46 protein-coding genes (1 of these 46 running past the window's edge) are annotated in these 57,671 nt (G+C 64.3%); 21 read left to right on the plus strand and 25 right to left on the minus strand.

Features of this window, described 5'->3' with window-relative positions; all coding sequences use genetic code 11:
- Positions 1-192: 192 nt before the first annotated feature.
- The 6 genes from CFR76_RS07875 to CFR76_RS07905 form a co-directional block, all read right to left on the minus strand.
- Positions 193-1,167, minus strand: a complete 975-nt coding sequence (locus tag CFR76_RS07875) for a Tim44 domain-containing protein (RefSeq protein WP_110556639.1) — start codon at positions 1,165-1,167, stop codon at positions 193-195.
- Positions 1,168-1,556: 389 nt separating this feature from the next.
- Positions 1,557-2,897 carry a TldD/PmbA family protein gene (locus CFR76_RS07885; RefSeq protein ID WP_110556641.1) on the minus strand — a complete coding sequence of 447 codons (1,341 nt, stop codon included), beginning with the start codon at positions 2,895-2,897 and terminating at the stop codon, positions 1,557-1,559.
- Positions 2,894-4,159, minus strand: a complete 1,266-nt coding sequence (locus tag CFR76_RS07890; RefSeq protein WP_110556735.1) for a M16 family metallopeptidase — start codon at positions 4,157-4,159, stop codon at positions 2,894-2,896. The genes CFR76_RS07885 and CFR76_RS07890 overlap by 4 nt, the downstream gene beginning before the upstream one ends.
- 82 nt (positions 4,160-4,241) lie before the next feature.
- Complete coding sequence (gene thrC / locus CFR76_RS07895; RefSeq protein ID WP_110556642.1) at positions 4,242-5,648, minus strand: threonine synthase; 1,407 nt, start codon at positions 5,646-5,648, stop codon at positions 4,242-4,244.
- A 77-nt stretch (positions 5,649-5,725) separates the two neighbouring features.
- Entirely contained in the window at positions 5,726-6,877 is a 1,152-nt protein-coding gene (locus CFR76_RS07900) for an L-dopachrome tautomerase-related protein (protein ID WP_110556643.1), read from the minus strand.
- A gap of 139 nt (positions 6,878-7,016) precedes the next feature.
- Positions 7,017-8,537: a carboxypeptidase M32 gene (locus tag CFR76_RS07905; RefSeq protein ID WP_110556644.1), complete on the minus strand. Its 1,521-nt coding sequence runs from the start codon at positions 8,535-8,537 to the stop codon at positions 7,017-7,019.
- Between the two features lie 100 nt (positions 8,538-8,637).
- Between CFR76_RS07905 and CFR76_RS07910 the strand changes: the two genes are divergently transcribed.
- The gene (locus CFR76_RS07910; RefSeq protein WP_110556645.1) at positions 8,638-10,626 is read left to right on the plus strand and encodes a tetratricopeptide repeat protein; all 1,989 of its coding nucleotides are present in this window, start codon (positions 8,638-8,640) and stop codon (positions 10,624-10,626) included.
- A gap of 303 nt (positions 10,627-10,929) precedes the next feature.
- Here CFR76_RS07910 and CFR76_RS07920 read toward each other — a convergent pair whose 3' ends face one another.
- The 6 genes from CFR76_RS07920 to tsaD all read right to left on the minus strand — a co-directional run bounded on the left by CFR76_RS07920 (position 10,930) and on the right by tsaD (position 21,053).
- Complete coding sequence (locus tag CFR76_RS07920) at positions 10,930-13,839, minus strand: [protein-PII] uridylyltransferase (RefSeq protein ID WP_110556647.1); 2,910 nt, start codon at positions 13,837-13,839, stop codon at positions 10,930-10,932.
- Positions 13,840-13,923: 84 nt separating this feature from the next.
- Positions 13,924-16,533: a DNA mismatch repair protein MutS gene (mutS, locus tag CFR76_RS07925; RefSeq protein WP_110556648.1), complete on the minus strand. Its 2,610-nt coding sequence runs from the start codon at positions 16,531-16,533 to the stop codon at positions 13,924-13,926.
- 59 nt (positions 16,534-16,592) lie between these two features.
- Positions 16,593-18,155: a murein biosynthesis integral membrane protein MurJ gene (gene murJ / locus CFR76_RS07930; RefSeq protein WP_110556649.1), complete on the minus strand. Its 1,563-nt coding sequence runs from the start codon at positions 18,153-18,155 to the stop codon at positions 16,593-16,595.
- A gap of 36 nt (positions 18,156-18,191) precedes the next feature.
- Complete coding sequence (locus CFR76_RS07935) at positions 18,192-18,677, minus strand: glutathione peroxidase (RefSeq protein ID WP_110556650.1); 486 nt, start codon at positions 18,675-18,677, stop codon at positions 18,192-18,194.
- Between the two features lie 105 nt (positions 18,678-18,782).
- Positions 18,783-19,754: an NAD(P)H-dependent glycerol-3-phosphate dehydrogenase gene (locus CFR76_RS07940; RefSeq protein WP_110556651.1), complete on the minus strand. Its 972-nt coding sequence runs from the start codon at positions 19,752-19,754 to the stop codon at positions 18,783-18,785.
- 195 nt (positions 19,755-19,949) lie between these two features.
- Positions 19,950-21,053, minus strand: coding sequence for a tRNA (adenosine(37)-N6)-threonylcarbamoyltransferase complex transferase subunit TsaD (gene tsaD / locus CFR76_RS07945; protein ID WP_110556652.1), 1,104 nt, complete (start codon positions 21,051-21,053; stop codon positions 19,950-19,952).
- A 71-nt stretch (positions 21,054-21,124) separates the two neighbouring features.
- Here tsaD and hemC point away from each other — a divergent pair, with 71 nt between their 5' ends.
- Entirely contained in the window at positions 21,125-22,207 is a 1,083-nt protein-coding gene (gene hemC, locus CFR76_RS07950) for a hydroxymethylbilane synthase (protein ID WP_110556653.1), read from the plus strand.
- The gene (locus CFR76_RS07955) at positions 22,194-22,937 is read left to right on the plus strand and encodes a uroporphyrinogen-III synthase (protein WP_244191833.1); all 744 of its coding nucleotides are present in this window, start codon (positions 22,194-22,196) and stop codon (positions 22,935-22,937) included. Before hemC ends, CFR76_RS07955 begins: the two co-directional genes overlap by 14 nt.
- A gap of 86 nt (positions 22,938-23,023) precedes the next feature.
- Here the strand turns inward: CFR76_RS07955 and secB are convergent, their stop codons facing one another.
- Positions 23,024-23,545, minus strand: coding sequence for a protein-export chaperone SecB (gene secB, locus CFR76_RS07960; RefSeq protein ID WP_025437627.1), 522 nt, complete (start codon positions 23,543-23,545; stop codon positions 23,024-23,026).
- 201 nt (positions 23,546-23,746) lie between these two features.
- Between secB and CFR76_RS07965 the strand changes: the two genes are divergently transcribed.
- The 5 genes from CFR76_RS07965 (at position 23,747) to CFR76_RS07985 (ending at position 28,899) form a co-directional block, all read left to right on the plus strand.
- A complete protein-coding gene (locus CFR76_RS07965) occupies positions 23,747-24,433 on the plus strand; it encodes a Tim44/TimA family putative adaptor protein (protein WP_110556655.1) in 687 nt (228 codons plus the stop codon).
- Positions 24,434-24,489: 56 nt separating this feature from the next.
- Positions 24,490-25,695 carry a murein transglycosylase A gene (gene mltA / locus CFR76_RS07970; RefSeq protein WP_110556656.1) on the plus strand — a complete coding sequence of 402 codons (1,206 nt, stop codon included), beginning with the start codon at positions 24,490-24,492 and terminating at the stop codon, positions 25,693-25,695.
- A 57-nt stretch (positions 25,696-25,752) separates the two neighbouring features.
- The gene (locus CFR76_RS07975) at positions 25,753-26,643 is read left to right on the plus strand and encodes a DNA-methyltransferase (protein ID WP_110556657.1); all 891 of its coding nucleotides are present in this window, start codon (positions 25,753-25,755) and stop codon (positions 26,641-26,643) included.
- 83 nt (positions 26,644-26,726) lie between these two features.
- The gene (locus CFR76_RS07980; RefSeq protein ID WP_208623953.1) at positions 26,727-28,139 is read left to right on the plus strand and encodes a cytochrome-c peroxidase; all 1,413 of its coding nucleotides are present in this window, start codon (positions 26,727-26,729) and stop codon (positions 28,137-28,139) included.
- Between the two features lie 148 nt (positions 28,140-28,287).
- Positions 28,288-28,899, plus strand: coding sequence for a Smr/MutS family protein (locus CFR76_RS07985; protein WP_110556658.1), 612 nt, complete (start codon positions 28,288-28,290; stop codon positions 28,897-28,899).
- A 19-nt stretch (positions 28,900-28,918) separates the two neighbouring features.
- Here CFR76_RS07985 and CFR76_RS07990 read toward each other — a convergent pair whose 3' ends face one another.
- Together CFR76_RS07990 and hemF are read right to left on the minus strand one after the other, a co-directional pair.
- A complete protein-coding gene (locus CFR76_RS07990) occupies positions 28,919-30,010 on the minus strand; it encodes a hypothetical protein (protein ID WP_110556737.1) in 1,092 nt (363 codons plus the stop codon).
- 99 nt (positions 30,011-30,109) lie between these two features.
- On the minus strand, positions 30,110-31,018 hold the full coding sequence (gene hemF, locus CFR76_RS07995) for an oxygen-dependent coproporphyrinogen oxidase (protein WP_110556659.1): 909 nt from the start codon (positions 31,016-31,018) through the stop codon (positions 30,110-30,112).
- Positions 31,019-31,193: 175 nt separating this feature from the next.
- Between hemF and CFR76_RS08000 the strand changes: the two genes are divergently transcribed.
- Entirely contained in the window at positions 31,194-32,009 is an 816-nt protein-coding gene (locus CFR76_RS08000; RefSeq protein ID WP_110556660.1) for a cytochrome c1, read from the plus strand.
- The gene (locus CFR76_RS08005; protein WP_110556661.1) at positions 31,999-32,904 is read left to right on the plus strand and encodes an S-methyl-5'-thioadenosine phosphorylase; all 906 of its coding nucleotides are present in this window, start codon (positions 31,999-32,001) and stop codon (positions 32,902-32,904) included. The genes CFR76_RS08000 and CFR76_RS08005 overlap by 11 nt, the downstream gene beginning before the upstream one ends.
- A 145-nt stretch (positions 32,905-33,049) precedes the next feature.
- On the opposite strand, the gene CFR76_RS08010 is transcribed toward CFR76_RS08005, so the two are convergent.
- Entirely contained in the window at positions 33,050-33,712 is a 663-nt protein-coding gene (locus CFR76_RS08010; protein WP_110556738.1) for a dienelactone hydrolase family protein, read from the minus strand.
- Between the two features lie 491 nt (positions 33,713-34,203).
- On the opposite strand from CFR76_RS08010, the gene groES reads away from it, so the two are divergent.
- The 3 genes from groES (at position 34,204) to CFR76_RS08025 (ending at position 36,703) form a co-directional block, all read left to right on the plus strand.
- Positions 34,204-34,494, plus strand: a complete 291-nt coding sequence (gene groES, locus CFR76_RS08015; RefSeq protein WP_025437639.1) for a co-chaperone GroES — start codon at positions 34,204-34,206, stop codon at positions 34,492-34,494.
- A 63-nt stretch (positions 34,495-34,557) separates the two neighbouring features.
- The gene (gene groL, locus CFR76_RS08020) at positions 34,558-36,207 is read left to right on the plus strand and encodes a chaperonin GroEL (RefSeq protein ID WP_110556662.1); all 1,650 of its coding nucleotides are present in this window, start codon (positions 34,558-34,560) and stop codon (positions 36,205-36,207) included.
- 292 nt (positions 36,208-36,499) lie between these two features.
- Positions 36,500-36,703: a cold-shock protein gene (locus CFR76_RS08025; RefSeq protein WP_010507660.1), complete on the plus strand. Its 204-nt coding sequence runs from the start codon at positions 36,500-36,502 to the stop codon at positions 36,701-36,703.
- 42 nt (positions 36,704-36,745) lie between these two features.
- On the opposite strand, the gene CFR76_RS08030 is transcribed toward CFR76_RS08025, so the two are convergent.
- Complete coding sequence (locus tag CFR76_RS08030; protein ID WP_110556663.1) at positions 36,746-39,685, minus strand: ATP-dependent DNA helicase; 2,940 nt, start codon at positions 39,683-39,685, stop codon at positions 36,746-36,748.
- 132 nt (positions 39,686-39,817) lie between these two features.
- Between CFR76_RS08030 and CFR76_RS08035 the strand changes: the two genes are divergently transcribed.
- From CFR76_RS08035 to CFR76_RS08045, 3 genes are read left to right on the plus strand one after another with little or no spacing between them, the layout of a single operon-like run.
- Positions 39,818-41,425 (plus strand): lysine--tRNA ligase, encoded by a 1,608-nt coding sequence (locus CFR76_RS08035; RefSeq protein WP_110556664.1) that lies wholly within the window; start codon positions 39,818-39,820, stop codon positions 41,423-41,425.
- Between the two features lie 10 nt (positions 41,426-41,435).
- Positions 41,436-43,535 carry a lysylphosphatidylglycerol synthase domain-containing protein gene (locus CFR76_RS08040; RefSeq protein ID WP_110556665.1) on the plus strand — a complete coding sequence of 700 codons (2,100 nt, stop codon included), beginning with the start codon at positions 41,436-41,438 and terminating at the stop codon, positions 43,533-43,535.
- 36 nt (positions 43,536-43,571) lie between these two features.
- Entirely contained in the window at positions 43,572-44,309 is a 738-nt protein-coding gene (locus CFR76_RS08045) for a MarC family protein (protein WP_110556666.1), read from the plus strand.
- On the opposite strand, the gene CFR76_RS08050 is transcribed toward CFR76_RS08045, so the two are convergent.
- From CFR76_RS08050 to thpR, 5 genes are all read right to left on the minus strand, one after another.
- Positions 44,296-44,925, minus strand: a complete 630-nt coding sequence (locus tag CFR76_RS08050; RefSeq protein WP_110556667.1) for a uracil-DNA glycosylase family protein — start codon at positions 44,923-44,925, stop codon at positions 44,296-44,298. The genes CFR76_RS08045 and CFR76_RS08050 overlap by 14 nt on opposite strands.
- Before the next feature lie 9 nt (positions 44,926-44,934).
- On the minus strand, positions 44,935-45,639 hold the full coding sequence (locus tag CFR76_RS08055; protein WP_110556668.1) for an NAD-dependent deacylase: 705 nt from the start codon (positions 45,637-45,639) through the stop codon (positions 44,935-44,937).
- A 139-nt stretch (positions 45,640-45,778) separates the two neighbouring features.
- Positions 45,779-47,185: a c-type cytochrome gene (locus CFR76_RS08060; protein WP_244191834.1), complete on the minus strand. Its 1,407-nt coding sequence runs from the start codon at positions 47,183-47,185 to the stop codon at positions 45,779-45,781.
- Positions 47,186-47,238: 53 nt separating this feature from the next.
- The gene (locus CFR76_RS08065) at positions 47,239-49,458 is read right to left on the minus strand and encodes a PQQ-dependent dehydrogenase, methanol/ethanol family (protein ID WP_110556670.1); all 2,220 of its coding nucleotides are present in this window, start codon (positions 49,456-49,458) and stop codon (positions 47,239-47,241) included.
- Positions 49,459-49,920: 462 nt separating this feature from the next.
- Complete coding sequence (gene thpR, locus CFR76_RS08070) at positions 49,921-50,472, minus strand: RNA 2',3'-cyclic phosphodiesterase (RefSeq protein WP_110556671.1); 552 nt, start codon at positions 50,470-50,472, stop codon at positions 49,921-49,923.
- A 196-nt stretch (positions 50,473-50,668) separates the two neighbouring features.
- Here thpR and CFR76_RS08075 point away from each other — a divergent pair, with 196 nt between their 5' ends.
- From CFR76_RS08075 to cyoD, 5 genes are all read left to right on the plus strand, one after another.
- A complete protein-coding gene (locus CFR76_RS08075) occupies positions 50,669-51,445 on the plus strand; it encodes a Bax inhibitor-1/YccA family protein (RefSeq protein WP_025437650.1) in 777 nt (258 codons plus the stop codon).
- A 652-nt stretch (positions 51,446-52,097) separates the two neighbouring features.
- On the plus strand, positions 52,098-53,024 hold the full coding sequence (gene cyoA, locus CFR76_RS08080) for a ubiquinol oxidase subunit II (protein ID WP_167402082.1): 927 nt from the start codon (positions 52,098-52,100) through the stop codon (positions 53,022-53,024).
- Positions 53,025-53,029: 5 nt separating this feature from the next.
- A complete protein-coding gene (gene cyoB, locus CFR76_RS08085) occupies positions 53,030-55,024 on the plus strand; it encodes a cytochrome o ubiquinol oxidase subunit I (RefSeq protein ID WP_110556673.1) in 1,995 nt (664 codons plus the stop codon).
- A complete protein-coding gene (gene cyoC / locus CFR76_RS08090; RefSeq protein ID WP_010507645.1) occupies positions 55,024-55,629 on the plus strand; it encodes a cytochrome o ubiquinol oxidase subunit III in 606 nt (201 codons plus the stop codon). Before cyoB ends, cyoC begins: the two co-directional genes overlap by 1 nt.
- Positions 55,629-55,958 (plus strand): cytochrome o ubiquinol oxidase subunit IV, encoded by a 330-nt coding sequence (gene cyoD, locus CFR76_RS08095; protein ID WP_026018424.1) that lies wholly within the window; start codon positions 55,629-55,631, stop codon positions 55,956-55,958. The genes cyoC and cyoD overlap by 1 nt, the downstream gene beginning before the upstream one ends.
- 122 nt (positions 55,959-56,080) lie before the next feature.
- On the opposite strand, the gene fdxA is transcribed toward cyoD, so the two are convergent.
- From fdxA to CFR76_RS08110, 3 genes are all read right to left on the minus strand, one after another.
- Positions 56,081-56,413, minus strand: a complete 333-nt coding sequence (gene fdxA / locus CFR76_RS08100; RefSeq protein WP_010507641.1) for a ferredoxin FdxA — start codon at positions 56,411-56,413, stop codon at positions 56,081-56,083.
- 189 nt (positions 56,414-56,602) lie between these two features.
- The gene (locus tag CFR76_RS08105; RefSeq protein ID WP_110556674.1) at positions 56,603-56,896 is read right to left on the minus strand and encodes an RNA-binding S4 domain-containing protein; all 294 of its coding nucleotides are present in this window, start codon (positions 56,894-56,896) and stop codon (positions 56,603-56,605) included.
- 5 nt (positions 56,897-56,901) lie between these two features.
- On the minus strand, positions 56,902-57,671 hold the final stretch of the coding sequence (locus tag CFR76_RS08110) for a helicase-related protein (protein WP_110556675.1). The gene runs 1,843 nt beyond the window's last position; only the last 770 of its 2,613 coding nucleotides appear in the window; its start codon lies beyond the right edge, outside the window; its stop codon occupies positions 56,902-56,904.

Below are 57,671 nucleotides of genomic sequence, written 5' to 3' on the forward strand. Positions count from 1 at the left end.
AACGCATCGGCTCACTCATCAAAGGCTTCTCACCACAGGAATGTGCCAACTACCTCAAAAACTCAGGATATGCATCAACCTAATCACAGAATGCTCTAAGCCTGCCAGTCCTGCCCGTGATCGGGTAACAGTCATGAAAAAGGCCCGCATCGGGTGATGCGGGCCTTTTCCTGTCCGGATATGCACCGGGGGTCAGCGGCGCGGGGTCTGCTGGATGGCGGACAGCAGCCATGTGCCCGTCCCGGCCGAGCGGACGAATGTCCACAGTTCGGTCACGGTGGTGCGGTTGGTGGGATCGCCTTCAATCACGCGGCCCGTCATGTCGGTTGTGATGTCGATCATGGAATACTGCATGGCGACGGTGGCGTAATCGAAACCGTTTTCGCGCCAGCTTTCCACCAGGTCGCCGCGTTCAAACCGGATATCCGACACGACGTTGCGTGCGCCACGGCTGGCCAGATCGTTCAGCTGGCTGCTGAAATAGGACACCATTTCCGGCGTGGCCATGTGCTGCATGGCCCCGACATTCTGCTGGCTCCATGCCGTCTGGATATTGATCAGCGCCTGCTGGAAGGCCTGGTAATCCGCTGCCGTAATGGCGACGCCCACCGGCTGCTGGCCGCCTTGTGGCACAGGTCCCGCCCCCGGGCGCTGCATGCCAAACGGCACGGTGCTGCCGCCACTGCTGGCGCGGCCCGCGGCAAAACGGCGGATGGCCCAGCGGACGATGAAGAAGACCAGCGCCAACTGGATCAGCAGGCCAAGGAAGCCGCTGCCCCCCATGCCGGAACCGAACATGCCATGCCCGAACACCATGCCAAACAGGCCCGCGCCGATCAGGCCGCCCATAAAGCCACTCATGAACGGATGGCGGGGCCGCGCCATGGCCATGGCGCCTGCGCCAAACGGTGCCTGCGCACCATAGCCGGGCGTGGGCTGCGGGCGGGGCGTCATGGTGCGCTGGAATGGGGTCGCGCCAAACGGGGCGGTCTGTGATGGCGCGGGCGCGCTGTAGGTACGGGACCCGCGGCTGCCCATGGAGAAGCCACTACCCGCACGGGCGTCAGCCACATCGGGATGGGCCAGCAGCGGCAGCATGGCCAGCGCCGCGCTGGCAGCAAGGACGATGCTTTTACGCGGCATCTGGCGCGAGGAATTCTGTTTCATCTGGGTCAGGGTATCTGCAATCCTGTGTCGGAACCATCATTATCCTGTGACCGCGTTATTTCGGGCCACTTGTTACAGATATAGGTAAGCCCGCGCGTCCATAACAGGGGCAACGGGCTTACAGACACATGAAATCACGGAAAGGGTAAGAGACTGCTGGAAAAGTCGGTCCCGCAAGGCATCCCGTAACCATAAGAAAGTTTTTGGTGAAGCTTTTTCCCAAAAAACTCAGAGGCTATTTGAAAACAAATCATTGATAAAAAACAATAAAAGTTTTTGGGTGCCGCCTTTTTCTCAAAAAGGCGGCGTTCTTTCGAAGCTTTTGCAAAAAGCTTCACCAAAAACTTTTACTATTTTGTCAACGATCTGTTTTTCAAGCAGTCTTTGGCTTACGCACCCGCAATGACCATATCGTCGATACGGATGGTTGGCGCATTGGTGGACTGGCGGAAGGTCAGGTCACTGGCGGGCACCAGGCGGGCGAACATCTCATTCAGGTTGCCCGCGACCGTCAGTTCGGCCACCGGCTCGGCCAGCACGCCATCACGGATCATGAAGCCCGCCGCCCCCCGGCTGTAATCGCCGGTAATGCCGTTGATGGCCGATCCCATCATCTCGGTTATGTAGATCCCTTCCCTTATGTCCGCCATCAGGGCCGCGGGCGCAAGGCTGCCGGGCTGCATGAACATGTTGCCAAGCGACGGCGCGGGCGGCCCCGACGTACCCCGGCTGGCGCAGCCATTGGGCTTCAGCCCCAACTGCCGGGCGGAGCGGGAGTCGAGCGCCCATGTCTTTAGCACGCCATCTTCCACCAGCGTGCGGGTGGCGGTCAGCATGCCCTCGCCATCGAACGGGCGCGCGCCGGGGCCACGCACGCGGCGCGGGTCGTCAATGATGGTGATGCCGGCAGGCATGATGCGGCTGCCCATCTTTTCCTTGAGGAAGGAGGTGCCACGCGCGATGGCAATGCCGTTGATCGCGCCCGACAGGTGCCCCAGCAGGCTGGTGGACACGCGCGGGTCCAGCACGATGGCCATGCGTCCCGTGCGCGGGCGCACCGGGTTCAGGCGGGCGACGGTGCGTTCGCCCGCGCGGCGGCCGATCAGGCCGGCATCCTCAAGATCGGACAGGTGGACGGCGGAATGGTAGTCGTAATCGCGCTCCATCTTCGTGCCGCTGCCCGCAACAGCGCTGGCGGAGACGGAATGGCTGGTCCGTGCATACCGCCCCGAAAACCCGGCCGAGGTCATGAGGATGATGTCCGACAGCCCGAAGCTTGCGGACGCGCCATTGCTGTTGGTAATGCCCGTGACCGCCAGCGCCGCTTCCTCCGCCACGCGCGCGCGCGCGACCAGGTCGGCGGTGGGGATTTCGGTCGGGTCGAACAGGTCCAGCCCGGTGGCGTCGGTAAAGGTGGTGGCGGCCTCGGCGCATAGTCCGGCAAAGCGGTCCTCGGGCACCACGCGGGCCATGGCGACGGCGCGTTCGGCCAGCGTATCAAAGCGGGCAGGGTCCAGCGCCGTGGCCGAGACGATGGCCGAACGCTGCCCCACGAATACCCGCAGGCCAAGGTCGCAGGTTTCGGAGCGTTCAAGGTCCTCGGTCTGCCCGTTGCGCACCTGCGCGCCGTGGGCCACGCGGGTGACATAGATGGCATCCGCCGCATCGGCCCCGGCCGCGCGGGCGCGGGTGATGAGGGTGGCGATCAGGTCGAGTGGGTCGGTACTCATGCTGCCAGCGCCCCGGTAATGCTGTCGAGGGAGGGAATATGGCTGACCGGCCCGAGGGAGGCGAGGGTCGGCCTGCCGCTGAAGATGCGCGTTGCGACGCGCTGCACGTCGGTGATCGTGACGGCGTCGATCCGGCGCACGGTTTCCGCCGTCGGGATCAGGCGGCCGAAGACCTGTAGCTGCCGGGCAAGCTGTTCACACCGGCTGCCGGTGCTTTCCAGCGACATGAGCAGCGAGGATTTGAGCTGTGCGCGCGCGCGCGCCAGTTCGGCGTCCGTCACCGTATGGCGGACCTTGCGCAGTTCCTCCAGCGTTACGGGGACAAGGTCGGCCACCTGTGCCTCCCCCGTGCCGGCATAGATGCCGAACAGCCCGCCCTGGCGGAAGGGCGCGTTGAAGGAATAGACGGAATAGACCAGCCCCCGCTTTTCCCGGATTTCCTGGAACAGCCGCGATGACATGCCCCCACCCAGCAGCGTGGACAGCAGCAGCGCCGGGTAATAGTCCGGGTCGCCATAGGGCATGGACGGAAAACCCAGCACGATATGGGCCTGATCCAGTTCGCGTTCGCGGGTAAAGGCGCCGCCCACGTAATTGACGGCGGGCTGTGGCGGGACGGCGCCGGTGGGCAGGTCGGCGAAATGCTGCTGCACCAGGTCCACCACGCGGGCGTGCTCAAGGTTGCCCGCCGCCGCGATGATGGTGTTGCCCGCCCGGTAATGGGTGTTCATGTAATTGACCAGCGTGGCCCGCGACATGGTCTGGATGCCCGCTTCCGTGCCCAGCGTGGGGCGGCCCATCGGCTGGTCGGGAAAGGCGGTTTCCTGAAAATGGTCGAACACGATGTCATCGGGGGTATCGTTCGCCTGCCCGATTTCCTGCAAGATCACGCCGCGTTCACGCTCCAGCTCGTCCGGGGCAAGGGTGCTGTGGGTCAGGATGTCCCCGATGATGTCGGCCCCCAGCGCCAGGTTTTCCTTCAGCAGCTTGACGTAATAGGCCGTGTTCTCACGCGCGGTGTAGGCGTTGATATGCCCGCCCACGTTCTCGATTTCCTCGGCGATGCCCACGGCGGTGCGGGTGCTGGTCCCCTTGAACGCCATGTGTTCCAGAAAGTGGGACACCCCGTTTTCGGGCGCGGTTTCGTTGCAGGTGCCCGCGGCGACATACGCCCCGAGGGACACGGTCTCCACCCTGTCCATCCGTTCGGTCACGATGGTCAGGCCGGAATCCAGTCGGGTCACATTGATCAGGTCGGTCATGCTGGTCCTGCGGGTGGCGTGGCGCATCATGGCCCCACGCCGCCCCTTGCTTGCGTAAGATGGAAAAAGGAAAGGGGCGGGATCAGCCTGCCTTGCTGTTGGACAGGACCGCCGCGCGCACCCTGTCCTCGATCACGCCCAGATCGGCTGGCACCACGCTGTACCGCTCGGGCCGGTCATACAGGTCGGCCAGCGACGCGGGCAGGGCGGGGCGGATGCCGGTCGCCAGTTCCATCGCATCGGGGAACTTGGCGGGATGGGCGGTGGACATGGCCACCATGGGAATTCCCGGTTCGCGGAAGGTGCGGCCCGCGGCGATGCCGATGGCGGTATGCGGGTCGGCAAGGTAGTGGCTGCGGGTATTCAGCGTGCGGATTTCCGCCTCCGTCGCGGCGTCATCCAGCGAAATGCCGTGGAACAGCGCATTGGCGCGGTCCCAGACCGGGGTGGACACCTTCATCACGCCGGTCTTGCGGAAATCGGTCATGATGCGCGCGCACTCGGTTGCGTTGCGGTCCAGCAGTTCGAACAGCAGGCGTTCGAAGTTGGACGAGACCTGAATGTCCATCGATGGCGACAGGCTGGGCACCACGCCGTGGATGCTCATGTCGTTTTCGTTCAGGAAGCGCGAGAGGATGTCGTTGCGGTTGGAGCCGACGCACAGCGCGCGGATGGGCAGGCCCATGCGGCGGGCGACCCATGCCGCCAGCACGTTGCCGAAATTGCCCGTGGGCACGGCGAACGAGACCTCGCGGTCCGGCGCGCCCAGCGCCAGTGCGGCATAGACATAATACGGCACCTGGGCCGCGATCCGTGCCCAGTTGATGGAATTGACCGCGGACAGGTGCATGTCGGTGCGGAAGGGCGCATCGGCGAACATTGCCTTGACCAGGTCCTGGCAGTCGTCAAACGTGCCCTGCACCGCAAGGTTGGTCACGTTGGGTTCCAGCACGGTGGTCATCTGCCGGCGTTGCACCTCCGACGTGCGGCCCTCGGGGTGCAGGATCACCACGTCCAGGCGCTTGCGGCCCCGGCATGCCTCGATCGCGGCCGACCCGGTATCGCCCGAGGTCGCGCCCACGATGGTGACCCTCTCGTCACGTTCGTTCAGCACATGGTCGAACAGGCGGCCAAGCAGCTGCATGGCCATGTCCTTGAACGCCAGCGTCGGCCCGTGGAACAGTTCCTGCACGAACAGCCCGTCTTCCACCTGTGTCAGCGGCACGATGGCCGGGTGGTCGAATCGGCTGTAGGCGTCACGGCACAGCTTCAGCAGCACGTCATGCGTGATCGAGCCTTCGGCAAAGGGGGCGATGATGCGGGCCGCAAGCTCGGGATAGGGAAGGCCACGGAGGTCACGCCACTGGGCCACCGACAGTTCGGGCCAGCTTTCGGGCAGGTACAGGCCACCGTCCTCTGCCAGCCCCGCCAGCAGAACGGACGAAAAATCGCGGACGGGGGCGTTCCCCCGGGTAGAAATATAGCGCATTGCACCATCATAATCCCAACCGCCCCCCGCGCGAAGGGGGCGGATGCGGCGCGCGATGCAATTCCGCGCGGGGTGTGTCAGAATTTCGGCGGTGGCAGGCTGCCGATATTGATGCGGTAGATATGTACCGGCCATTCGATGGCGTTGTGACCGCCATTCAGCGGGGCGGTGCGGTCAAGCTGGGACGCGGGCACGTAAAGCTGCCCGTCCTTTGTCGCGAACGACCCGCCGGGCCAGTGCAGGCGTGGGTCGGTCACGATTTTCTGGTAAACCCGGTCGGGCATCAGGCGGAAGATGCTGCCGGTGGAGACATCATTGAAATACAGCGTGCCATCCGGCCCGACCGTGATGCCGCCCAGCGGTGGCGTCTTGTACCACAGGGTGGGGCCTTCCTCCAGTTCGATGGGGGTGACCTTGGGGTCCACCAGCAGGTCGGTATCCAGCTTGTACACGGGGCCGCAGAGTGGTTCGAAATACAGCCACTGGCCATCGGCGCTTATGTCCATTTGGCTGATATTGATGATGGCGGTATGGCCTGCGGGGTTGGTCGCCACCTTGCCATCAACCGTAATGGGCTGGTGGGCGGTCAGCGCCGGGGTATGCTCCATCAGGCGGCGCTGGGTGTTGGTGTCCAGCCTGACCACGATCATGGCCGGGACGCCGGAATCCCCGATGAAGGCATGCCCGCGCGCAACACGCATGGTGGCGGCATAGCTGCCCGCGCGCAGCATGCCGGGATTGAGGGGCCATGTCTGCATAACCTGCCCGGTATGGCTGTCGATCTTCACGATCTTGGGGCCACCTTCCACCGGCCTGCCCGCCGGGTCGGGCTGCCCGCTGTCGAGCACCCACAGCGTGCCATCGGGCTGGAGCTGGATATCGGACGGGGCCACCAGCCGGTTTGCCGCGAGTGTCGCAGGGTCGTTCCATGAACTGTCGGGATAGGGATGGGGTGTGGTGTCCCCGTCCACCAGCGCCAGCCCCGGGCCGGTATTGCCCGCCCAGCGCGGCAGTTCCACCAGCAGCCGCCCGTCGGGCAGCACGACCACCCGGTCCCATGCGGCGGTTGAGGAGGACGCCACCTCCTCCAGCGCCGCGGGCGGGTTGAGCGGCGGCGCGGGCTTAGCGGCATGGGCGGCGTCGGCCGCGCCCAGCAGGCACGTGCCGCAGGCAAGGAGGAAACCCGCGGAGCGCAGGTGGCGGATGGCAGATGGGGATTTCGCGTACATCGCGCGTTATCTCGTCACGAACCGCGGCGATTGGCAAGGGGGACATGCGGCATGTCCGCCCTGTCGTGCTGGACTGTTCTGGGAAGGCAGCCTGCCGGGAAAGTTTTTGGTGAAGCTTTTCTTATTCCTTATCGATTGGTTATGCCAGTGCACAGTACCGCTGTCGCAGGTGACGCAGGTATGGCCCCGTATTGGGCACGGCCCCCGTGGCGTCGCGCACGATCTCACTGGTGGCGGCTCCGCTGCCACGGGCATGGATGCGCGGGCGCAGCCACGCCAGCAGGGGGGTGAAATCACCCCGTCCGATGGCGGGCATGATGGTGGGATCGTCACGCTCCGCCGCCTCGCGCAGTTGCGCCGCGATGACGGCGCCCAGCGTATAGGTGGGGAAATACCCCCATGCGCCTGATGGCCAGTGGATATCCTGCAGGCAGCCCAGCCGGTCCTCGGGCACCTTCAGGCCCAGCAGGTCATGGATGCGGGCGTTGAAGGCTTCCGGCAGGTCCGGCAGCTTCATTTTCCCCGCGATCAGCGCGGTTTCCATTTCGTAGCGCACCAGGATATGCGCGGGGTACGTGACCTCATCGGCATCCACGCGGATGAAGCCGGGGCGCACGCGGGTGACAAGGCGGTGCAGGTTGTCCGCATCCCATGCCGGGTCGCTCTCCATCCCCCCGAACGCACCGCGCAGGCGCGGGGCCATCCAGTCCATGAAGGGCTGTGACCGCGCGACCTGCATTTCCATAAGCAGGGACTGGCTTTCATGCAGGCTCATGCCGCGTGCCTCGCCCACCGGCTGGGCGCGCCATGCTTTTGGCAGGCCCTGTTCATACAGCGCGTGCCCGGTTTCATGCACGATGCCCATCAGCGCATTGATGCAGTCCTGTTCCTCGTACCGGGTGGTGATGCGCACATCATCCTCCGCCCCGCCACAGAAGGGGTGCAGGCTGACATCCAGCCGCCCGCGCTGCATGTCGAAGCCCAGCGCGCGCATGGTGTCATGCCCCAGTCGCGCCTGCGCTGGCACATCAAACGGGCCGGAAAGGGGAACGGTCGCGGGCAGGGTCGCCTGATGCGCCAGCGCCGTGCGGATCAGGTCTGGCAGCTCACTGGCCAGTTCGGCAAAGACCGGGTCGATATCCGCCTGCCGCGTACCCGCGTCATACTGGTCCAGCAGTGCGTCATAGGGCGAAAGGCCGAGGGCCTGCGCCTTGGCCGCCGCGATTTCGCGGGTCAGGGACAGCACGGTTTCCAGTTCCGGCAGCAGGCTGGCGAAATCGCTGTTCCGCCGCGCGGTGCGCCATGTCATTTCGCAACGCGAGGACGCGCGCGACATCGCCTCCACCAGGTCCGACGGCACGGCGGCGGCATGGGCATGCTGGCGGCGCATTTCATGCAGGTTGGCCTGCGCCATGGCGTCATCGGGGGCCTGCGCGCGGGCCAGCAGGTCGTCCATGTCCGGCGCGGTCATGAGTTCGTGCGACAGGACGGCGAGGGTCGCGATGCTTTCGGCGCGGCTGTCGCTCGCGCCCGTTGGCATCATGGTGTCCTTGTCCCAGCCGAGGATGCCCAGTGCATTGCGGATATGCCCCATGCGGGCGAAACGCTGCCGCAACGTATCATAGGCCTGCTGGCCGGCCGTGCCGGAGGGAGTGTTCATGCGGGTTCCTGACCGAAATTCTTAACGCTCTGTCGCGTATGGATAATGCAGGGGGAGTGTGCGGGAGCGTCCCCCGCCATGCAAGGGAAGGCCGGATGAGATGAACGCGAACAGCGCGGATGGGCACGATGCGGGCAGGCAGGACATTCTGGCGCGTGGTCATGCGGCCCTGCGCGCGGGGGATATGACCGCCGCGCGGGCGTGTTTCGCGACCCTGCGGGCATGCCGGGCGGATGATCCCGATGCCCTGCACGGCCTGGCCTGCGTGGCGCTGGCGGCGGGGCGGGCGGACCTGGCCATAGGTCTTGCGGGTCAGGCGGCGCGGCTTTCGCCACAGGGCGCCTTCCATGAAGTGCTGGCCCGCGCGCTGCTGGCGCGGGGGCATCGCGCAGCCGCGCAGGCCGCGATCCGGGCCGCATGCGTCTGCCAGCCCGATGACGTGCCTGTCCTGCTGGCCTGCGCCGAAATCATGGAGGCGACGGGGGATATATGGGCCGCGACAGAGGCTTACGGGCGCGCCGTGCGCCTGTCACCCGCGCCCGCCACGCGGGTGCGCAGGCTGCATGCCCGTTTCCTGTGGCGGCGGGGGCAGCGTGACGCCGCCATATGGCAGATGCGCGATGTGGCGCGCCGGGCACCGGACCCGGCCCCCATGCGCGAACTGGCCGAAATGCTGCTGGCGCACCAGCAGCCCGAACAGGCCGAGGATGTGTTGCGGGCCGTGCTGGCCCGCAGTCCCGATGACGGCGCGGCGCTGTCCCTGCTGGGCGCGCTTGTGTTCGCGCGTGGCCAGATGCGCCCAGCGGCGGCGGTGCTGGAACGCGCCATGGCGCATGACCCGACAGCGGAAACCTGCAACAACCTCGGCCTTGCCCGCATGGCGCTGGGGGATATGGCCGGGTCGGCACGCGCCCTTGCCGTGGCGATGGAGCTACGGCCCGATGATGCGCGCATTGCCCTGAACCATGCGACCGGCCTGTTCGAAGGCGGCAGCGTGGCGCAGGCCAGTACCGCATATGAAACCATACTGGCCCGCGATCCGCCGCCCGATCGCGATACGCGGGCACGGGCGCGGTTCAACCTTGGTGTCGCCCGCCTGGCGCAGGGAAGGCTGCGGCAGGGGTGGGCGCTGTGGGAATCCCGGCTGGGCTTCCTGCCCGCGCATCCATCCGCCAGCCGCCTGCCGCGATGGGATGGGCGTGCGCTGCCTGCGGGCAGGGCGCTGCTGGTGCATATGGCGGGGCAGGGGCTGGGGGATGCTGTCCATTTCCTGCGTTACGTGATCCTTGCGGCCGGGCGGGTGCCGGTCGCGCTGGACGTGCCGGTTCCCCTGCGGCGGCTGGCGGCCACGTTGGGGCGGGGCGCATCATATCCCATAAAAATTATCACACGTAATATAGATGATAATACGGACGCCGCTGCGCAATGTGACCTGTTCAGCCTGCCGCACCTGCTGGACGCGGACAGCGTACCGCCCTTCAGGCCGTATCTGGGTGAAGGCCCATGGCGGCGGCCCGGCGGGCGGCAGGGGCCATTACGGGTTGGCCTGTGCCATGCGGGTAACGCCGCCTATCGCTTTGACGCGCGGCGTTCCGTCGCGGTGCACGACCTGTCGGGACTGGGGGCAATGGTCGGGATTGAATTCGTTTCCCTGCGGCCCAAGGGGGCGGATGGGGTGGACCCGGCCTTTGTCCGGCACGAACTGCCAGATAGCGCGGACCTGCTGGATACCGCACGCCTGATCGCGACGCTGGACCTGGTCATCAGCGTGGATACGCTGTCAGCCCATCTGGCCGGGGCCATGGGGTGCCCGGTCTGGCTGCTGTGCCGTTTCGGGGGGGACTGGCGGTGGTCAGCGGCGTTTGACCGGCCTGCGCCGGCACATGGGCCGGTGTCTGGCCTGTCGCCAATGGCAAATGGCATGCCGGGCGATGCGCCACCTGTCTTACGGTCCGCCAGCCAGTGGTATCCAACCCTGCGCCTGTTCCGTCAGGCCAGCCTGTTGCCCCCGCAACAGGCATGGACACAGGTTATGATGGACCTGTGCGCCGCCCTGCGGGCATGGCAGCAGGAAAGGAAGCAGGGATGATGTATTGAAAGGTTCTTGGGTGTCGCCCTTTTGCGAAAAAGCTTCACCGAAAACTTTCTTGGAGACTGTTTGAAAATAACTCGTTGATAAAAAACAATAAAAGTTTTTGGGTGCTGCCTTTTTTCAAAAAGGCGGCGTTCTTTCGAAGCTTTTGCAAAAAGCTTCACCAAAAACGTCTTTTAATTTTAAAGCGTTATCATGAACTGACTTTTCAAAAAGCCTCTCCGGGCACACCGCCCGTTTTGGAAACAGGGGGCACCCGGAAACTTTTATTTCTTTTTGTCAATGGATTGACGTGATCTGTCAGATCGTAATGGATTCCAGTTCAGACGACCGGCGCTGGGCTGCGGCCTCCGCTTCCTGCAGGCCCGCCAGCAGGGTGGCGCGGATGCGGTCAAGGCGGCCCTTGTCGGTGATTTTCAGCCCGAACAGGTCCTTGACGTAGAAAACGTCCACGGCCCGCACGCCATAGGTGGTGATGTGGGCCGATGCGATCTGCAGTTTCTGCTCGCTCAGCGCCGCCGTCACGTCATGCAGCAGGCCGGGGCGGTCACGGCCGTTTATTTCCACCACCGTGCAGGTGTTCGATGCGCGGTTGTCGATCACCACGCGCGGCGGCACGTGGATGGCGCGCATGCGGCGGCCACTCAGCCTGCGGCCGCACTGGGCAATTTCGCGGTTGATGTTGATGCGGCCCGTCAGCGCCTGTTCCACCAGCAGCGACAGGCGGGCAAGCTGCTGCGGTTCCTCGAACGCGGCGCCGCCCGCATCCTGGATCCACAATGTATCCAGCGCCATGCCGTTGGTCATGGTGTGGATGCGCGCATCCACGATCGAGGCCCCGGCAATGGCCACCGCCCCCGCGATCTTGGAAAACAGGCCCGGATGGTCGGCGGCGTAAATCGTGACCTCGGTCACGCCGCGCGCGGGCAGGGGCTGGGTTTCCACCGTCAGCGGCGAATGCATGCGTTCCGATTCGCTGATCAGCCGGGCATGGCGGGCATGGGTGTCATGGTCGAACGACAGCCAGTAACTGCCATAGCCCAGCCCCATGAAATGCTGGACATCGGCTTCGTTCATGCCGTCTTCCACCAACCACTGGGCGGTCGCCCCCTTGGCGCGTTCCACGCGCACGTCGCGTTCGGTGGTGGCCAGGCTGCCTTCCAGCACCTCGGCCACGCGCATGTACAGCTCGTTCAGCAGCGTCGCCTTCCACGCATTCCACACGCGCGGACCCACCGCGCGCATGTCCACGATGGTCAGCAGCAGCAGCAGCCGCAGGCGTTCGGGCGACTGGATGATGTCGGCCAGGTCAAGGATGGTCTTGGGGTCGTCAATGTCGCGCTGGAAGGCCGTATGGCTGAGCAGCAGGTGATGCAGCACCAGCCACGAGACCGTTTCCGTCTCCTCGCTGTCCATGCCCAGTTCGGGGCAGACATACAGCGCGATCTGCGATCCGATTTCCGAATGGTCGCCGCCGCGCCCCTTGGCGATGTCATGCAGCATGACCGCGACATACAGCGCCCGGCGCGAATGCAGGTTGCGCGCAAGGTCATAGGCGATGGGGATCTCATCGGCCATCTGCCCGTGTTCCACCCGGCCAAGGATGCGCAGCGCGTCGATGATGTGCTCGTCAACCGTGAACACATGGTACGTGTCGAACTGCATCTGCCCCACAACACGGGACCAGTCGGGCAGCAGGCGGCCCATGAGGCCGGTTTCATTGAGGATATGCAGCCAGTAGGCATTTCCCTTCCGCCGCCCTTCATCCATCAGGTGGAAGCTGGGGGAGGCATCGGGCTGTTCGGCAACCTCGCCACGCGGCGCGCGCTGCGGGCGGTCGGGCGGGTCACCGCACATGAGGTCGAGGAAGATGCGCGCGGTTTCCGGGTCGCCACGCAGGCTGGCCGCCTTGCGCTCCCAGCGGATCAACTGGTGCATGGCCATGGGGTGGATGGGCAGCTTGCGCTTCTTGGCCCAGTCCAGCAGGCGCATCATCTGGATGGGTTCATCCTCGAACGACGTGCCGCGCTGGGGCAGGATGCGGCCATCGAGTACGGTAAAGCCCGCGTCGCGCATCTGGCTGTCGGCTTCGGGCGCGTTGGCCACGGGGCCAAGCGCCTGCCGCAGCACGGCGGGTTCCAGCACCAGCGTCAGGCGCATGACCTCGCGCACGGTCAGGAAGTAGTGGCGCATGAACCGTTCCACGCCCACCTGCCGCCCGTGGCGGGTATAGCCCATGCGGCCACCCACGACCGGCTGCACGTCGAATGTCAGGCGTTCTTCCGCCCGGCCCGATACGTAATGCAGGTGGAAACGCACCCGCCACAGGAAGTCCCACGCCCGGCGCGCGCGCTTGGCCTCGGGTTCGGTTAGCAACCCCAGTTCGCTGAAGCCGGGGGCCAGCAGGTCGGAGACATGGCGCGTGCCGAAGGTGTAGCGGCACATCCAGTACAGCGTCTGCAGGTCGCGCAGGCCGCCACGGCCTTCCTTTATGTTGGGTTCCACCAGATAGGGGCTGTCGCCAAAACGGTGGTGGCGGGCGGCGCGCTCCTTGCGCTTGTCGGTAATGAAGCGGTCGGCGCCCGCGCGCACGCAGGCCACGATGTAGCGGGCCTGGAACATGGAAAACAGCGATTCGCTGCCGGTCAGGGCGCGGGCGTCCAGCAGGGTGGTCCGCACGGTGGTGTCGGCTTCCGCCTCGGCGATGCATTCGTTGATGGTGCGGGTCGCATGCCCGACCTTCAGCCCCAGGTCCCACAGGAAATACAGGATGTATTCCACGCAGGCGCGCACGTCCCTGCCCTGTCCCTCCGGCGCATCGGGGATCAGGAACAGCAGGTCGATGTCACTGAACGGCGCCAGCAGCCCGCGCCCGTACCCGCCGGTCGCGGCAATGGCGAAGGGGGCCTCAGGGTGCGAATCGATGCCCGTCTGCTGCATGGCGAAGCTGGCCAGCACGCGGATCATGCCATCGGTATAGGCGGCCAGCAGCTTGCCTGCCTCGGCCCCGCCCAAGCGGTGATGCTCGAATTCCTCGCGCACATGGGCCTGGTAGCGCGACAGGTGGCGGCGGACCAGGCCTATGGCGTCCTCCCGCGGCAGGGTGCGTGCATCGCCCCCGCCATTCCCGGACGGGAACAGGGCGGAATGGAGGGCGTTTGTCATGGCCTCGACCGAAGCGGAGGCGGAAAGGGGGGCGGCGTTCGACATCGTGGTCAGATGGCGTCCTGTATATGACGGTAAAGATCCGGGATGGAGTGTGCCGCCCCTGATGGGGTCAGGTCCAGAGCCGTATCAGGGTTTCAGCAGTTTTTTGAGTTTATACAACATTTCCAGCGCCGTGCGCGGGCTTAACGCATCGGGGTCCAGTTCCGTGACCAGTGCCATCGCGGCGGGGGGCAGGGCGGGCGCCGCCGGTGCGTCCGGTTCATCGGTGGCGGCCTGTTCAAACAGCGGCAGGGGCGGGGCCTGGCGGCCGCGTTCCTTTTCCAGCATGGACAGCAGGCGGCCCGCGCGGCGCACCACGGGTTCGGGCACGCCCGCCAGGCGCGCGACATGCACGCCCCAGCTGCGGCGGGCGGAACCGGGTACGACTTCATGCTGGAAAATGACCTGTCCCTTCCATTCGCGCACGCTCATGGTGTGGGGGGACAGGCGGGGCATGCTGTCCGCCAGTTCGGCCAGTTCATGGAAATGCGTTGCGAATATCGCACGGCAGCGCAGCGTGGAATGCAGGGTTTCCAGCACCGCCCACGCAATCGCCAGACCATCCAGCGTGGAGGTGCCGCGCCCGATTTCATCCACCACCACCAGCGACCGGGGGCCGGCCTGGTTCAGGATGGCGGCGGTCTCGGTCATTTCCACCATGAAGGTGGACCGCCCGCGCGCCAGGTCGTCGGATGCGCCCACGCGTGAAAACAGCCGGTCCACCACGCCGATGCGCATGGACTGGGCCGCGACCGGCAGCCCCGCCTGCGCCAGTATGACCGCCAGCGCCGTCTGCCGCAGGAAGGTGGACTTGCCCGCCATGTTGGGGCCGGTCAGCAGCATGACGCGGTGATCGGGTTCAAGGTCGCAGTCATTGGGGGTGAAGCGCGCGTTCCGGGGCAGGGCGGCTTCCACCACCGGGTGGCGGCCCGCGCGGATGACAAACGACGTATCCATGCCCACAGCGGGGCAGCACCACATGCCGCCACCGGCCAGCACGGCGCAGGACTGCGCGATGTCGATGCACGACAGGGCGGCGGCCATGTCCGGCAGGGCGGTTTCGTCCAGTATCCGCGCCACGACCTGCGTAAACAGGTGGCGTTCGCGCAGGCCCGCGTTTTCGGCCGCCTGCGCGATCTGCTGGTCAAGGCTGACCAGCCGTTCGGTTGAAAAGCGGCTGGCGCTGGCGGTGCCCTGCCGCATGATCAGGTCCTCGCGCCCGCGCAGGCGCGCGCTGGCGGCGGCAGGCACCTCGATCACATAGCCAAGCTGGGCATGGTGGCGGATCTTGAGGTTGGAGATACCGAATTCCTCGGCATATTCCTGTTGCATGGCGGCGATGATGCGCCTGCTGCCATCGCGCAGTTCGCGCTGGGCATCCAGTTCCGCGTCATAGCCACTGGCGATGATGCCGCCATCATCCATGCGCGCGGGCGGGTTTTCGCTCAGCGCGCGGGCCAGCAGGTCCTGTAGGTCATGCGCGCGGTCAAGGTGGCGTGCCGCCTGTTCCATGATGGGGGGCAGGGTGTCGTGCCGGTTCAGGATCGCCCCGATTTCACGCGCGACCCCCAGGCCCAGGCGGATGGCCACCGCGTCACGCGGCTGCCCGCGCCCCAGCGACAGCCGGCCCAGCGCGCGCGCCATGTCGGGGGCGGCGCGCAGGCAGGCGCGCAGGTCATCGCGTATCCCCGGCTTGTCCAGCAGCCAGCCCCACCCCGCCTGCCTGCGGGCAATGCGTTCGGGGTCGGTCAGGGGGGCTGCGATCCAGTCCGCCAGCATCCGGCTGCCTGCGGCGGTGACGGTGCGCGACACGGCGGCGAACAGGGTGTGTTCGGTCTCGCCATCGCGCGTGCGCAGCAGGTCGAGGCTGGCGCGGGTGGCGGGATCAAGGCCAAGGATGTCGCTGCTGTCGCTGGGGCGGGGATGCGACAGGCGCGGCAACTGGCCCGCCTGGCTACGGCGGATGTAGTCGATGGCCGCAGCCGCCGCCATGGCTTCAGCGTCGCTGAAGGTGCCAAAGGCATCAGGGCTGGCCACGCCAAAGGCCTCGGCCATGCGCTGGCGGGCGGCATCCGCGCTGGCGGGCGGGACGATGGGGGTGCGGCGGCCCGCGAAATCACCCAGTTCCACATTGTCCGCGCACAGGATTTCCGCCGGGTCCAGACGGCCCAGCAGGTCGTTGAGGTCACGCGCGGGGACGGCAGCGGTTTCAAACAGGCCGGTGGAGATGTCGATCCACGCCAGCCCCGGATCGCCGGCGTCGCGCCCGGTGGGGCAGGCAATGGCGGCCAGCAGGTTCTGCCGTCCCGCCTCCAGCAGTTCGTCTTCCGTCAGCGTGCCCGGCGTGATCAGGCGCACGACCTCGCGCCGTAGTGGCCCCTTGGATGCGGGGCGTCCCTTGCGGGGCTGTTCGGTCTGTTCGGCCACCGATACGCGGAACCCGCGCCGGATCAGCCGCGCAAGGTAGGCCTGCGCCGCATGCACGGGCACCCCGCACATGGCGATGGGTTCGCCCCCATGCGTGCCGCGCGCGGTCAGCGAGATGTCCAGCGCCGCCGCCGCCGCTTCCGCGTCGTTGAAAAACAGTTCGTAGAAATCCCCCATCCTGAAGAACAGCAGGGCGTCGGGATGTTCGGCTTTGAGCGCAAACCACTGCGCCATGGCGGGGGTCGCGCCTTCGGGGGATGGGAATGTCATGTCTGGTGTCTAGCGGCGGGGTGGAGGATTCGCCAGTGCGGATTTCATCGCTACCCAGTCTAGGCCGCGCGGTTGCGGCGCAGCCTGCGGCTGATCGCGGCCATGGCCTGGCGCATGTCCGCAATCCCCAGCGCCTGCAGCCCCAGCAGGTAGGTGCCGACACCCAGCGTGACCATCCCGCCTACATCCACGATCCGCATGACCGGACCCGCCTGCATGGCATGGCCCAGCGGGGTGTAGCCCAGCCCGACCAGTCCCATCGCCATCGCTACCGCGCATGCCGTCATGCCCGCCAGCTGCCGCACCAGCGTCGGGTCGGGCACCAGCGCGCCGCGCCGCAGCAGCAGCAATGCCAGCACGCCCGCATTGACCATCGCCGCAAGGCTGCTGGCCAGTGGCGGGCCGATATGGGCCAGCCAGTGCATGAAGCTTATGTTCAGGATGAAGTTCAGCACCAGCGTGCCCAGGCCCACCAGCACCGGCGTGCGTGTATCCCCCCGCGCGAAGAACCCCGGCGAGAGCACCTTGACCAGCACGAAGGCGGGCAGCCCCAGCGCGTAGGCCCGCAGCGACTGTGCCGACAGCACCGCGTCATGCGCCGAAAAATGCCCATGCCCGAACAGCGCCATCATGACCGGGGCCGCAATGACCAGCAGCCCCGCCGCCGCGGGCAGCGTCAGGATCAGGGCGTAGGAAATGGCCCGGTTCTGGATATGGTGCGCCCCGTCGAGGTCATCCGCCGCAAGGTGCCGCGTCAGCACCGGCAGCAGCGTGGTGCCCGCCGCAGCACCCAGCACGCCCAGCGGCAGCTGGTTCACCCGGTCGGCGAAATACATGAGCGAGACACTGCCCGCCGGCAGCAGGGTGGCGATGATGGTATCGACCAGGAAGTTGATCTGCGTGATGCCGCTGCCCACCAGCCCCACCCCCATGCGCGCCAGCAGCGTGCGGATGCGTGGTGTCAGGCACGGCGTGACAAGGCGCAGGCGCATGCCCGCGCGGCGGGCGGCGTATAGCAGGATGCCGAACTGCACCACGCCCGACGCGGTCACCCCCCATGCGGCGGCATGGGCCACGTCACCCGTAAACGGGGGCAGGACAAGGATGGCGGCAATGCCGATGACGTTGAAGCTGACATAGGCCGCCGCCGCCACGCCAAAATGGTGCATGCCGTTCAGCACGCCCGAAACCAGCGCCGCGCCGCAGATCATCAGCAGGTAGGGAAAGGTGACGCGGCTGAGCGATATGGCCAGCGTGTCCCGCACGTCGCCATGCGTGAAGCCCGGCGCGATCAGGCGCAGCACGCCGGGCATGAAGATTTCCCCCAGCACCGTCAGCACAAGCAGCCATGACAGCAGCACGCTCATCGTCTCGCTGGCGAACTGGCGGGCGGTGTCTTTCCCCTCGCGTTCCAGCAGGGCGGAAAACAGCGGCACGAAGGCGGCGTTCAGCGCGCCCTCGCCAAACAGGCGGCGGAACATGTTGGGCAGGCGGAAGGCGATCTGGTAGGCGTCCTGCGCCGCCCCCGTGCCCAGCAGGGCCGCAAGCAGCTGGTCGCGCACCAGCCCCAGCACACGGCTGATCATGGTCCAGCCGCTGACGGTCAGGAACCCTCTCAGCATCGTGTCAGCATGGCGCGCGCGGGCATGAAGGGGGCATCAGTGATCCATCACCGCCCGTTCGACCGCCATGCGCACGCGCCGCGATTCGGGCGACGTGACGCAGGTGAACCAGTCGGCCAGCTGCCCGTCGCGCCCGATCAGGTATTTGTAGAAATTCCAGCGCGGCAGCGACAGGAACCCGCCTTCGCGTGCCAGCCACCGGAACAGCGGGATCGCCTGCGGCCCCTTCACATGGCTCTTGGCGGCCAGGGGAAAGGTGACGTTGTAGTTGCGCTGGCAAAATGTGGTGATCTGTTCGGGCGTGCCCGGTTCCTGGTTGCCGAAATCGCTGGACGGCACGCCAATCACCATCAGGTCATGGCTGCGCCATGTGGTCCACAGGCTCTGCAACCCTTCATATTGCGGGGTAAAGCCGCATTTGGACGCCGTATTGGCGATCAGGATCGGCTTGCCCCGCAGTTTGGACAGGTCAATGTCGGGACCATTCAGGGCAGGCAGGGCAAAATCATAGATCGTGGTCATTGGGATGCTCGGTTTCGTAAGCGCGCCGGAAAAACCGGATTGCCGGGTCGCATGGCGGGGGTCAAGTCGCCTGTTTGCAGATGTGGGATGTGGCGTGGGGTCCGTTCAGGCAAATTCATGTCCGACCGGGCGCGAGAGCAGTAGCTGGCTGGCGTCGTCCATGTCGATCGTGCCCGCCAGCAGGCTGGTGGCGGTGGCGATGACCGGCGTGCTGACGCCATGCTGGCGGGCAAGCTGCAGCAGCGCGGGCGCGGTGGCCCGGCCTTCGGCAACGCCTTCCAGCGCATCCGCCGCCTGCTGCGCCGGTGTGCCCTGGCCAATCGCCAGGCCAAGGCGGTAATTGCGTGACGCGGCCCCCGTGCAGGTCAGCAGCAGGTCCCCGATTCCCGCAAGGCCAGACAGTGTCTCGGGCCGCCCCCCCAGCGCGTGGGACAGGCGCGACAGTTCGGCAATGCTGCGGGTAATCAGGGCCGCGCGGGCGTTTTCGCCCAGTTTCGCCCCGATGGTCGCACCCGCCGCGATGGCGATCACGTTCTTGGCCGCCCCGCCCAGTTGCACGCCCGTCGGGTCGTCGCTGGCATATAGCCGGAAGGCCGGCGTGGTCAGCAGGTCCGCAAGCCTGCGGGCCTGCGTGCGGTCCGCGCTGGCCAGCACGGCGGCGGCGGGCAGACCGGCCGCGACTTCATGCGCGAAATTGGGGCCGGACAGCACGCCCAGCACGCTGTGGGGGAACAGCTCCCCCAGCACCTGTAGCGGCATGAGGCCGGTCGCCTGTTCGATCCCCTTGCAGCACGCAATCAGCGGCGCGCAGGGTGGCACGGTACTGGCGGTGGCGCGCAGGTGCTGCATGGGGCAGGCCAGCAGGATCAGGTCGGCCTGGCGTGGCATGGCGTCGGTTACGGTAATGCCGGGTGGCAGGGCGTAGCCGGGCAGGCGGGGCATGACGCGGCCTGCGGACATGGCGGCCGGATTGCGCGCCCACAGGCTGACTTCGGCGCCCGCGCGCGCGGCCTGCAGCGCCAGCGCCGTCCCCCATGCGCCTGCGCCGATAACGGCAATCCGTGCGGTATGGGTCATCCGTCTGTTCCCCGAAAGTTATGCGCCGTATCCGGCATTTTTGTTGTTTGCTTATCAGCCTGCTAACAAAACGGCGTGCAAATCATAAAGAAGTTTTTGGTGAAGCTTTTTTCAAAAAGCTCCTGGGGAACGCCGCCTTTCTGAAATAAAGACGACCCCGGAAAACTTTTATAATTTCCTGTCAAAGGGTTACGTTCAGGCATCCGCCGTCATGCGCTGCGCCATGTCCGACAGCGGCCAGCGCGGGCGCGGGCGCATGGCGATGTCATCGGGTATGGACAGGCCAAGGGCCACACGGGCGCGCATGGTCTCGATCGCGGCCCATGCCACCATGACCGCATTATCGGTACACAGCCGCAGCGGCGGGGCGGCGAAGGGCAGACCATGCGCCGTGGCGAATTCCCGCAATCGTGCGCGCAGGACGCCATTGGCGGCCACCCCGCCCGCTACGACCAGCGTGGTCGGGCGCTGGTCCATCATGTCCAGCGCATGGCCAAGGCGGTCGATCACGATGTCGCTGACCGCCTGCTGGAAGCTTGCGGCGATATCGGCGGCCTGCTGCCGGGGCAGGGCGGCGCGGACTTCCGTAGGCAGTTTCTGCGCCACGGCGGTCTTGAGGCCGGAGAAGGAAAAATCGCATCCCGCCCGCCCCATCAGCGGGCGCGGCAGGGGCACTGCATGCGGGTCGCCCTCACGCGCCAGCCGTTCCACCGCAGGCCCGCCGGGCCAGCCAAGGCCCAGCATCTTGGCCACCTTGTCGAACGCCTCGCCCGCTGCATCGTCGATCGTGCCGCCCAGCCTGCGGTAATGGCCGACCCCTTCCACCGCGATGCACTGGCAGTGCCCGCCCGATACCAGCAGCAGGAGGTAGGGAAACGGCGCGCCATTGCTGGCGACACCGGGCAGGCGCGCGGTCAGGGCGTGGGCCTCGATATGGTTGACGGCAATGAAGGGCCTGTCCAGCGCGATGGCCATGCCCTTGCCCATGTCGGCCCCCACGATCAGCCCGCCGATCAGCCCCGGCCCGCAGCTTGCGGCGACCGCACCCAGTTCATGGGGCTGCATGCCGGCTGCGCGCAGCGTGTCGCGCACCAGTGCTGGCAGCGCGCCAAGATGGGCGCGGGCGGCGATTTCGGGCACGACCCCGCCAAATGGCACATGGCCGGATTGCGATAATGTCGTTTCTGCCAGGATACGGCCGCCTGTCGTAACGATCGCGCAGGCGGTGTCATCGCACGAAGATTCAATGGCCATAACGGGTGTTGGCAGGTCGGGGCATGTCGGTTCGGTATGGGGCATGGCGTAATTTACAATCCGGATGTGCCGAATGTCATCTTTCCTTTATCGCGGTGCGGTAATAGACACGCGCTATGGAGTCCGCAAAGCCATCAGCCCCGTTTCCATCGTCCGCGCTACAGAAAGTCGCGGCCGAGGCCGCTGCACGCCAGCGAAAGGAAGCCACACATCCCGAACCCCACCGCCGGCAGTTGCCGCTGAAGGTCGGGACGCGCGCTTCCCCGCTGGCGCTGGTGCAGACACGGGCGTTCCTGACGCTGCTGACCCGTTTCTGTCCCGTGCTGCGCGACATGGGCGCGTTCCAGGAACACCAGATCAGCACCACGGGCGACCAGGTGCAGAACCGCAAGCTGGCGGAAATTGGCGGCAAGGGCCTGTTCGCCAAGGAAATCCATGACGCGCTGCTGGATGGCCGGATCGATTTCGCCGTCCACAGCCTGAAGGATCTCGAGACCACGCTGCCGCCGGGGCTGGTCCTGGCCTGCACCCTCAAGCGCGAGGACGCGCGCGACGTGCTGATCCTTGGCCCGGGCTGTGGCGAACCTGACCCGGCCGACCCGTATGCGGTCCTGCCGGAGGGGGCGCTGGTGGGGTGTGCCTCCGTCCGGCGTCAGGCGCAGATGCTGCATGTGCGGCCCGACCTGAGATTCGGCCTGCTGCGCGGCAATGTGCAGACGCGGCTGGACAAGCTGGCGGCGCGGCAGTGCGATGCGACGCTGCTGGCCTATGCCGGGCTGCGGCGCCTGGGCATGGAAGACCGGGCCGACGTGATCCTTGACCCCACCATCATGGTGCCCGCGGCGGGGCAGGGGATTGTCGGGGTCACGGTGCGGGAAAGCGATGTCGAACTGCGTGAACTGCTGTCCGCGATCGAGGATTACGAAGCCCGCGCCGTCGCCACGGCCGAACGCGCGCTGCTGGCGGAACTGGACGGGTCGTGCCGCACGCCGATTGGTGGCTATGCCCGCCTGATCCCGGTCGTGGCCGGTGGCGCACCGGAACTGCACCTGACCGGCCTTGTCGCGCGTGAGGACGGGAGCTTCCTGCTCAAGCGTTCGATCAGCGGCGCGCCGGCCGATGCGGCGCGTCTGGGCCGTGACCTTGGCCGCAGCCTGCGTGCCGACAGTCCCGCTGATATTTTTGTTGAACAGAAGTAACGATTCCATCCTGCCCGCCCCCCGCGCGGGGGTGATCGTAACCCGCCCGCCGCCGGGGCTTGCCCCCACCATGGCGGCGGTGGCGGCGCGGGGGCTGCGTCCCATCGCCGCCCCCATGCTGCTTGTCAGCCAACGCGGCCTTTCCCTCGGCGCATTCCGCCCGGACGCCATCGTCCTGACCAGCGGGCAGGCTGTGGGCAGCCTGGCCGACCCGCAACTGCATGACATTCCCTGCTACGTGGTGGGGGCGGCGACCGCACGGCGTGCCCGTGCGGCGGGATTTGCCCGCGTCACGGCCGCATCCGGCACGGCGGATGACCTGACGGTGCTGCTGCATTCCGCCCTGCCGCCCGCATCCCGGCTGCTGCTGGCGGTCGGGCAGGGGTATGGGCGGGAAATGGCGGCAGCACTGCGCGGGCAGGGATACCGGGTGCTGCGGCGCTGCGTTTACGCCGTGCGCCCGGCAACAGACCTGCCATCCGATGCCGTCGCGGCCCTGCGCGCGGGGCAGGTGGGGGCGGTGGTGTTCTATTCCACCCGAACGGCGGAAGCCTTCATCGCGGCCCTGACGCCTGCGCTTGCGCCCCTGCTGGCGGGGGTGGCGGCCATCGCCATGTCAGATGGGGTGGCGGCTGTCCTTGGCGCGGGCGCGCGCTGGCGTGTCATACGTGTGGCCGCCCGCCCGGATCAGGACGCCATGCTGGACTGCCTGCCCCATGATGTCGCCTGAAATTGCGTTGTCCCGGAAATGAATAAAGGCCGGGAGCCTATGACCCCGGCCTGTTCAATACGCTAATCCGGAAACAATCCCTGATATTACGCGTGGCCCGGCGTCTGGTCGAACGAGTTACGCTTGGCCTGCCACAGCGCCACGAAGTCGATCGGCTGCAGCACCACGGGCGGGAACCCGCCATCGCGCGTGACTTCGCTCAGGATGTTGCGCACATACGGGAAGATCAGGCGCGGCACTTCCACCAGCAGGATCGGCTCGACCAGTTCGGCGGGCGGGTTGTTCAGTGTCGCGATCGCGGCATAGGACAACTCGGCAATGAAGACCGGTCGGCCGGCGGGGCCACCTTCCTGCTGCGGGGCTTCGCTGGCTTCGGCCTTTACGGTCAGGACGACCTCGAACACCGGCTGTTCCTGTTCAAGGCGGTTGGCCTGTACGTCGATATTGACCGAAATCTGCGGGTTCGTGCGCAGGGTTGCGAAGATTTCCGCGCCGGCGGGCACTTCAAACGAAAGGTCCTTGATATACTGCAGGTTGATCGCCAGCGGCAGCGCCGGGGGGGCGCTCTGGCCGTTTTCAGGGGTGGGCGGCTGAGTCGTGTCGGACATGCTTGTCTGTATTCCCCAGGGATATGCGGAAAAAAGAAATGAATACCGTGTTCTCTGGCCGTAGCATGGGTCCGCGGGGGATGCCATACCAGCTGTCGGAATTTTAACGGTCCTTGCGCATTGTGCTGGCTCCGGGCGTTGCCTATGTTGGTGCGCAGGGTAATCTGGGCAGGGTGCCCGCCTGCATTATGGACGCGCGGCATGAATTTTTCTTTTGGTCATTTTCCGCTGGATCTGATTGTTCTGGGGCTGGTGGCTGTATTCCTAGTTCTGCGACTGCGCAGCATCCTTGGCCGCCGGGTTGGCGCGGAACCGGCCCCGCGTCCCGTGGCGCCGCCGTCCATGGCCGCGAATGTGGTGGAACAGAAGCCCGAACCGCCGCCGCCCGCCATTACCTATGACATTCCCGCCCCCGATACGCGGGTGGGGGGCGTGCTGGCCCGTATCGGGGTACTCCAGCCCGGTTTCACCCCGCAGGATTTTGCAAAGGGGACCGAGGGCGCTTTCCGCCAGATCGTCGGCGCGTATGCGGCGGGGGACCTGAACGTGCTGCGCCAGCGGTTGACGGCGGCGACATTCACGGCCTTCGAGGCCGCGATCCAGTCCCGCCAGCAGGCGGGCGAAGTCCTGCGCAGCGAAATCAGGGACATTACCGATATCGCCATCATCGGCGCCGATATTGACGAGACGGCCGGCCCCAACCCGCTGGCCCGGATCGAGGTGCGGATCGTGTCCGACCAGGTCAGCCTGACCGTGGACAGCAACGGCCAGCCCGTGGCCGGTGTGGATGCCGTGACGGAGTTTTCGGACCTGTGGACGTTCGAGCGCCTGCTGGGCGTAAACGCCGATGGCGCGGGCTGGCGCCTTGGGGCCAGCCGCAGCGCATAGGCCCGCGTGCCATAATTTATCGATAAATCCGTGATCAGTCTGTGTGCATGAAAGTAATGAAGCGTATGGCGCCATTGTGCGCCGTTTTCGTCCTGTGCGGATGTCATGTCGGGGAAGGCCCCGATCTGGGCGCACCCCAGCCCCCGGTCGGGCGCCATCATAAATCCAGCCATTCCCGGCCCGTCTCCTTCGATGCCCTGCAGGGGTGGAAGGATGACGCGCTGGAAGACGCCCTGCCGGTTTTCCTGCAGGACTGCCACAAGATCGGCAGCCTGCCTGCTGACAGCGCCCTGGGCGGGGCGGGCATAACATATGCCGGCCGGCAGGTCGGTGACTGGCAGGCCGCCTGTAACGCCGCACGCGACGTGCCCACCGGCGACCGCGCGGCCGCGCGGGCGTTTTTTGAACAGTGGTTCGTGCCCTATGTCCTGCCGGTCGGCAAGCGGACGGACGGCACGCTGTTCACCGGGTATTATGAACCTGAAATCCGTGGTTCCCTGCGCCGTGGCGGCATTTACCAGACCCCGGTCTATCGCCGCCCGCCCGATCTGGTGCGCGAACGCGACGGGCAGGACAGGATCGTGACGGGCCGCAGCCAGGATGGGCAGGTCGTGCCGTACTGGACCCGCGCGCAGATTGACCAGGGCGAGCTTGCGCATAAAAAGCTCGAACTGCTGTGGCTGGCGGACCCGGTTGACCTGTTCTTCCTGCAGTTGCAGGGCGCGGGCCGGGTGCGCCTGCCCGATGACAGGGTGATCCGCCTTGGCTTTGATGGCCTGAATGGCCAGCCTTACGTGCCGTTGGGCCGCGTGATGGTGGCGCAGGGCCTGCTGCGCGCCGAGGACGTGAGCATGGCGTCCATCCGTGGCTGGCTGGAGGCGAATCCGGACAAGGCCACGGATATGATGGAACAGAACCCCAATTATGTCTTTTTCCGCGAACTGGACCAGGGCGACACGCAGGCCGGTGCGCCGGGCGCGCTGGGCGTGCCACTGACGCCGGACCGTTCCGTGGCGGTGGACCGGGATTTCATCCCGCTCGGCAGCCCGGTATGGGTGCAGGCGCAGGTTCCGCAGGATGGGCATCCCGTGACATGGAACCGGCTTGATTTCGCGCAGGACCTGGGCACGGACATCAAGGGGCCTGACCGCGCCGACCTGTATATGGGCTGGGGTCCGGAAGCGGCGCAGGCTGCGGGCAACCTGCGTTCGACGGGACAGATGGTCGTGCTGGTGCCCCGTGGCGCCGAAGCGGCAAAATAAGATATACCGGCCCAAACACCAGATCCGCACGGGCGGAGTGAAGAGCGTAGTAGATCAATGACAGGGCGACCCCGCGCGGGGCAGGCTTGCGCACCCGAAAACCGCCTGCCGCGGACCGTCCGCCATGCCGAAGGGCCGCACCTGCTGGTGCGGGGCGACTGCATCCGGGCCATGCGCCGCATGGAACCCGACAGCGTGGACGTGGTCGTGACCTCGCCGCCATACAATATCGGCCTGAAATACCGCACCTACCGCGACCGGCTGGAAGAAGATGGCTATCTGGACTGGATGGTTGATGTCGCGCGCCAGGTGCGGCGCGTCATGCGCCCCGATGGGTCGTTCTTCCTTAATGTTGCCGGGTCATCGGCGCAGCCATGGCTGCCGTTTGAGCTGATGGTCCGGCTGCGCGAGCTGTTCGTGCTCCAGAACCACATCACATGGGTCAAGTCGATCTCGGTGGGGACGGAAACGCATGGGCATTTCAAGCCGGTCAACAGCCACCGTTACCTCAACCGCAATCACGAACACCTGTTCCACCTGACGCGCACGGGCGATGTCGGGCTGAACCGGCTGGATATCGGCGTGCCTTACATGGACAAGTCCAATATCGCACGCCGGGGCCACCGGCAGGACCGGCGCTGCCGGGGCGATACATGGTTCATCCCGTATGAAACCGTGCAGGGCAAGGCGCAGAAATTCCACCATCCCGGCACATTTCCCGTGCTGCTGCCGCAGATGTGCATCCGCCTGCATGGCAAGGCGGCACCCGTGGTGCTGGACCCGTTCATGGGCACCGGCACCACGCTGGTCGCCGCCGTGCGCGAAGGGGGGCAGGGCATCGGAATCGACCTTGACACCATCTATGTCAATGTCGCGCGGCAAAGGGTACGGCAGGCCATGGAGGCGCAGGTGGATGGCGCGGCCGGGACGGGTGATCGAAAACCTTGATGGTTTTCATTTAAACGATTATTTTGACAAATAATCCCTGAATCGGCCAGAAACCTACTCAAACAAGGGATAGGGGGCTGTGCATGTCGGTTAAGAAAGCAGTGGCGGCGATAATGGCCGCAGGTATCGTGGCGTATGGCGGGACGGTCGCCTATCTGACCCATTTCGATCATGCAACCGCGCCAGCCCCCGCCGGGGCCGGGGTGGATGCGACATCGGCCGCGGCGCTGAATGTCATACGTGAGGCCCGGTGCGATTACTGCCACGCGGCCAGGGTTGACCTGCCATTCTATTTCAGCCTGCCCGTCGCCAATACGCTGATGAGCCATGACCGGGACCAGGGGCTGCGGCATTTCCGTGTGGAACCGGTCATAAACGCCCTGCAGAATGGTGGCGTGCCCGATCAGGAACCGCTGGCCCGTATTGAGGAGGTCATCAACCAGAACCGCATGCCGCCTACGCTGTACCTGCTCATGCACTGGCATGCCCACCTGTCGGCGGCCCAGCGTGAAAGCATGCTGGCATGGATCGCGCAGGTCCGCCGCCAGCATTACGCCGTGCCGGGCGTTGCCGACCGCTTTGCCGCCGAGCCGGTGCAGCCCGTGCCCGAATCGGTGCCGGTGGACAGCCACAAGGTCGCGCTGGGCCAGCGCCTGTTCTTTGACCGCAAGCTGTCCGGCGATGGCACGCTGAACTGCGCAAGCTGCCACAGCCTGCAGCATGGTGGCGTGGACGGGCTGGTCACCGCGACCGGCATCCATGGGCAGAAGGGGCCGATCAACGTGCCGACCGTCTATGATGCGGTGTTCAACAGATGGCAGTTCTGGAACGGGCGCGCGGGCACGCTGGCGCAGCAGGCGGCCGGCCCGGTCATGAACCCGGTCGAGATGGGATCGCATGACTGGTCATCGGTTGCGGCCCGCCTGCGTGAGGACCCGACCTATGCCCCGGATTTCCAGGCGGCGTATGGCAGCGACACGATTGATGAAAACACCATTACCGACGCCATCGGCGAATATGAAAAGACGCTGGTGACGCCTGACAGCCGCTTTGACCAGTATCTCAAGGGGGATGACGCGGCGCTGAACACGCAGGAAAAGCATGGTTACGCCCTGTTCAAGCAGGTTGGCTGTTCAGGCTGCCATACCGGCCCGTCCATGGGCGGGCAGGCGTTCGAGCCGCTGGGGCTGGAAGGCAATTATTTCTCGGCCCGTGGCGGCAGCCTGACAGATGCGGACAAGGGACGTTTTGAAGTGACCCACGATCCCGCCGACATGGAACGTTTCAAGGTGCCCAACCTGCGCAACATCGCGCTGACCGGCCCCTATTTCCACGACGGCAGCATCAGGACGCTGGACGGGGCCGTGCGCGACATGGCGCGTTACCAGACGCCGGACCACAACATTTCCGACCAGGACGTGACGGATATCGTGGCGTTCCTCAACACGCTGACCGGACGCTACCAGGGCGAGACCCTGCAGAATACGGCGCCGTAAGGCGGCCCCTGCCGGTCCGGAAACGCAAAAACCCTGCCGTACATGCGGCAGGGTTTTTGCATATGGGGCCATGCCTGAAAACATGGACCTGCCGGGCGGGGTGTGATTCTATGGCCACGGACAGCCGCCCGGAGAAAGGAACCATACCGTGAGGCAGCGCAGACTGAACGAGGAGGAACAGGCCCTGTGGGCGGCCTTCGCGCAGGGAATCGCGCCATTGCGGACCGCCCGGCAGGCAAAACCCGTTGCCCTGCCGCCTGATCCGCCCGCCATTCCCCCCAATGCCCCGGCAAAACCCGGTATGAGCCGTGCCGCCATCATGCAGCAATTGACATCGGGCGGGGTGCACGCTGTGCATGGCACCGCCAGCCACAGCCTGACCGTGCAGAAGGGAAAAGGCGGGGCGTTTGAAATTGGCGTGCGCAGGCCGGGACTGGATGACACAAGCTGGCGTGGGCTGGTCAGCGGGAAGCTGCGCCCGGCCCGCAGGCTGGACCTGCATGGGCAGGTGGCGCAGACGGCGTTTCACCGCCTGCATGGTTTCCTGATCCAGGCGCATGCGGACAACGTGCGCTGTGTCGAGATCATCACCGGGCTGGGCAGCGGCCATAATGGCGGCATCCTGCGGCGTGAACTGCCGTTCTGGCTGGGGCGTGGCGATCTGGGGCGGCTGATCCTTGCGGTCGTGCACCCGCATGCCGCCAATCAGGGCGCGGTGCGCGTCCTGCTGCGCCGGTCGGCGCGTGGGAACGGTTTCTGAAAAAAAACGGCTGGTGGCGTCAGCCCAGACGCCATGTTGGCAGGTGGGCGGCGAGCCAGCGGCGCAGCGTCATGATGGTGGATGTGTCCCCCGCTGCCAGCCGCAAGGCCTCGGTCGCGTCGGTGCTGGTCAGCAGAACGCGGCCACTGTCCTGCGCCATGGCATGCACGGCGCTGTCGCGTATGGCCTGTGCCGTGGCGGCCCGCCACCGGGCCAGTGTCGCGGGCTGGGTCAGCATGGGCAGCACAAGGGCAAGGTCCACCCCGGCCGCCGCCGCCAGTGGTTTCCATGCGGCGTAAAGCAGCTCATGCAGGGCGGAATGCGCGTCCTGCTGCAGGCGGCTTTGCATGCTCATGACCTGCTGGTCGGCCATGGCAAGGGGAGCGGCCTGCGTGCCGAGGGCGAACAGCGCGGGAAAACCCGCCTGCGCCAGCGCATGGACCAGTTCGGTGGTCTCGGGATTACCCAGCGGGTCGGTGATCTGTATGGTATCGACCTGGTTGTCGCGCAGGGCGGCTGCGGCGGCCTGTGGCGTGGCCAGCCCGGTAACCGGGATGGGGCGCAGCCCGAACAGGCTCATGGCCAGTATGGTCGGCAGTTCAATGCCCGTCAGGGTCGATACGGCAATGCGCACGGGCCGGTCACGTATGAAGCTGCCAAGGCTGCGGTGAAGCTGCGCGCGCCCGATCACCACCGGCATTGTCGTGCTGAGCAGCAGGGGCAGCCAGCGGCTGTAATCAAAATGAACCCGCGGGTCGCCGCACAGGGAGGCGACAAGCGCGGAGCCGGGGGCGGCCAGCGCCATCATGCCGTCGGACGCGAACTGGGAATCGAACAGGTTGGCCCCGGTCACCCCGTCCTGCCCGACGGTATCACGCACCGGCAGGGGGGCGGGCAGCCCCAGCCCCTGCGCCAGCGCGCCGGGCAGCAGCGGCTTCCAGCGGTCGGCCATGGCGCTCTGGTTTCCCGCCATCAGCAGCCCCGCCCCGCCTGCCGTGCCCGCAGGCACGGGCAGGCGCTCACGCGGCAGTTCGGACGCGGCCCCCTGCCGCATGGGTACTGCCGCCGCCCCGCCAGCCAGCAGGGCCAGAAGGGCGCGCCGGCCGATCATGACCATGCCTGCGCGGGCACGGCCCGGCCCATCCGCATGGGGCGGCAGGTGGTCGGGACGGGGCGGGACGGGGTGCGTAAGGCAGGCATGCGCCTATTCTTATGGCCAGTGGACTTCCGGGGGAAGGCTCATGAGGATGGCTTCGGTGTTTCCGCCGGTTTTCAGGCCGAAAATGGTGCCCCGGTCATGCAGCAGGTTGAACTCCACATACCGCCCCCGGCGGACAAGCTGCGCCCTGCGCTGTTCTTCGCTCCATGGTTCCATCATCCTCCCGCGCACGATGTCGGGATAGGTTTCCAGGAAGCCCAGGCCCACATCGCGCGTGAAGGCGAAGTCGGCATCAAGGTCGCCGGTATTGAGCCGGTCATAGAAAATGCCGCCCAGACCGCGCGCTTCATCGCGGTGGGGCAGGTAGAAGTACCGGTCGCACCATTCCTTGAAGCGCGGGTAATAGGCGGGGTCATGCTTTTCGCACGCCAGCCGGAACCCGTCATGGAAACGGGCGGCGTCGCTGATGGCTTCGGCGCTTTCGGGGAACATGGGCGTAATGTCGCCGCCGCCGCCAAACCATCCCTGCGTGGTGATGATCATGCGGGTGTTGAAATGGGCGGCGGGCACAAGCGGGCTGCACATATGGGCGACAAGGCTTATGCCCGTGGCGAAGAAGCGCGGGTCTTCCGAAGCACCGGGAATCGAGTCGCGAAAGCCCGGGCTGAATTCCCCGCTGACGGTGGAAACATTGACCCCCACCTTTTCAAACACGCGCCCGCGCATGAGGCTGATCACACCGCCGCCGCCGGGCGTGCCATCATCGTTCGTGCGGTTCCATGGCGTGCGTTCGAAGCGGCCCGGCGCGTCCTTGCCCGGCAGGGTCGGGCTGCCCCGTGCCGCGGCTTCGTCCTCGATCTTTTCGAAGGCGTCACATATCCGGTCGCGCAGGTTTTCAAACCAGGCCCGGGCCGTGTCCTTCAGTCTGTCGTGGGGCACTGGGGTGCGGGATGTTGTCATGGCTGTATCGTTCTGCCCGTTCTGGTCATTCGCAATGGGTATTACGGGTGCCCGTTTGTTCCGCCTATTGCAAGACGGGCGATTGCAAGAACCATTACGTAACCGCTAGGAAGGGGGCACGCTTTTGGCGGGAACGCGAAAAGGAACACGTAATTGCGGCGGGAACGTAGCGGACATGCATGAACGGGGTCATCGGCAAGGCAATGCGCCATCCGGGCGTAATCTGTTGCGGCGTGGCATGCTGCTGGCGGGTCTTGTCATGCCGGCGCTTGTGCCGGGCGGCAGCGCCATGGCGCATGACTATCGTGAGCCGCCCCGCCAGGACTGGAGCTTCGCCGGGCCGCTGGGCCATTTCGACATGGCATCGGTCCAGCGCGGCTATACCGTCTACGCGCAGGTCTGTTCCGCCTGCCATGGCATGAAATCGGTGACCTATGGCGACCTTGCGGGACTGGGCCTGAAGGATGCGGACATCAACGCCATAGCGGGCGCGCACCGCATCCCCGCGGGCGTGGACGCCAGCGGCCACCCGGCCACGCGCCCGGCCAACATGGATGACCACCTGCTCTCGCCCTATCCCGACGCGCGGACGGCCGCCGCCGCCAACCATGGCGTGGCGCCGCCTGACCAGTCACGGCTGGCGGTGGTGCATCCCGGTGGCGTGGACCGGATCTATGCCTTCCTGACCGGCTACGGGCAGACCCCGCCACCCGGCATGGTCGTGCCGCCGGGGCTGTTCTACAACCCCTATGCCGCGAACGGGCAGATCGCGATGCCGCCGCCGCTGTACGATGGCGCGATCACCTATCCCGACGGGACGCCCGCAACCGTGGCGCAGCAGGCGCGTGACGTCACGACCTTCCTGGCCTGGGCGGCCAGCCCGCATCTGGTGGAACGCCACCGCGTGGGCGTGGGGGCGACCGTGTTCCTTCTGATCCTGCTTGTCCTTTCCATCTGCCTGAAACGGAGAACGTGGTCCAATGTCCACTAAGCCTGCCACCGAAGACCAGATCGAGCCGGTTATCGGCCTGATCGGCGGTTCCGGCCTGTATGATATCGAAGGTCTTGAAGACAAGGAATGGCGCACGGTCGAAACCCCGTGGGGCAAGCCGTCCGACCAGCTCCTGTTCGGCAGGCTTGACGGCGTGCGCTGCGTGTTCCTGCCGCGTCATGGACGGGGGCATCCGCTGCCGCCCTCGCGCCTGAACTACCGCGCCAATATCGATGCGCTCAAGCGCTCGGGTGTGACCGACATCGTGTCGCTTTCGGCTGTCGGTTCGCTGAAGGAGGAACTGCCGCCGGGCCACTTCGTGGTGATCGACCAGTTCATCGACCGTTCGTTCGCGCGCGAAAAGAGCTTTTTCGATACGGGCTGCGTGGCCCATGTCGGCATGGCCGACCCGCTGTGCCCGCGCATCGGTGACGTGCTGGAAGGCCAGTGCCGCGAACTGGGGCTGGATGTGACCCGTGGCGGCACGTACCTGGTCATGGAAGGCCCGCAGTTCTCCACCCGTGCGGAGAGCAACCTGTACCGTTCCTGGGGCTGTTCGGTGGTGGGCATGACCAACATGCCCGAAGCCAAGCTCGCCCGTGAGGCCGAGATCTGCTACGCCACCGTCGCCATGGTGACCGATTACGACTGCTGGCACGATGACCATGACAGCGTGACGGTGGACGCCGTGGTCAAGGTCATGCAGGAAAACGCCAGCCGTGCCCGCGCCCTGGTCCGTTCGGTCATCCCGAAGCTGGGTGCGAGGCGTGGCCCCTGTTACGCGGGCTGTGACCGCGCGCTGGAACACGCCATCATCACCGCGCCGGACAAACGCGACCCGGCCCTGCTGAAAAAGCTGGAAGCCGTGGCCGGCCGCGTGCTGAACCGGAGCTGAAAAAGGAATAGAAGTTTTTGGGTGCCGCCTTTTTCAAAAAGGCGGCGTCCTTCGAAGCTTTTTGGAAAAAAGCTTCACCAAAAACTTTCCCCTGTTGAAAAAGCCCCCATGCCGCAAGGCAAGGGCGTTTTTTTCATGCGGGGGGTTACAGCCAGTGCTCGAAAAAGCTCAGCGTGCGCTGCATGGCCAGGGTTGCGGCGGCTTCGTTATAGGAAGGGCGGTCGGTGCAGCCAAAGCCGTGATCCGCGCCTTCATACGTGAAAATCTCGATATCCTCATGTGCGGCACGGATGGCGTCCACCTCATCGGCGGGGATATGCGCGTCTTCCGCGCCAAAATGCAGCTGCACGGGGCAGTTGGGCATGTGGTTGCGGGTCTGGGCAATGCCGCCGCCATACCATGCCACCGCCGCCGCGAACGCCCTTGTATGGCATGCGGCTTCCCATGCCAGCTTGCCGCCCCAGCAGAAGCCGACAATGCCCTTCTTTTCCGTCGGGAGCATCGCCGCCGCCGCGACAAGATCCTTCAGCGTGTCGGCCTGTGCAATCTCGCCGCGCAGTTTCAGGCCTTCCTGCACGCCCGTGCTGTCATAGGGCAGGATGGCGTCGCGCTTCACGCGGTCAAACAGGGCGGGGGCGATCGCCTGATAGCCCCGTGCGGCAAAGGAATCGCATACGGCGCGGATATAGGGCGTGATCCCGAATATTTCCTGCACCACCACAACGCAGCGCGCGGCATCCGGCCGGCCGGCCCGGTAGGCGGAAAATGTGTGCCCGTCCGCTGCGGTAACGGTGATGACTGCGCCCATGGGATTTACTCCATCCGTTTCTTCATTGCCCGCCACACAATGGGGCCATGCCATCCTGCGTCAATATGAAACCCGTGTGAGGTGGCGGTTTGCAGGAATTTTGTCCTGACCCGCCAGCCTGTTGCGGGGGCGGGGCCTGTGCGCCGGGCACGGGCATGCCACGGTGGGCAGGTTGCCTGACGGGAATCGGTGCGCCCATCCATCATGCGCTGGGGTTAAGGCTGGGCTTCCGCTTTTGACGGGGTGGAATCAATCTGATCAAGTATCTGATATTTAAATATAAAATTATAAAATATCGCTTTATTGCCTTTGGGGGGCGAATTATGCGCGCCCAGCCCCGCCGCTGTTCTTGACACCTGTATGGGGGCTACCTATCTGGTTCTTAGCACTCTCATGAGGGGAGTGCTAACGCGATGCGGCCTGGCGCGCGCGCCAACCGGTGGCGTTGCTTGATTCAAGGGCGTTACCTTTTAAGAGATTTGGAGCGATCCATGACGAAATTTCGTCCCCTGCATGACCGTGTGGTCGTCCGTCGCCTCAAGAGCGAGGAAAAAACGGCAGGTGGTATCATCATCCCTGAGACCGCCAAGGAAAAGCCGATGGAAGGCGAGGTGATCTCGGTGGGCGCAGGTGCCCGTAACGAGCAGGGCCAGGTTGTGCCCCTCGACGTGAAGGCGGGTGACCGCGTCCTGTTCGGCAAGTGGTCGGGCACGGAAGTGACGATCAACGGTGAGGAACTGCTGATCATGAAGGAAAGCGACATCATGGGCGTGGTCGCCTGACCCACCCCGGTGCTTTCCTGACCGAGTAACCTTTTAGAACTTTCCATATCGGAGAAGAAGAAAATGGCAGCCAAGGACGTAAAGTTCGGCGGTGAAGCCCGCCAGCGCATGCTGCGTGGCGTGGACATTCTTGCGGACGCGGTAAAGGTGACGCTTGGCCCGAAGGGTCGTAACGTTGTCCTGGACAAGAGCTTCGGCGCGCCGCGCATCACGAAGGACGGTGTCTCCGTCGCCAAGGAAATCGAACTGGCCGACAAGTTCGAGAACATGGGCGCGCAGATGGTCCGTGAGGTCGCATCCAAGACCAACGACATCGCGGGCGACGGCACCACCACGGCGACCGTGCTGGCGCAGGCCATCGTGCGTGAAGGCGCCAAGGCGGTTGCCGCCGGCATGAACCCGATGGACCTCAAGCGCGGCATCGACAAGGCGGTTGGCGTTGTCGTTGAAGAGCTGAAGAAGAACGCGAAGAAGATCACGACCCCGGCCGAAACGGCGCAGGTCGGCACGATTTCCGCCAATGGCGAAAAGGAAATCGGCGAGATGATCTCGCAGGCCATGCAGAAGGTCGGCTCCGAGGGCGTCATCACGGTGGAAGAGGCCAAGGGCCTGCACACCGAGCTGGATGTGGTCGAGGGCATGCAGTTCGACCGTGGCTACATCTCCCCGTATTTCGTGACGAATGCGGAAAAGATGACCGTCGATCTGGACAGCCCCTACATCCTGATCCACGAAAAGAAGCTGTCCTCGCTGCAGCCGATCCTGCCGCTGCTTGAAGCCGTGGTGCAGTCCGGCCGTCCGCTGCTGATCATCGCGGAAGACGTCGATGGCGAAGCGCTGGCGACCCTGGTGGTCAACAAGCTGCGTGGTGGCCTGAAGATCGCCGCCGTCAAGGCGCCGGGCTTCGGTGACCGTCGCAAGGCCATGCTGGAAGACATCGCGATCCTGACGGGTGGCCAGGTCATCAGCGAAGACCTTGGCATCAAGCTCGAAAGCGTGACGCTGGACATGCTGGGCACCGCGAAGAAGGTGCATATCGACAAGGAAAACACCACCATTGTCGAAGGTGCGGGCAGCAGCGAAGGCATCAAGGGCCGTTGCAGCCAGATCCGTGCGCAGATCGAGGAAACCACCTCGGACTACGACCGTGAAAAGCTGCAGGAACGCCTGGCGAAGCTGGCGGGCGGCGTTGCCGTGATCCGCGTCGGTGGCTCCACCGAAATCGAGGTGAAGGAACGCAAGGACCGCGTTGACGACGCCCTGCACGCGACCCGTGCGGCGGTTGAGGAAGGCATTGTTCCCGGTGGCGGCACGGCGCTGGCCCGCGCATCGACCAAGCTGGGTCACCTGCACTTCCATAACGATGACCAGCGTGTCGGTGCGGAAATCATCCGCAAGGCCCTGCAGGCCCCGCTGCGCCAGATCGCCCACAACGCGGGTGAAGACGGTGCGGTCATCGCCGGCAAGGTTCTGGAAAACGACACCTACACCTATGGTTTCGATGCCCAGATCGGCGACTACAAGGACCTGGTGGAAGCCGGCATCATCGACCCGATGAAGGTTGTCCGCACGGCGCTGCAGGATGCGGCATCGGTCGCCGGCCTGCTGATCACCACCGAAGCGATGGTGGCCGAGCGTCCGGAAAAGAAGGCCCCCGCAATGCCGGAAGGTGGCATGGGTGGTATGGGCGGCATGGGCGGCATGGATTTCTGATCCGGCCGGGCATGCCATGGTCCCGGCGCAGGCCGGGGCCATGCGCCACGGAAAGGGGGAAGGGCCAGTGGCCTTTCCCCCTTTTTTTGTACACATGGCAGGGATGTGCGTGCCGGGCATGTCAGGATGATTTGACATGGGCGGTCATTTCATGCTGCCCCTAGGGAGCACGAACGACGTGAAAGCGGCAGGGTGTTTTCCGGATGCCCCGTTTTTTTCATGGCCGTAAAGGCGCGCGCCCGGATTGCCGGTATTAGGACCGGCAAGGATGGCGCTGGAGAAGAGACTGGCTATGGCTACCGGAAAAGTAAAATGGTTCAACGCAACCAAGGGTTTTGGCTTCATCATGCCTGATGATGGCGGCAAGGACGTGTTTGTGCACATCACCGCGGTGCAGGCCGCCGGCCTGCGTGGCCTGAACGAGGATCAGGCTGTCAGCTACGACATCGCCATGGAACGTGGCAAGGCTGCCGCGACCAACCTCAAGGCGCTCTGACGCGCGGCCCCGTGGCGGGGCGGCCCATCAAGGGAGCGATGATCAGGAAAGCTGGTCCACGGAGGTATCCTGCGCCTGCAGGAAGGCCGTGATCTCCCGTGCCGCGGCGCTCAGGCCAAGGCGGCGGACCGCCACCCCTTCGGGGAAGGCGGACAGAAGGCGTGACGGGGTGCGCCGGTCCAGCAGGACAAATACACCCCTGTCCTGCCGGCTGCGGATCAGGCGCCCGAACGCCTGGCGCAGGCGCAGGCGGGCGATCCTGTCATCATAGCGCCCCGGCGCGCCACCGGACAGGTGGATGCGTCGTTCGCGGTGCAGGATATCGGGACGCGGCCACGGCACGCGCTCGAACGCCACCAGGCGCAGCGCGTCGCCCGGTACGTCCACCCCGTCGCGCATCGCATCCGTGCCCAGCAGGCAGGCATTGCGCTCACTGCGCAGGATGTCCACCAGCGTTGCGTTGTCCATCGGGTCCACATGCTGGGCAAACAGCGGCAGGCCCGCGGCCTCCAGCGGGGTTACGATGCGGCGATAGACCTCGCGCAGGCGCGATATGGCGGTAAACAGCCCCAGCGCGCCCCCGTTCGACGCCATGAACAGCGTGCGGTAGGCCCCGGCCAGCGCCGCCGGGTCATCATGCGCCACGTCGGTGATGATGAAGGCGCGACTCTGTTTCGCGTAATCAAACGGACTGGGAAAGGATGACCGGATCGCGGGCGACGGCAGGTGGATCGCGCCCGACCGGGCTTCGGCTGCGTCCCATGCGCGCTCGGCATTGTCATTCGTGGCGTCTTCGCCCGTTTCGTCGCGCAGTGTGGCCGATGTGACCAGCAGGCCATGCGCGGGGGCCGCCAGCACGCTGGCGAACGGAATGGTGGGGTCCAGCCAGTGGCGGTACAGGCCCACGTCCCGCTCGCCGGGGTTCTGGCCCTCGCGCCGGTCCATGCGGATATAGTCGATATAGTGCGGGGTTTCGCCTTCGGGTGGCCGTTCTCCGGCCTGCATGGTGCCCAGCATGGCGCACCACCCATCCACGCGCGACAGCGCCCGCCGTCGGATCGAGCGGATGGCGGCGGCAATCCGCTCGCGCATCGGCGTGTCCAGCCAGTCGGCTTCGGTCTCCAGCGCCTCATCCAGCCGGGCGATCAGCGTGCGCAGCGGTTCGGCCAGCCGCCGCAGGGCGCGCTCCAGCCCCTGCGCCGCCCCATGCAGGGATTCGGGCATGGGGTGCAGGTCGCATTCGCTGTCGCTGCGGCGGCCGCCACCTTCGGGGCTGCCATGGGTGCGGGCCAGCACCTGCTGGCGCAGTTCATGCAGCAGGACTTCCGACGGGTTGGACAGGACGGGTTCGCCTGCTTCCACCGGGGTATCGGTCGGGGCCGCCGTCCGGTTGCCGGGATCAAGGGCTGCCAGGCGGGCGGACCATCCCGGCGCGGGCAGGGCGCGGGCGGCCATCAGCGCCGTGTCCAGCGGTGTCTCGATGCGGGGAATATGCACCAGCAGGTCTTCCAGCCTGCGCCGCAGGCCGCGCGCGCGTGACCGTGCGCCTTCCGCCCCCAGCAGCCACCGCCGCAGTTCGGCGGCCTCCAGCCCCGACAGTTCCAGCGCGAAGGCGCTGTCGGCGGCATCGGCGATATGATGGCCTTCATCCATGATGTAGCGGGTGGGGGTATTGTCCTCGTTATTGGTGTCCGCGCCGTCCATGGCGTGCCATGCCGCCTGTGACATGACCAGCGCGTGGTTGGCGATCACCAGGTCCGCCGTGCGGGCGCGGCGGATGGAGTGTTCGACCATGCATTGCTGGTAATGGGGGCACGCACCATGGATGCATTCGCCGCGCCGGTCGGCGATGCTGGCCAGCAGGCCGCGCCCGAACAGGTCGGTGAACCACCCCGGCAGGTCGCCGCCAAACAGGTCGCCATCACGCGTATGCGCCGCCCACAGGGCGACAAGCGCCAGCCCGATGATGGTGTGGTTCGCCGCCTGCCCGCGTGACAGCGCGATATTCACGCTTTCTTCCATGTTCAGCAGGCACAGGTAGTTCTCCCGTCCCTTGCGGACCACGACATGGCTGCGCCGGATGTCGGGATCGGGGTACACGCGGGCCAGTTCCGATTCGATCTGGCGTTGCAGGTGGCGGGTATAGGTGCTGATCCATACAGCGCCGCCGTTGCGCTGCGCCCAGATGCTGGCGGGGGCGACATAGCCAAGGGTCTTGCCGGTGCCGGTGCCCGCTTCCGCCAGCACCATGTGCGGGTCGCCCTGCGTCGTACGCGGGGCGAAGGCATGGGCGGCGACATGGCTGAAGGCTTCCTGCGCCGGACGGTGTTCCGCCCCTTCGCCAAGGATCGCGCGCAGGTGGGCGCGCGCTTCCTCCCCCGTGACCGGGTGTGCCGCCGGGGCGGGGCGGGGCGCGGTTTCCTCCCATTTGGGCAGGCGCGTCCAGACCTTCAGCGCCTCGTTGGGCTGGATCATGCCCGCAGGCAGGCCGCCGGTGGGTGGCAGCCCCAGTGCGGCGCAGGCCGATGGCCCCCACGCCCACCCGGCGCGGCGCATGCCCCAGGCCAGCGCGGCCTTTATGCCGCCTTCTGGCGTGTTGCGGCTGGCCGCGATCCGGCGCAGCAGTTCAAACGCCAGGTCGGGCAGCAGGTCGGCTTCCGGCGCGTCCAGCCTGCTTTCGGCAATGCCAAGTGCTGTCCCCAGGCCGCGCGCGGTGGGGGGCGCGCTGTGGGCGGGCAGCGCGAAGGCGAACAGCTCCAGCAGGTCCAGCCACGGGCTGGGGCGTGGCGGCGGCGGCAGGTCCAGCCTGCGCGCGGTCGCGGGCGCGTGGATGACCATGGGGGCGGGCCACTGGGGCAGTTCGCGCCGTACGTCGTCGGCTGACATGGACAGGATTTCCCCGTCCGGGGTCAGCACCGACCATGCGCCGTGCCGGGGAATGAGGGCCGGCGCACTGTCCGGCAGGGGCGGGGTGTCTGGCATGTCGGTAAATGATATAGGGCACGGGCGGGCAGATGTCGCCCGTCGTGTGTCATGTCATTATTATTGCTGTACCCCCGGGTGTGGAATAGGATAGATTGACCCGCGCCCCTCCTGTCCATAGCTTGCCGGTCCATGTCAGAACAGCATCGTCCCCTTATCTCTCCCCTTCCCAAGTCCTGGCCGTTTGAGGAGGCCGCCAAACTGTCCACGCATGTTGGCGCGCGCGCGGTCACGGCCGATCGCCCCGCCCTGCTGGAAACCGGCTATGGCCCGTCGGGACTGCCCCATATCGGCACGTTTGGCGAGGTCGCGCGCACGTCATGGGTGCGCCAGGCGTTTACGAAGCTGACCGGCCTGCCCACGCGCCTGCTGGCCTTTTCCGATGACATGGACGCCCTGCGCAAGGTGCCGGACAACGTGCCCAATCAGGACATGCTGCGCCAGTATATCGGCAAGCCGCTGTCGCGCGTGCCCGACCCGTTTGGCACCCATGATTCCTTTGCCGCCCACAACAATGCCCGCCTGCGCGCCTTCCTTGACGGGTTCGGGTTCGATTACGAATTCGCCTCATCCACGCAGTATTACGAAGGCGGTCGCTTTGATGCGGCCCTGAAGCGCGTGCTGGAAGTGCATGATGAAATCGTGGCCGTGATCGCCCCGACGCTGGGCGAGGAACGCCGCGCCACCTATTCCCCCGTCCTGCCCATCCACCCGCGCACCGGCCAGGTCATGCAGGTGAAGATGGACGCCATCGACCCCGTGGCGGGCACGGTGCGCTGGACCGATGAAAACGGCGAGACGTTCGAAACCCCGGTTACCGGCGGCCATGCCAAGATGCAGTGGAAGGCCGACTGGGCCATGCGCTGGTATGCGCTGGGTGTCGATTACGAAATGTCGGGCAAGGACCTGATCGACAGCGTGCGCCTGTCGGGCAGGATCTGCCGCATCCTTGGCGGCCGTCCGCCCGCGGGCCTGACATACGAGCTGTTCCTGGACCAGAATGGCCAGAAGATTTCCAAGTCGAAGGGCAATGGCATCTCGGTCGAGGAATGGCTGCGCTATGCCCCGGCCGAAAGCCTCGGGCAGTACATGTTCAACGCCCCACAGCGCGCCAAGCGCCTGTTCTTTGACGTGATCCCCAAGGCCACGGACGAATACCTGGCCCATGTGGGCAAGGCTAAGGCGCTGGCGGCGGATGATCCCGCCCTGCTGACCAACCCGGCATGGTTCATCCACAAGGGGGATATCCCGGCGGATGCGGGCAGCCCGGTCACGTTTGGCATGCTGCTCAACCTTGCCTCCGTCGCCAATGCCGAGACGCCGGACGTGCTGTGGAAGTTCATCCAGCGCTATGATGCGAAGGCCACCCCCGAAAGCTGCCCCATGCTGGCGCGGCTGGTGGACCATGCCATCGTCTATTACGCCGATTTCGTCCGCCCGACGAAGCATTACCGTGCGCCGGATGCGCATGAACGCAAGGCGCTGGCCGACCTGGCCCAGGCCCTGCGCGGGCTGGAAGGGGGCGATGTCTCCCCCGATACCTGCCAGAACCTTGTGTTCGAGATCGGTAAGACCCATGGCTTCGAGCCGCTGCGGGCGTGGTTCGGCTGCCTGTATGAGGTGCTGCTGGGGCAGAAGGAAGGCCCGCGTTTCGGGATTTTCGTGGCGCTGTACGGGGTTGCGGAAACCGTGGCCCTGATCGAGGCGGCGTTGACCCGTACCGAAGGAGCCGTGGCCTAAGGGCCAGCCTATGTCCGGCCATCCGTTGCACGCCGCGCCCCACCAGCCCGATGGGGAAGGAAATGCGACCGGGGGAAGCGTGCCGCCACCGTCACGGCACCCGTTGCTGCGCCACCTGCCGCATGTGCTGGGCCTGCTGCTGCTGGTCGGCGCCGTGGTCGTGGTACAGCGCGAGGTGCGCCACCTGCACTGGCGCGACATAAGCCATGCACTGGCCGCCATCCCGGTGGGCACATTATGGGCCGGGGCGGGCTTTACGCTGCTGTCCTATCTTGTCCTGTCTTTCTATGACTGGCTTGCGGTGCGGCAGGTGGGGTGCCCGCTCGGGTTCAGGCGCACGGCGTTTGCGGCGTTCTGTTCGTACGTGCTGTCGCATAACCTTGGGTTTTCCGCCATTTCCGGGGCGGCGGTCCGCTTCAGGCTTTATGGCAACTGGGGCCTGAAGCCATTTCAGGTCGCGCAGATCATCGCCTTCTGTTCGGCCACCTACCTGCTGGGGGCGGCGGTGCTGATCGGCAGCGTGCTGGTGCTCGAACCCGGCACGGTGCCCTTTGTCGGCCATATGCTGCCCGGAATCCTCATGCGGCTGGTGGGGATCGTGCTGTGGGGCGGGGTCATCGCCTATGTCGTCATGGGCCGTTATGTGAACGAAATCCGGCTGTGGCGGTGGCAGATCACCTTTCCGTCCTCCGGCATGGCGGTCATGCAGACGCTGGTCGCGACGCTGGAGGTGGCGGCGACGGCGGCCATTGCCTACACCTTCCTGCCTTCAGCACCCGGTCTGGATTACGGCACGTTCCTTGCCATCTATATCGCATCCTACACCGCGGGCCTTGTAGCCAGCGTGCCCGGTGGCCTTGGCGTATTTGACGGCGCGATGATGTTCGCGCTGGGGCCATACGTGCCCGCGACCCGCATCGTGACCGCCATCCTGATCTTCCGGCTGTTCTATTACATCGTGCCGCTGTTCGTGGCGGGGATCATGTTCGCCGCCCACGAACTGTTTCTGCGCGGTGATGCCGCCCTGGCGCGCAAGGTGGGCGCGCGCAGCCCGGTGCGGGGGCCGCGCATGGGCCGCCCCAGCCAGGTCATACGCGAAAGCGAGGCTGATTTTTCCGTGGCCGTGGCCACCGGCGCGGTATCGCTATGTGGCGGGCTGCTGCTGGCGCTGACCCTGCTGGACCCGGAAAACTGGCTGAATACGGGCCGCATGCAGCCCCTGTTCGCAACGGTGGGGGATTACCTGCTGTCACTGATCGGAGTGGTGCTGATCGGCCTGGGCATCGGCCTGTCGCAGCGTGTGACACTGGCGTGGAAGGCGACGATGATCCTGCTGGCGGGGGCATGCGGGCTGACCCTGCTGCGGGGATCGCCCATGGCGGTGCCGGGGCTGCTCATGCTGGTCTGCATGCTGCTTGCGCCGTTCCGCGGGTCGTATTACCGGCATGCCCGGATCATGAGCGAACCGCTTTCTTCCCACACCATCGTATCGCTGGTGCTGCTGATCAGTTCCATCGTGGTTCTGGTCCTGGCGGGACCACATGATTCCGCGGGGGGGAGCTGGTGGGAAATCATGCTGTTCGCCACGCGGCCGGGCGTTGCGCAATGGACGCTGGGGCTTGCGGTCATGCTGGCGCTGGTCACGATCGTGCGGCTGGTGCGGCCGGGCCGCATCCAAGTCATGCCGTGGAATGCGCAGACCCAGGCCCTGTATCACAGCTTTGACCATTCGCTGGATGGGCTGGGGCAGATGACGCCGGTGCCGGTGGGGCTGATACCGGGTGCGCGCAGGCGGGCATTGCTGCCGTTTGTAAGGCTTGGGCCTTATCTGGTCGGGCTGGGTGACCCGGCGGGGAAGGCAGATGACTGTACATCCGCCATATGGTGGTTGCGTGATCTTGCGTTGCAGGAAGGATGCCAGCCGGTTTTCTGGCATGTCGGGATCAGTCTGCTGCCTGTCTATAACGAACTGGGCCTGACACCGTGGCCCCTGACGGAAGAGGGACATCCGACCCATCCCGGCTATCTGTGTGCTGCGGCGGATGACCTGGCCATGGTCCGCACCCTGATACGACCATCATTCCACGTGCCCCCACGGGTGGGGGAATAAGCGCATGCGCATGCCTTGTGACAGGGTGGGACGCCCATGACCAGCCATGAAGGGTTACTGACCCATTTTTCCACCGTGGTGGGGCTGCCCAGCCTGTCCGGCGCGTTCCTCATGGCGTTTCCTGCGCTGTTTTCCATTGTCAATCCGCTGGGGGCCGCGCTGATTTTCGCGCAGGTCACGGCGGGGCATGACCGTCGCACCTGCATGACGCTGGCGCGGCAGGTGGCGTTCTATTCAGCAATGCTGATGCTGGCCTCGATCTGGATCGGGGGGCTGGTCCTTTCATTTTTCGGCATCACCATCGACGCCCTGCGCATTGCAGGCGGACTGGTGGTGGCGGTGCGGGCCTGGTCCCTGCTGCAGGCCCCCGAGACGGAAGAAGCCCGCAAGCAGGCGCAGGCCAGCCAGGGCAGTAACGTACAGGCCAGCAGCAACATGATGGGACAGGCGTTTTTTCCCCTGACCATGCCCTTTACCGTGGGGCCAGGCACGATCGCGGTCGCCATCGCGCTGGGGTCGGAAGGGCCGCCGGGCGGGCAGCACATTGTCTTTTATGGCGTTCTGTCACTGGCGGCCATGCTGGTGGCCGGGATCGTATGGGCGGCCTATACCTATGCCGACCAGCTTCTATGCCTGCTGGGCACGACCGGCACGCGCATTGTCTCGCGCCTTGCCGCCCTGATCCTGCTGTCGATCGGCGTGCAGATCCTGATTACCGGCATACAGGGCGTGATCCTGTCCAGCGCGCGGGCCGTCCTGCTTATGGCTGGCTGAAGGCCGGGGATACTGGCGGGATGTCCGGCAGTCCGTCACCCGCCAGTATGGCCCGCACGCAGGCCCGCAGCGCAGGCAGCACGTCGGCGCCAAAACGGGGCGTGCGGCGTTCCCATGCCCCCGTGCGCCATGACGGGTGGGGCAGGGGAAAATACAGGGGCAGGTAACGCCGGAAGTCAAGGCAGCGGTCGCTGACGCGCCCCTTGCCCAGAATGTGCTGCTGGGCATAGGACCCGACCACCAGTGTCAGCCTGATATCGGGCATCTGCGCCATGATGCGCGCACGCCATTGCGGCGCGCATTCTGGCCGTGGCGGGCAGTCACCACCCTGCGGCAGCCTGCCGGGATAGCACAACCCCATGGGGACCAGTGCGATACGGCTGGAATCATAGAATGTCGCCCGGTCGATTCCCATCCAGCCGCGCAGCCTGTCGCCAGATGCATCGTTGAAGGACTGTCCGGTTTCATGCACGCGCGTGCCGGGGGCCTGGCTTGCGATCAGGAGCCGTGCCGTGCGCGAGACATGCAGCACCGGGCGGGGGCCAAGCGGCAGGTGGGCGGCACAGCTCCGGCACGCGCGGATGGCGTCCAGCAGGTCTTCCAGTGTTTCGGCCATGTCCCGGTTTTACGCTTCCAGCAGGTCGCGTGTCCATGCCGGTACGGTGCGCGTCGCGGGTCCAACGATAGCCTGGTCAAAGGCGGAGGGGCCGGGCGGGATTTCAAGGTTGAACAGCATCGTATCGGCATGCCCGGCCACGCTGTTCACGAAGCCTGCGGCCGGATAGACCACGCCCGACGTGCCAATGGCGACGAACAGGTCACAGTCCGCCAGATGCCGGGCAATGGTGTCCATATGATAGGGCATTTCCCCAAACCAGACGATATCAGGCCGTAATGTCGGCTGGCCGCAGGCAGGGCAGGGGGTATCGGGAAAGCAGTCTGTCCACCACACCGGGGTTGCCTGGCAGGCGGTGCAGCGCAGGCGCAGCAGTTCGCCATGCATGTGGATGACGTTGTGGCTGCCAGCGCGTTCATGCAGGTCATCGATATTCTGGGTGACGATGGTGATGTGTCCATCCCAGCGTCCCTCCCGTCCCGCGCGTTCCAGTTCCGCCAATGCCAGATGGGCGGCATTGGGGTGGACAGTGGGCAGCTTTGCCCGCAGGCCGTTGTAGAAGCGGTCCACCCGCAGGGGATCGCGCGCGAAGCCCTGCGGCGTGCAGATATCTTCTATCCGTTCATGGTTCCACAGGCCGTCCGCGCCCCGGAAGGTCTGCAATCCCGATTCCTGGCTTATGCCTGCTCCGGTCAGGACCACGATGCGTTGCATGATGGCAATTCCCCCTGTTGGTTGCAGGCCCAGTGTGCAGGACTGCCGTACATAAGAAAACCGCCACGGGCGGAACCCATGGCGGTTTTCAGTAACGGTATCAGAAGAAGGTGGCCCCGGTGGGAGCCACCTATCCGCCTTACTGGGCGGCGTCCTGACCGGTGTGCGTCTGCGGGGCAAACGTCCAGCCCGAGCCGTAAGGCTGCGGCAGGAAGATCGACCAGCCGCTGCTGACGCTGTTCCAGCCAGAGCTGGAAACCGGCGCACCCGTGTCGCGCAGCTTGGTGACATCCGCAGCCGTAACGGTGCCGGGAGCCTTGTTGCCCCAGCTGGTGCGGATGAAGTTGACCACATCAGCAATCTGCTGGGCGGACAGCGACTTGCTGTAACCCGGCATTGCCACTGCGGACGGTGCCCAGTTGCTTGGCGGCAGCACGCCACCATGCGCGATCACGTTCACCAGCGAGGTCGGGTTCTCGGTCACGACGACCGGGTTGCCAGCCAGCGGCGGGAACATGCGGGCCACGCCACCACCGTCGTTACGGTGACAGATGGCGCATTCCTTCACATATGTGTCGGCGCCCGGAACGCTGGCGGTGTTACCCGAAGCCAGCATGGTCGCGGTGGACGCGTCGTAGGTGTAGTTACCCTGTGACGGCGGCACCGGCGGCAGGCTCTTCAGGTACTTCGCGATGGCGCGCAGGTCGTCATCGGTGAAGTACTGGGTGCTCCATGCCACCACATCGCCCATGCCACCGAACACGGCGGAATGATCGATACGGCCGGACTTCAGGAAGGTGTAGATGTCATCCTCGGACCAGCGGCCCAGACCAACGACGGGGTCATTGCGCAGGCTCGGCGCAACCCAGTTGTCGATCGGCGCGCCACCGGCAAGGAAGTCAGGTCCACCAGATGCATCCAGCGCCTTTTCCTGCATGGCGAAGCCACGCGGGGTATGACACGCACCGCAATGCCCGGGGCCGGTCACCAGATAATCGCCACGTGCGATTTCAGCATCCGTGCCCGGCGCCGGCGTGAAGTCCTTCGGCGAAGGCGAGAACATCATGCGCCAGATGCCCAGCGGCCAGCGCATGGACATGGGCCAGGAGATGTCCGGCTGCTTGTCCGGCTGCGCCACCGGCTTCACCCCATGCATGAAGTACGCATACAGCGCCTGCATGTCTTCCTTCGTCATACGCGAGAAGGAGGGGTACGGCATGGCCGGATACAGCGTGGAGCCATCCTTGCGGATACCATGGCGCACGGCTTCGTCAAATTCGGCGAAGGTGTAGCGGCCGATACCGTAGGTCGGGTCCGGTGTGATGTTTGTAGAGTAAATCGTACCGATCGGGCTTTTGATTTCAAGCCCGCCTGCGTACGACTGTCCATGGAGAGCGGTATGACATGCTACGCAGTCACCCAGTCGCGCGACATATGCCCCCTTCTGGACCAGCGCGGAGTCAGCATCTGGCGTCTGTGCCAATGCCGTCCCTGCCAGCAGACTAAACGCTGCCGCGCTGAATGTCACCTTAAGTCTGTTGATCATTATGTTCACCATCATGCGTCGCGTTGATGCGAAAAATTGTCAAAACCGGGAGATTACGGCAGCTGCTCGGGGATACCGTCAGCGTTCTTCCGGGCATCAACTTCCCTCTGATAGGTCTCGTTCGCACGCTTGATCAGGAACTGGCGGATGTCCTCAATCTCGGTCGGGTTCATGTTGCCGTCGAAGCGATCCATACCGTAGGCGGTAAGCGCGCCGCGACCGACAACATTGTAGAACGCGTCCTCATGACGGATGGACCCGGACCAGCGCAGGTCAGGCAGCACACCACCACCTTCGGCGTTATCGCCATGACAGGCGGCGCAATAGGTCTGGAACTGGAAGTAACCGTTGTCAGTACGCTTGCTGTCGAACTGTGCCGGCGGCTTGACGGGCAGGAAGCCCTGGTCATTCTGCTTGGGCAGCGGGCCGGACTTGCCATCAAGCGAGAAGGCGATGATGCGCGAGTGGTTGACGGTCCAGCCGCTGGTACGGGCCAGGCCACCAAGGAAGAACGGATAGATGCCGCCCCAGCCCACTTCAACCGCAACATACTGCTTGCCATTGGCAAGGTAGGTCACAGGCGGTGCGATGATGCCGCTATCCGCCGCGAAGTGGAACAGGTCGGTCCCGTTGGTCGCGTCATAGGCATGGAATTCGCCGGTTGCCAGCCCCTGGAACAGCAGGTCGCCGCCAGTCGCCAGGATACCGCCATTCCATGGACCCTTGTGTTCCACGCGCCAGGCTTCGGCCTGCTTCTGCGGATCCCAGGCCAGGATGTAGCCCTTCAGGTCCTTCACGAAGGCCTGCTTGGCTTCCGGCGAGTCGGGGATGCCGACCTTGTTCATGTCCAGACCAAGGTTCCAGCTGTCGGGATGCGGCGTGAAGCCACCGACCTGGTTGGTATACAGGAAGGGAACCTGCTGCGCCGGGATGTAGACCAGCCCGGTCTTGGGGCTGAACGCCATGGCCGCGAAGTTATGGCCGCCAAGGTCACCCGGAATGCCGTACCAGTCCTTGCCCGTAAGGGTATAGAGCGCATCGGGGTTGTAGATCGGGCGGCCGGTCTTGGGATCAAGGCCGCTGGCCCAGTTCACATAGACATAGTTCTTGCCCGAGATGAACTCGCCGGTCTTCGCATCGATGATGTAGAAGAAGCCGTTCTTCGGGGCGTGAACGATGACGTGGCGGGTCTCACCATTGATCGGCAGGTCAAGCGTCATGATCTGCTGGACCGAGGTGAAGTCCCACTGATCCATCGGCGTTTCCTGGAAATGCCAGACGTATTCGCCGGTTTCCGGCTTCAGTGCGACGATGCTGCCCAGGAACAGGTTATCGCCCTTGCCTTCCGAGCGGTACTTGTAGTTCCAGGGAGAGCCGTTGCCGACGCCCAGGTAGACCAGGTCGGTCACGGGGTCATACACGAGGGAATCCCACACCGTGCCGCCGCCGCCCTGACGGGTCCATGCGCCGGTCGGGCTCCAGGTCTGGTAGGCCTTGTTCATCAGCACGCTGTCGGATGCGGCGTGGTCCGGTTCGTTCTTGGGGTTCGGAACCGTGAAGAAGCGCCAGTCGACCTTGCCGGTTTCCGCATCGAACGCCGTGACGAAACCACGTGCGCCAAATTCGGAACCACCGTTGCCGATGATCACGCGGCCCTTGGCGATGCGCGGCGCGCCATCAACCGTATAGGAACGCTGCTTGCCCAGTTCCGCTTCGGGCGGGATGGTGTTGACGCTCCAGACCAGCTTGCCGGTCTTGGCGTCCAGCGCGATCAGGCGTCCGTCGAACGTGCCGAAATAGACCTTGCCATTCCAGTATGCCGCACCACGGTTGACCGTGTCGCAGCAGCCCTTGTCGGCAATGTTGCCGGGCACGCGCGGGTCATAGGACCACAGCAGCTTGCCAGTTGCGGCGTCGACGGCTTTCATCATGCTCCAGTTGGTTGTGGCGTACATGACGCCATCAACAACCAGGGGCGTGCCTTCCTGGCCACGGTTGGTATCGAGATCCAGATACCAGGCCAGCTTCAGGTTACCGACATTGGAACGGTTGATCTGATCCAGCGGGCTGTAGCGCTGTTCAGAATAGGTGCGGCCATAGGTCATCCAGTTGCCGGGGTGATCATCCGCGTGGATGATCGCTTCCCCCGTGGCGCCCTGCCCGTCATCCGCGGATGCCATGGTGGCATAACCGGAGATGAGAGCCGCACATATCGTTCCGGCTGTAAGCGTTCTGCTCAGAGAACGTCTTTTTCCGAAAACGGCAGAAATCATATGTGATGTCCTCAGAAAACTAACGGTTTCGAATTCAGGATGCCGCCGCTGCAACTTTTTGCCCGGAGCGGCTTTCTGAATGTATCCGGCAAAAAAAGCACGCTAGCGCTCCTTTTCCGGCCAGACAGGAAACCGGCTTCAGGTCAGGAAAGACAAAGCAGGCGGTCCGTTTCATCCGAACATACTGAGGCTAGCACGTCCGTCTCCTGACATTTTAGTGTTCGACCTCACTAAAACGTGAACATGCTGTCGTATAAGCAATGAAACGGATAGTTCGGAATTGTGAAGATTTCCGCGAAATCTGTTGATATTTCAGGAAGAATGACAAGATATGCCCGTCGCGCACATATGGCCGGTTCACAATAATTGATAAGAAAAATATTTTTATTATTCACAAATGACATAAATATCGGGTTGCGGGAGACTCCTGTTTCCATCCGTGCCGTGCGGACGGGCAGAGAATCAGAAGTGTAACGGATAATGTTCCAGTGGCTCGTAAAACGGTCCATCCGTGTGGCGTATGGATTGGAACAGGGTGAAATGGCCGATCGTCCGCGCCTCGGTCGCGGGAAGCGTGGTCGCAAGCCAGCGCTGCCTGCGGGCCTGGTCGGGGCGTTCCATCCGGCCGATGGTGACATGCGGGGCAAAGTGGCGGCTGTTCCGTTCGCCCCCGGCCGGAATTGCGCGGTTCAGGCCCTTGCGGACCTTCTCGCGCAGCGTCATCAGGGTGTCGTCGGGCGCGCAGCCAACCCATAACGTATCCGGCGCGTTCGGGCGGGTGGGGGTAAACAGCCCCGGTCCATCCAGCCGCAGGACAGGCGGCGTGGCGCGGATGGCGGAAAGGGCATGATGGATTTCTTCCAGCAGGTGGGGATGGGTGACCGCCCCGATGAAATGCAGGGTAAGGTGGTAGGTTTCGGGCGGCAGCCACGCAACATCGGGCAGGCCGCCACGTAATTCACCGATCGCATGAAGCAGGGCGGGCGGAAGTTCCAGGCCAACGAAAAGACGCATGGGAAATACCTGCAGACAGGAGAAAACGGCACGTGCCGTGATGGTCGGGTGTACAGTATATATAAGGTGATGTGCCGACGGCATGCGTTGCCGTATTGTAATGTATTGGACACGCTCCCGTTCTTGAACGTGTTCTAACATATCCCCAAATGCTGGGAGAGGCACGTCAGTCAAGGACGTGGAGGAAGGAAACACAATGGCTTTTGGCCCTGATTCGCGGAGTTTCATCCGCCCCACCGCTGATAGTGCCGCAGGTCCTGTCGATATGGGCCTGCGCGCCTATATGTTGCGAGTCTATAACTGGATGGCATCCGGACTGGTCCTGACCGGGCTGGTGGCCTACCTGATCGCAAACACCAGCCTGCAGGCCCTGTTCTACCAGCATGTGCCCACCCCGATGGGCATGGCGCTGAAACCTACGGCGCTGTCCATGCTGGCCATGATCGCCCCGCTGGGCTTCGTGCTGGTCATGTCGTTTGGCGTGAACCGGCTGTCCGCCCAGGCCGTGCAGACGTTGTTCTGGCTGTTCTGTGGCGTGATGGGCGCCAGCATGTCCAACATCTTCCTGGTGTTTACCGGGGTGTCGGTCACGCGTGTCTTTTTCATTACCGCCGCCACCTTCTGCACCATGTCGATCTGGGGTTACACGACTCGTACCGACCTCAGCCGCTTTGGCTCCTTCCTGATGATGGGGCTGTTCGGCCTGATTATCGCAGGCGTGGTGAACATGTTCCTGCACAGTCCGGGCCTGTATTTCGTCTATAGCGCTGTGGGCGTGCTGCTGTTTGTCGGCCTGACCATGTTCGATACGCAGCAGATCAAGGCGAATTACCAGCAGTTCGCCTATTATGAGGGGCCGGAACAGGCGGCGAAGCGGTCGGTCTATGACGCGCTGAACCTTTACCTGAACTTCATCAACCTGTTCCAGTTCCTGCTGCAGTTCATGGGCGTGCGGAACAACAGCAACGACTGAACCCGCAGGAGTCCTGTAGAACCAGCACCGCATCGGTCTGGTATGAGAATATGGAAGGGTCGCCACACAAGTGGCGGCCCTTTTTGCATGGAAAAGGTTACGAACCACGCACACAGTTAAAAAAGATAAGACTTATTCATATATAGAAAATATAAGATGACATGAGTGTGAGGTTCATGACACTCAGGGAACCCATTGTAAAATATGGATTTTCTTAGATAAATTTTTAGCAATGAAATCTATTGAAATATTATGTGAAGGCTTGCCTCTGAGGCCGTTCAGGTCGGATAACCCTTGAATAGAAAAACTATATGAAAGGGTATGCGGCACAGAACATGCGCTTCAGCACACAGGACGGCGTCGCGATTTATGGTCCGATCTGCCCTGACAGTAATAATTACGTAAGGTCTGGCGGGCCGTATTGATCAAGATCATGGTCAGCCGGTCGGCAACTAACTCATGACGGATGCAAACCGAAAAAGGCCGTGTGTCGATTTCGGAAGTCGACGTAGGCGCGATGTCGCTGGGTGCCAGGGGAAAGTCGGATGCATTTTCCCTGCCAAGCGTATAACGTGGCCGTTGTTGTCTAAGCCCGTGGATGAAGCGAGGATGTGAGCAAAACAGGGTGATGTCGAAACCAACGAGGCGTGAGATGAAGAAAAAAATCTTGCCAAGATTAACGAAGCTGATGAGCCTATCTTCGGCAGCGCTGTTAGCAGGCTGTACGTGGGATACGCTCGACCCCAAAGGCGTGATCGGTGCTCAGGAAAAAAGCCTGATCCTGACCTCGACCTACGCGATGCTGCTGGTAGTCATACCGGTCTGTATCCTGACGCTGCTGTTCGCATGGCAGTACCGTCAGTCCAACACTTCGGCCGAATACCTGCCGAAATGGTCGCATTCCAACAAGATCGAGGTGGTTATCTGGGCCATTCCCAGCTTGATCATCCTGTTCCTGGCGGTGCTGACCTATCAGACATGTCATTCGCTTGACCCGTACAAGCCGCTTGAGGCTGAAGCCAACGTCAAGCCTATTCATGTCGATGTTGTGGCACTGGACTGGAAGTGGCTCTTTATCTATCCGGATGAAGGGATCGCGACCGTCAACCAGATGGCCATGCCGGTAAACACGCCGGTTGATTTCCGGATCACCTCTGACTCCGTGATGAACTCCTTCTTCATCCCGCAGCTCGGTACGATGATCTACGCCATGGCCGGGATGCAGACACAGCTGCACCTGATCGCGAACGAAGCTGGTGATTTCCAGGGTGAATCTTCCAACTTCAGCGGCCGTGGCTTCTCCGACATGCGTTTCCGTGCGCTGGCAATGCCTGCGGACCAGTACAGCGCGTGGGTCGAGAAGGTTAAGGCTTCTTCCGAACAGCTGGACAGCGCAAGCTATCCGAAGCTGGCCGCGCCGAGCGAGGCCAATCCGGTTGAATACTTCTCGCATGTCGATGCGGGTCTCTTCGATGACATCGTTGCCAAGTACAACAACGGCATGGTCATGGATAAGAGCACCGGCAAGATGCTGCATGTGCAGCAGTCCGCGATGTCCGACATGAACATGAAGGAATAGGACAGATGTTAGGCAAATTAACTTTGTCGGCCATTCCTTATGATGTGCCGATCCTTGTTGGGACGTTCATCGGTGCGGCCATTGCTGGCCTGGCCGTTGTCGGTCTCATCACCTATTACGGTAAATGGGGCTACCTGTGGCGTGAATGGCTGACCTCGGTCGACCACAAGCGCATTGGTGTCATGTATATCGTTGTCGCGCTCGTGGCGCTGTTCCGTGGTTTCGCGGACGCGATCATGATGCGTTCCCAGCTTGCGCTGGCCTATGCCGGTAACCCCGGCTACCTGCCGCCGCACCATTATGACCAGATCTTCTCCGCGCACGGCACGATCATGATCTTCTTCATGGCCATGGCGTTCATGCAGGGTCTGATGAACATCGTGGTGCCGCTGCAGATCGGTGCGCGTGACGTGGCCTTCCCGTTCGTGAACACGCTGAGCTTCTGGATGACGACCGTCAGCTTCCTGCTGGTCAACGTCTCGCTGTTCATCGGTGAGTTCTCGCAGTGCGGCTGGCTGGCTTACCCGCCCCTGTCCGAACAGCAGTTCAGCCCCGGTGTCGGTGTCGACTATTACATCTGGGCGGTGCAGCTGTCCGGTGTCGGCACGCTGCTGACGGGTGTGAACTTCTTCGCGACCATCGTGAAGATGCGTGCGCCGGGCATGACCTACATGCGTATGCCGGTGTTCACCTGGACCATCTTCTGCACGACCGTGCTGATCATGGTGGCCTTCCCGATCCTGACCGTGGCCATTGGCCTGCTTGGTCTGGACCGTTACCTGGGCATGCACTTCTTCACCAATGACGGCGGCGGCAACCAGATGCTCTATCTGAGCGTGATCTGGGGCTGGGGCCATCCGGAAGTGTACATCCTTGTCCTGCCTGCCTTCGGCGCCTTCTCCGAAATCACGCAGACCTTCTCCCGCAAGCCGCTGTTCGGCTACAAGACCATGGTCTACGCGACCGCTTCCATCATGGTCCTGTCGCTGGTTGTGTGGGTTCACCACTTCTTCACCATGGGTGCCGGCCCGAACGTCAATGCGTTCTTCGGTATCATGACGATGGTCATCGCGGTTCCGACCGGGGTGAAAATCTTCAACTGGCTGTTCACGATGTACAAGGGGCGTATCGAATTCCACGCGACCATGTACTGGGTGATCGGCTTCATGATCACCTTCTCCATCGGTGGTATGACCGGTGTCATGCTGGCAATCCCGGCGTCTGACTTCGTTCTCCACAACTCCCTGTTCGTTATCGCCCACTTCCATAACGTGATCATCGGTGGCGTTTACTTCGGTTACGTTGCCGCCATGAACTTCTGGTTCCCGAAGGCTTTCGGCTTCAAGCTGAACGAAGCCTGGGGCAAGCGTGCGTTCTGGTGCTGGTTCGTTGGTTTCTATGTTGCGTTCATGCCGCTTTATGTCCTCGGTTTCGAAGGCATGACCCGTCGTATGAACCACTACGACAACCCCGAATGGCATCCCTGGCTGCTGATTGCTGAAGTTGGCGCGGTTCTGATCGCTATTGGTATCGTGTGCCAGCTGACCCAGCTGTATGTCTCGATCCGTGATCGCAACCTGGCCGAAAACCGTGACCTGACGGGCGATCCCTGGAACGCACGTACGCTGGAATGGTCCACGTCTTCGCCGCCGCCGTTCTACAACTTCGCTATCCTGCCGGAAGTCCACGAACTGGACGCCTTCGCCCATGACAAGGAAGCCGGTATCGACACGCGTCAGGCCGGTGGCAACTATCAGCCGATCCACATGCCCAAGAACACGGCATGCGGCTTCCTGATCGGTGCCTTCAGCTTCGTGATGGGCTTCGGTGCGATCTGGTACATCTGGTGGCTGGCGGCTGTTGGTCTGATCGGTGTCATCGCTACGGTGATCGCCCGTTCGTCCGACAACGACGTCGACTACTATGTGCCGGTGTCCGAGGTGGTCCGCATTGAGCAGGAGCACACCCATAACCTTATGGCAGCACAGGCAGCGGAATAATGGCGCAAAACATGACTGCTGATGCAGCCCATGCCCATGATGAACACCACGAATCTCCCGTGGTGTTCGGGTTCTGGCTGTATCTGATGACGGACTGCATCATCTTCGGTACACTGTTTGCAGTGTTCGCGGTGTTGCGTGACCAGTTTGCCGGCGGTCCGACCGGCCACGAAGTGTTCGAACTTTCGGGTGTTGGCATTGAAACGGCAATCCTGCTGTTCAGCTCCATCACCTACGGTTTCGGCATGATCGCCGCCCATGAGAACAAGGTCAGCACCATGCGGACCTGGCTTGGGGTGACCTTCCTGCTGGGGCTGGGCTTCCTGTTCATGGAAATCCGTGAGTTCTCCCACATGATTGCCGAAGGTAACGGCCCGGATCGCAGTGCGTTCCTGTCCGCCTTCTTCACGCTGGTTGGCACGCATGGTCTGCATGTCACCTGCGGCCTGCTGTGGATGGCTGTCCTGCTGTTCCAGACGGCTGGCAAGACCGAGCTGAACGAACGCATGATCGGCAAGCTGACCTGCCTCAGCCTGTTCTGGCACTTTCTGGATATCGTCTGGATTTGTGTCTTCACCTTTGTCTATCTGATGAGTGTGATCTGATGGCAGACCATATTTCTTCCTCGGGAGAGAGCCACGGGAGTGTAGGGTCTTACCTTACCGGGTTCGTACTTGCCGTTATCCTGACGGTTGCATCCTTCGGTCTGGTGATGTCGCATGCGATGTCGCCGGCTGGCACCGGCGGGGCGATTGCCCTGCTGGCGGTGGTGCAGATTGTTGTTCACCTCATTTACTTCCTGCACATGAACGGTTCGTCCGAACAGCGCTGGAACGTCATGGCATTTGTCTTCACGGTGCTTTCGGTCCTGGTCCTTGTGGCCGGCACGATGTTCATCATGCATGACACGGCCATCAACATGATGTCGCGCTAAGCGGTGTCATGTCTGGGTGCGGGGGCAGGCAACTGCCCCCGTGCCGGGCGGCATAAAAAAAGACCGGCACGAGCAATCGTGCCGGTCTTTTTTTATGGGGTAACCCGATGGGAAAGGCGGGATCAGCCTTTCTGGGGTTCGGGGGAAAGCAGCTCTTTCTTGTTGGGCTTGTCTTTCCATTCCTCGGCATCGGCCGGGGCATCGATCTTGCGTGTGATGTTGGGCCACACGGCGGCGTATTTGGCGTTCAGCTCGGCCCAGGGGGTGGCGCGGTCGTCGCTATCGGGGAAGATGGCCTCAGCCGGGCATTCCGGTTCGCACACACCGCAGTCGATGCATTCGTCCGGGTTGATTACCAGAAAGTTCTCACCGGCGTAGAAGCAGTCAACCGGACAGACTTCGACACAATCTGTGAATTTGCAGCGAATGCAGTTTTCGGTGACCACATAGGTCATCGCCTATCTCCGATCATTATTTGTGCGGCCTGCGGCAATAGGCCCGGCCATGAAAAGGGACGAGGCGCCGCATGGGGCATGACCTCATCAGGAATGGCGGAAGATATGAGAGTGTTTTCGGGCCGTGGCAAGCCCAAGACGGCGGCTAATGCATAATCATGGCCTGTATTGGCCTGTTGGCCACAATATTCAGACAGTTTCCGGAACAATTTCATACAGGAGTTGTGCAAGTGGGGCGGACTGCCGCCGCCCGGCACACGCCACGACACGTATGACGATCACCGTCTGCCGGTCCGGCGATGGCAGGGTCAGGATATCGCCCACATGCACCTGCGCATGCGCCTTCGTCACGCGCTGGCGGTTGATCCGGACATGACCACCAGATGCGATCCTGGCACAGGTGCCGCGGCTGCGGCCAAAACGGGCATGCAGCAGCCACAGGTCCAGCCGCTGGTTCATGATGGGATCAGGTGTCTGCGTCATGGTGGTCAGGGCCGGTTGAACAGGGTGGCCAGGGCGGCGAAGGGACTGTCGGCCCGTTGCGTGTGGCGGATTGCTGCCGGTCGCCTGCCGTTGCGGGCGGATGCGCTCCGCACGTCTTTTTCCCGGCCACCGTTTTCGGTTTCGGGCAGGAAACGGATCATCACCGGGGCGGGTGGCCCATAGCGGTTCGCCGCCATGGGACGTGGATGGTAGACACGCATGTTCAGCCCTTTCATCACCGCAGGCAGCATTTCGCGCCGTATGCCCAGTCGCGACGCCAGATGGGGCGGCAGCGGCACGGGTGCCCGGCGTGTCATGCGTGCCAGTTCAAGGATGAATTTTTCCGCGATATCCAGTCTGATCCGCACAGGCCCCGCATCCAGCCAGCCCATCCGGTCCATGAAGGCGGGCGGCAGGGCGTCGGGCGATAACGTGATGCGGCCCATGGCGGGCAGGGGCGGGCAGGGCATGTTCAGGCTGATCGCCACCAGCCAGCCCCGCAACTGCATGGGACGTTCCTTCAGGATCGCGGGCATGAACAGGCTGTAGTGCCCGACGCGCACCCCCAGACGCCGCAGCCGGTGGACCATGTCATGCGCCAGACGTTCGCCGCGATGGAGCATGGCGACTCCCGCGCCTTCCATAAGGCGATGGATGATGCCGCGCAGTTCGGGCGTGCTGGCCACCGCGGCCTGCACGGCAAACAGGGGGGCAAGATGTTCGCGCACGACCTGCCCCAGCCATGTCTGCAGGCGGTTGCGGATTCGCTCGCGCT

The organism is Komagataeibacter swingsii, from assembly GCF_003207895.1.
Classification (GTDB): domain Bacteria; phylum Pseudomonadota; class Alphaproteobacteria; order Acetobacterales; family Acetobacteraceae; genus Komagataeibacter; species Komagataeibacter swingsii.

Bases quoted from the DNA above. Each gene is read 5' to 3' on its own strand.
- hemF (WP_110556659.1), bottom strand. From the start codon at position 31,018: ATGACAACATCCCGCACCCCAGTGCCCCACGACAGACTGAAGGACACG.
- mltA (WP_110556656.1), top strand. From the start codon at position 24,490: ATGAAGCGTATGGCGCCATTGTGCGCCGTTTTCGTCCTGTGCGGATGT.
- CFR76_RS08065 (WP_110556670.1), bottom strand. From the start codon at position 49,458: ATGATTTCTGCCGTTTTCGGAAAAAGACGTTCTCTGAGCAGAACGCTT.
- thpR (WP_110556671.1), bottom strand. From the start codon at position 50,472: ATGCGTCTTTTCGTTGGCCTGGAACTTCCGCCCGCCCTGCTTCATGCG.
- CFR76_RS07940 (WP_110556651.1), bottom strand. From the start codon at position 19,754: ATGACCCATACCGCACGGATTGCCGTTATCGGCGCAGGCGCATGGGGG.
- thrC (WP_110556642.1), bottom strand. From the start codon at position 5,648: ATGCGCTATATTTCTACCCGGGGGAACGCCCCCGTCCGCGATTTTTCG.
- CFR76_RS07890 (WP_110556735.1), bottom strand. From the start codon at position 4,159: ATGACCGACCTGATCAATGTGACCCGACTGGATTCCGGCCTGACCATC.
- CFR76_RS07910 (WP_110556645.1), top strand. From the start codon at position 8,638: ATGAACGCGAACAGCGCGGATGGGCACGATGCGGGCAGGCAGGACATT.
- CFR76_RS07875 (WP_110556639.1), bottom strand. From the start codon at position 1,167: ATGAAACAGAATTCCTCGCGCCAGATGCCGCGTAAAAGCATCGTCCTT.
- CFR76_RS08010 (WP_110556738.1), bottom strand. From the start codon at position 33,712: ATGGGCGCAGTCATCACCGTTACCGCAGCGGACGGGCACACATTTTCC.
- CFR76_RS08005 (WP_110556661.1), top strand. From the start codon at position 31,999: ATGTCCACTAAGCCTGCCACCGAAGACCAGATCGAGCCGGTTATCGGC.
- cyoC (WP_010507645.1), top strand. From the start codon at position 55,024: ATGGCGCAAAACATGACTGCTGATGCAGCCCATGCCCATGATGAACAC.
- groL (WP_110556662.1), top strand. From the start codon at position 34,558: ATGGCAGCCAAGGACGTAAAGTTCGGCGGTGAAGCCCGCCAGCGCATG.
- groES (WP_025437639.1), top strand. From the start codon at position 34,204: ATGACGAAATTTCGTCCCCTGCATGACCGTGTGGTCGTCCGTCGCCTC.
- CFR76_RS07885 (WP_110556641.1), bottom strand. From the start codon at position 2,897: ATGAGTACCGACCCACTCGACCTGATCGCCACCCTCATCACCCGCGCC.
- cyoB (WP_110556673.1), top strand. From the start codon at position 53,030: ATGTTAGGCAAATTAACTTTGTCGGCCATTCCTTATGATGTGCCGATC.
- CFR76_RS08050 (WP_110556667.1), bottom strand. From the start codon at position 44,925: ATGGCCGAAACACTGGAAGACCTGCTGGACGCCATCCGCGCGTGCCGG.
- CFR76_RS08075 (WP_025437650.1), top strand. From the start codon at position 50,669: ATGGCTTTTGGCCCTGATTCGCGGAGTTTCATCCGCCCCACCGCTGAT.
- CFR76_RS08105 (WP_110556674.1), bottom strand. From the start codon at position 56,896: ATGACGCAGACACCTGATCCCATCATGAACCAGCGGCTGGACCTGTGG.
- CFR76_RS07965 (WP_110556655.1), top strand. From the start codon at position 23,747: ATGAATTTTTCTTTTGGTCATTTTCCGCTGGATCTGATTGTTCTGGGG.
- murJ (WP_110556649.1), bottom strand. From the start codon at position 18,155: ATGCTGAGAGGGTTCCTGACCGTCAGCGGCTGGACCATGATCAGCCGT.
- CFR76_RS08045 (WP_110556666.1), top strand. From the start codon at position 43,572: ATGACCAGCCATGAAGGGTTACTGACCCATTTTTCCACCGTGGTGGGG.
- mutS (WP_110556648.1), bottom strand. From the start codon at position 16,533: ATGACATTCCCATCCCCCGAAGGCGCGACCCCCGCCATGGCGCAGTGG.
- CFR76_RS07935 (WP_110556650.1), bottom strand. From the start codon at position 18,677: ATGACCACGATCTATGATTTTGCCCTGCCTGCCCTGAATGGTCCCGAC.
- CFR76_RS08000 (WP_110556660.1), top strand. From the start codon at position 31,194: ATGCATGAACGGGGTCATCGGCAAGGCAATGCGCCATCCGGGCGTAAT.
- CFR76_RS07905 (WP_110556644.1), bottom strand. From the start codon at position 8,537: ATGAACACTCCCTCCGGCACGGCCGGCCAGCAGGCCTATGATACGTTG.
- CFR76_RS08060 (WP_244191834.1), bottom strand. From the start codon at position 47,185: ATGATCAACAGACTTAAGGTGACATTCAGCGCGGCAGCGTTTAGTCTG.
- CFR76_RS08055 (WP_110556668.1), bottom strand. From the start codon at position 45,639: ATGCAACGCATCGTGGTCCTGACCGGAGCAGGCATAAGCCAGGAATCG.
- hemC (WP_110556653.1), top strand. From the start codon at position 21,125: ATGGAGTCCGCAAAGCCATCAGCCCCGTTTCCATCGTCCGCGCTACAG.
- CFR76_RS08040 (WP_110556665.1), top strand. From the start codon at position 41,436: ATGTCCGGCCATCCGTTGCACGCCGCGCCCCACCAGCCCGATGGGGAA.
- tsaD (WP_110556652.1), bottom strand. From the start codon at position 21,053: ATGCCCCATACCGAACCGACATGCCCCGACCTGCCAACACCCGTTATG.
- CFR76_RS08025 (WP_010507660.1), top strand. From the start codon at position 36,500: ATGGCTACCGGAAAAGTAAAATGGTTCAACGCAACCAAGGGTTTTGGC.
- CFR76_RS08035 (WP_110556664.1), top strand. From the start codon at position 39,818: ATGTCAGAACAGCATCGTCCCCTTATCTCTCCCCTTCCCAAGTCCTGG.
- CFR76_RS08030 (WP_110556663.1), bottom strand. From the start codon at position 39,685: ATGCCAGACACCCCGCCCCTGCCGGACAGTGCGCCGGCCCTCATTCCC.
- secB (WP_025437627.1), bottom strand. From the start codon at position 23,545: ATGTCCGACACGACTCAGCCGCCCACCCCTGAAAACGGCCAGAGCGCC.
- CFR76_RS07980 (WP_208623953.1), top strand. From the start codon at position 26,727: ATGTCGGTTAAGAAAGCAGTGGCGGCGATAATGGCCGCAGGTATCGTG.
- cyoD (WP_026018424.1), top strand. From the start codon at position 55,629: ATGGCAGACCATATTTCTTCCTCGGGAGAGAGCCACGGGAGTGTAGGG.
- CFR76_RS07920 (WP_110556647.1), bottom strand. From the start codon at position 13,839: ATGTCGAACGCCGCCCCCCTTTCCGCCTCCGCTTCGGTCGAGGCCATG.
- fdxA (WP_010507641.1), bottom strand. From the start codon at position 56,413: ATGACCTATGTGGTCACCGAAAACTGCATTCGCTGCAAATTCACAGAT.
- CFR76_RS07900 (WP_110556643.1), bottom strand. From the start codon at position 6,877: ATGTACGCGAAATCCCCATCTGCCATCCGCCACCTGCGCTCCGCGGGT.
- cyoA (WP_167402082.1), top strand. From the start codon at position 52,098: ATGAAGAAAAAAATCTTGCCAAGATTAACGAAGCTGATGAGCCTATCT.
- CFR76_RS07975 (WP_110556657.1), top strand. From the start codon at position 25,753: ATGACAGGGCGACCCCGCGCGGGGCAGGCTTGCGCACCCGAAAACCGC.
- CFR76_RS07990 (WP_110556737.1), bottom strand. From the start codon at position 30,010: ATGATCGGCCGGCGCGCCCTTCTGGCCCTGCTGGCTGGCGGGGCGGCG.